At 67.4% G+C, this 54,562-nt stretch carries 56 protein-coding genes (2 of these 56 only partly in view); 21 read left to right on the top strand and 35 right to left on the bottom strand.

Features of this window, described 5'->3' with window-relative positions; genetic code table 11:
* Both hpt and GY40_RS15315 read right to left on the bottom strand, forming a co-directional pair.
* Positions 1 to 63, bottom strand: the 5' end (the start) of a protein-coding gene (gene hpt, locus GY40_RS15320; RefSeq protein WP_038363587.1) for a hypoxanthine phosphoribosyltransferase. It extends 495 nt beyond the left edge of the window; only the first 63 of its 558 coding nucleotides appear in the window; it begins with the start codon at positions 61 to 63; its stop codon lies off the left edge, out of view.
* Positions 64 to 194: 131 nt separating this feature from the next.
* Complete coding sequence (locus tag GY40_RS15315; protein WP_051988087.1) at positions 195 to 995, bottom strand: zinc-ribbon domain-containing protein; 801 nt, start codon at positions 993 to 995, stop codon at positions 195 to 197.
* A 272-nt stretch (positions 996 to 1,267) separates the two neighbouring features.
* Here GY40_RS15315 and ftsE point away from each other — a divergent pair, with 272 nt between their 5' ends.
* From ftsE to GY40_RS15290, 5 genes are all read left to right on the top strand, one after another.
* Positions 1,268 to 1,927, top strand: coding sequence for a cell division ATP-binding protein FtsE (gene ftsE / locus GY40_RS15310; RefSeq protein WP_038363585.1), 660 nt, complete (start codon positions 1,268 to 1,270; stop codon positions 1,925 to 1,927).
* A complete protein-coding gene (locus tag GY40_RS15305; protein ID WP_038363583.1) occupies positions 1,914 to 2,879 on the top strand; it encodes a cell division protein FtsX in 966 nt (321 codons plus the stop codon). The genes ftsE and GY40_RS15305 overlap by 14 nt, the downstream gene beginning before the upstream one ends.
* Before the next feature lie 67 nt (positions 2,880 to 2,946).
* Positions 2,947 to 3,741 carry a YdcF family protein gene (locus GY40_RS15300; RefSeq protein WP_112763624.1) on the top strand — a complete coding sequence of 265 codons (795 nt, stop codon included), beginning with the start codon at positions 2,947 to 2,949 and terminating at the stop codon, positions 3,739 to 3,741.
* Between the two features lie 148 nt (positions 3,742 to 3,889).
* The gene (locus GY40_RS15295) at positions 3,890 to 4,651 is read left to right on the top strand and encodes a lysophospholipid acyltransferase family protein (protein WP_038363582.1); all 762 of its coding nucleotides are present in this window, start codon (positions 3,890 to 3,892) and stop codon (positions 4,649 to 4,651) included.
* A gap of 95 nt (positions 4,652 to 4,746) precedes the next feature.
* The gene (locus GY40_RS15290; RefSeq protein WP_051988086.1) at positions 4,747 to 5,160 is read left to right on the top strand and encodes a hypothetical protein; all 414 of its coding nucleotides are present in this window, start codon (positions 4,747 to 4,749) and stop codon (positions 5,158 to 5,160) included.
* A gap of 15 nt (positions 5,161 to 5,175) precedes the next feature.
* On the opposite strand, the gene GY40_RS15285 is transcribed toward GY40_RS15290, so the two are convergent.
* The 8 genes from GY40_RS15285 to GY40_RS15250 all read right to left on the bottom strand — a co-directional run bounded on the left by GY40_RS15285 (position 5,176) and on the right by GY40_RS15250 (position 13,064).
* A complete protein-coding gene (locus tag GY40_RS15285; protein ID WP_038363580.1) occupies positions 5,176 to 6,462 on the bottom strand; it encodes a TRAP transporter large permease in 1,287 nt (428 codons plus the stop codon).
* Complete coding sequence (locus tag GY40_RS26610; RefSeq protein WP_051988084.1) at positions 6,459 to 6,971, bottom strand: TRAP transporter small permease; 513 nt, start codon at positions 6,969 to 6,971, stop codon at positions 6,459 to 6,461. The genes GY40_RS15285 and GY40_RS26610 overlap by 4 nt, the downstream gene beginning before the upstream one ends.
* 171 nt (positions 6,972 to 7,142) lie before the next feature.
* Positions 7,143 to 8,135 (bottom strand): sialic acid TRAP transporter substrate-binding protein SiaP, encoded by a 993-nt coding sequence (locus GY40_RS15275; protein WP_038363578.1) that lies wholly within the window; start codon positions 8,133 to 8,135, stop codon positions 7,143 to 7,145.
* A 52-nt stretch (positions 8,136 to 8,187) separates the two neighbouring features.
* Positions 8,188 to 8,865, bottom strand: a complete 678-nt coding sequence (locus GY40_RS15270; protein WP_038363576.1) for a GntR family transcriptional regulator — start codon at positions 8,863 to 8,865, stop codon at positions 8,188 to 8,190.
* A 10-nt stretch (positions 8,866 to 8,875) separates the two neighbouring features.
* Positions 8,876 to 9,772, bottom strand: a complete 897-nt coding sequence (locus GY40_RS15265; protein ID WP_038363575.1) for a dihydrodipicolinate synthase family protein — start codon at positions 9,770 to 9,772, stop codon at positions 8,876 to 8,878.
* Between the two features lie 94 nt (positions 9,773 to 9,866).
* Positions 9,867 to 10,685 (bottom strand): carbohydrate ABC transporter permease, encoded by an 819-nt coding sequence (locus GY40_RS15260; RefSeq protein ID WP_038363572.1) that lies wholly within the window; start codon positions 10,683 to 10,685, stop codon positions 9,867 to 9,869.
* Entirely contained in the window at positions 10,685 to 11,611 is a 927-nt protein-coding gene (locus tag GY40_RS15255) for a carbohydrate ABC transporter permease (protein ID WP_038363571.1), read from the bottom strand. The genes GY40_RS15260 and GY40_RS15255 overlap by 1 nt, the downstream gene beginning before the upstream one ends.
* 103 nt (positions 11,612 to 11,714) lie before the next feature.
* Positions 11,715 to 13,064, bottom strand: coding sequence for an ABC transporter substrate-binding protein (locus tag GY40_RS15250; protein ID WP_038363569.1), 1,350 nt, complete (start codon positions 13,062 to 13,064; stop codon positions 11,715 to 11,717).
* Between the two features lie 231 nt (positions 13,065 to 13,295).
* Here GY40_RS15250 and GY40_RS15245 point away from each other — a divergent pair, with 231 nt between their 5' ends.
* Together GY40_RS15245 and GY40_RS15240 are read left to right on the top strand one after the other, a co-directional pair.
* On the top strand, positions 13,296 to 14,225 hold the full coding sequence (locus GY40_RS15245; RefSeq protein ID WP_051988176.1) for an amidohydrolase family protein: 930 nt from the start codon (positions 13,296 to 13,298) through the stop codon (positions 14,223 to 14,225).
* 141 nt (positions 14,226 to 14,366) lie between these two features.
* A complete protein-coding gene (locus GY40_RS15240) occupies positions 14,367 to 14,816 on the top strand; it encodes a hypothetical protein (protein WP_156115978.1) in 450 nt (149 codons plus the stop codon).
* A gap of 140 nt (positions 14,817 to 14,956) precedes the next feature.
* On the opposite strand, the gene GY40_RS15235 is transcribed toward GY40_RS15240, so the two are convergent.
* Positions 14,957 to 15,526 carry a gamma-glutamylcyclotransferase gene (locus tag GY40_RS15235; protein ID WP_038363565.1) on the bottom strand — a complete coding sequence of 190 codons (570 nt, stop codon included), beginning with the start codon at positions 15,524 to 15,526 and terminating at the stop codon, positions 14,957 to 14,959.
* 117 nt (positions 15,527 to 15,643) lie between these two features.
* On the opposite strand from GY40_RS15235, the gene GY40_RS15230 reads away from it, so the two are divergent.
* Positions 15,644 to 16,687, top strand: coding sequence for a DUF2125 domain-containing protein (locus GY40_RS15230; RefSeq protein WP_051988083.1), 1,044 nt, complete (start codon positions 15,644 to 15,646; stop codon positions 16,685 to 16,687).
* A gap of 184 nt (positions 16,688 to 16,871) precedes the next feature.
* Here the strand turns inward: GY40_RS15230 and rpoH are convergent, their stop codons facing one another.
* From rpoH to GY40_RS26605, 4 genes are all read right to left on the bottom strand, one after another.
* Positions 16,872 to 17,768 carry an RNA polymerase sigma factor RpoH gene (rpoH, locus tag GY40_RS15225; RefSeq protein ID WP_038363562.1) on the bottom strand — a complete coding sequence of 299 codons (897 nt, stop codon included), beginning with the start codon at positions 17,766 to 17,768 and terminating at the stop codon, positions 16,872 to 16,874.
* A gap of 218 nt (positions 17,769 to 17,986) precedes the next feature.
* Positions 17,987 to 18,988 (bottom strand): RluA family pseudouridine synthase, encoded by a 1,002-nt coding sequence (locus GY40_RS15220; protein ID WP_248311178.1) that lies wholly within the window; start codon positions 18,986 to 18,988, stop codon positions 17,987 to 17,989.
* Between the two features lie 271 nt (positions 18,989 to 19,259).
* The gene (locus GY40_RS15215) at positions 19,260 to 20,951 is read right to left on the bottom strand and encodes a heme biosynthesis protein HemY (protein WP_081925421.1); all 1,692 of its coding nucleotides are present in this window, start codon (positions 20,949 to 20,951) and stop codon (positions 19,260 to 19,262) included.
* A gap of 18 nt (positions 20,952 to 20,969) precedes the next feature.
* Entirely contained in the window at positions 20,970 to 22,826 is a 1,857-nt protein-coding gene (locus GY40_RS26605; RefSeq protein ID WP_051988082.1) for a uroporphyrinogen-III synthase, read from the bottom strand.
* A gap of 373 nt (positions 22,827 to 23,199) precedes the next feature.
* On the opposite strand from GY40_RS26605, the gene tsaD reads away from it, so the two are divergent.
* From tsaD to acs, 5 genes are all read left to right on the top strand, one after another.
* Complete coding sequence (gene tsaD / locus GY40_RS15205) at positions 23,200 to 24,255, top strand: tRNA (adenosine(37)-N6)-threonylcarbamoyltransferase complex transferase subunit TsaD (RefSeq protein WP_038363559.1); 1,056 nt, start codon at positions 23,200 to 23,202, stop codon at positions 24,253 to 24,255.
* Positions 24,252 to 25,247 carry an NAD(P)H-dependent glycerol-3-phosphate dehydrogenase gene (locus tag GY40_RS15200; protein WP_038363557.1) on the top strand — a complete coding sequence of 332 codons (996 nt, stop codon included), beginning with the start codon at positions 24,252 to 24,254 and terminating at the stop codon, positions 25,245 to 25,247. Before tsaD ends, GY40_RS15200 begins: the two co-directional genes overlap by 4 nt.
* Before the next feature lie 11 nt (positions 25,248 to 25,258).
* Positions 25,259 to 25,585: a hypothetical protein gene (locus GY40_RS15195; protein WP_038363555.1), complete on the top strand. Its 327-nt coding sequence runs from the start codon at positions 25,259 to 25,261 to the stop codon at positions 25,583 to 25,585.
* Complete coding sequence (locus GY40_RS15190; protein ID WP_038363552.1) at positions 25,585 to 25,995, top strand: EVE domain-containing protein; 411 nt, start codon at positions 25,585 to 25,587, stop codon at positions 25,993 to 25,995. The genes GY40_RS15195 and GY40_RS15190 overlap by 1 nt, the downstream gene beginning before the upstream one ends.
* A 182-nt stretch (positions 25,996 to 26,177) precedes the next feature.
* A complete protein-coding gene (acs, locus tag GY40_RS15185; protein WP_038363550.1) occupies positions 26,178 to 28,130 on the top strand; it encodes an acetate--CoA ligase in 1,953 nt (650 codons plus the stop codon).
* A gap of 21 nt (positions 28,131 to 28,151) precedes the next feature.
* Here acs and GY40_RS15180 read toward each other — a convergent pair whose 3' ends face one another.
* Complete coding sequence (locus GY40_RS15180) at positions 28,152 to 28,535, bottom strand: RidA family protein (protein WP_038363548.1); 384 nt, start codon at positions 28,533 to 28,535, stop codon at positions 28,152 to 28,154.
* 173 nt (positions 28,536 to 28,708) lie between these two features.
* On the opposite strand from GY40_RS15180, the gene GY40_RS15175 reads away from it, so the two are divergent.
* Positions 28,709 to 29,395: an AprI/Inh family metalloprotease inhibitor gene (locus GY40_RS15175; protein ID WP_038363545.1), complete on the top strand. Its 687-nt coding sequence runs from the start codon at positions 28,709 to 28,711 to the stop codon at positions 29,393 to 29,395.
* 12 nt (positions 29,396 to 29,407) lie between these two features.
* Here GY40_RS15175 and GY40_RS15170 read toward each other — a convergent pair whose 3' ends face one another.
* On the bottom strand, positions 29,408 to 30,022 hold the full coding sequence (locus GY40_RS15170) for a GNAT family N-acetyltransferase (RefSeq protein WP_051988081.1): 615 nt from the start codon (positions 30,020 to 30,022) through the stop codon (positions 29,408 to 29,410).
* Between the two features lie 378 nt (positions 30,023 to 30,400).
* Here GY40_RS15170 and GY40_RS28490 point away from each other — a divergent pair, with 378 nt between their 5' ends.
* A complete protein-coding gene (locus GY40_RS28490) occupies positions 30,401 to 31,036 on the top strand; it encodes a cold-shock protein (RefSeq protein ID WP_038363542.1) in 636 nt (211 codons plus the stop codon).
* Between the two features lie 198 nt (positions 31,037 to 31,234).
* Here GY40_RS28490 and bfr read toward each other — a convergent pair whose 3' ends face one another.
* The 6 genes from bfr to GY40_RS15135 all read right to left on the bottom strand — a co-directional run bounded on the left by bfr (position 31,235) and on the right by GY40_RS15135 (position 36,254).
* Positions 31,235 to 31,729 (bottom strand): bacterioferritin, encoded by a 495-nt coding sequence (gene bfr, locus GY40_RS15160; RefSeq protein ID WP_038363539.1) that lies wholly within the window; start codon positions 31,727 to 31,729, stop codon positions 31,235 to 31,237.
* Positions 31,730 to 31,853: 124 nt separating this feature from the next.
* The gene (locus tag GY40_RS15155) at positions 31,854 to 32,144 is read right to left on the bottom strand and encodes a (2Fe-2S)-binding protein (protein ID WP_038363536.1); all 291 of its coding nucleotides are present in this window, start codon (positions 32,142 to 32,144) and stop codon (positions 31,854 to 31,856) included.
* Complete coding sequence (gene irrA / locus GY40_RS15150; protein ID WP_051988175.1) at positions 32,141 to 32,674, bottom strand: iron response transcriptional regulator IrrA; 534 nt, start codon at positions 32,672 to 32,674, stop codon at positions 32,141 to 32,143. Before irrA ends, GY40_RS15155 begins: the two co-directional genes overlap by 4 nt.
* Before the next feature lie 168 nt (positions 32,675 to 32,842).
* On the bottom strand, positions 32,843 to 33,418 hold the full coding sequence (locus GY40_RS15145; protein WP_038363534.1) for a YbhB/YbcL family Raf kinase inhibitor-like protein: 576 nt from the start codon (positions 33,416 to 33,418) through the stop codon (positions 32,843 to 32,845).
* A gap of 43 nt (positions 33,419 to 33,461) precedes the next feature.
* Positions 33,462 to 35,048 (bottom strand): DHA2 family efflux MFS transporter permease subunit, encoded by a 1,587-nt coding sequence (locus GY40_RS15140; RefSeq protein ID WP_051988080.1) that lies wholly within the window; start codon positions 35,046 to 35,048, stop codon positions 33,462 to 33,464.
* Positions 35,049 to 35,066: 18 nt separating this feature from the next.
* Entirely contained in the window at positions 35,067 to 36,254 is a 1,188-nt protein-coding gene (locus tag GY40_RS15135) for an HlyD family secretion protein (RefSeq protein ID WP_081925419.1), read from the bottom strand.
* A gap of 150 nt (positions 36,255 to 36,404) precedes the next feature.
* On the opposite strand from GY40_RS15135, the gene GY40_RS15130 reads away from it, so the two are divergent.
* On the top strand, positions 36,405 to 37,106 hold the full coding sequence (locus GY40_RS15130; protein WP_038363532.1) for a TetR/AcrR family transcriptional regulator: 702 nt from the start codon (positions 36,405 to 36,407) through the stop codon (positions 37,104 to 37,106).
* On the opposite strand, the gene GY40_RS15125 is transcribed toward GY40_RS15130, so the two are convergent.
* The 3 genes from GY40_RS15125 to GY40_RS15115 form a co-directional block, all read right to left on the bottom strand.
* Complete coding sequence (locus tag GY40_RS15125; protein ID WP_038363530.1) at positions 37,099 to 37,599, bottom strand: hypothetical protein; 501 nt, start codon at positions 37,597 to 37,599, stop codon at positions 37,099 to 37,101. The genes GY40_RS15130 and GY40_RS15125 overlap by 8 nt on opposite strands.
* A 94-nt stretch (positions 37,600 to 37,693) precedes the next feature.
* Positions 37,694 to 38,650 (bottom strand): DMT family transporter, encoded by a 957-nt coding sequence (locus tag GY40_RS15120; protein ID WP_248311177.1) that lies wholly within the window; start codon positions 38,648 to 38,650, stop codon positions 37,694 to 37,696.
* 295 nt (positions 38,651 to 38,945) lie between these two features.
* Positions 38,946 to 39,980 (bottom strand): aspartate-semialdehyde dehydrogenase, encoded by a 1,035-nt coding sequence (locus GY40_RS15115; protein WP_038363528.1) that lies wholly within the window; start codon positions 39,978 to 39,980, stop codon positions 38,946 to 38,948.
* A gap of 458 nt (positions 39,981 to 40,438) precedes the next feature.
* Here GY40_RS15115 and GY40_RS15110 point away from each other — a divergent pair, with 458 nt between their 5' ends.
* Positions 40,439 to 41,542, top strand: a complete 1,104-nt coding sequence (locus GY40_RS15110; RefSeq protein WP_156115963.1) for a hypothetical protein — start codon at positions 40,439 to 40,441, stop codon at positions 41,540 to 41,542.
* Between the two features lie 115 nt (positions 41,543 to 41,657).
* Positions 41,658 to 41,963, top strand: coding sequence for a hypothetical protein (locus GY40_RS15105; RefSeq protein ID WP_038363524.1), 306 nt, complete (start codon positions 41,658 to 41,660; stop codon positions 41,961 to 41,963).
* Positions 41,964 to 42,067: 104 nt separating this feature from the next.
* Here GY40_RS15105 and GY40_RS15100 read toward each other — a convergent pair whose 3' ends face one another.
* The 3 genes from GY40_RS15100 to GY40_RS15090 all read right to left on the bottom strand — a co-directional run bounded on the left by GY40_RS15100 (position 42,068) and on the right by GY40_RS15090 (position 46,220).
* Positions 42,068 to 44,464 (bottom strand): transketolase-like TK C-terminal-containing protein, encoded by a 2,397-nt coding sequence (locus GY40_RS15100; RefSeq protein WP_038363522.1) that lies wholly within the window; start codon positions 44,462 to 44,464, stop codon positions 42,068 to 42,070.
* Positions 44,465 to 44,622: 158 nt separating this feature from the next.
* Positions 44,623 to 45,315 (bottom strand): invasion associated locus B family protein, encoded by a 693-nt coding sequence (locus tag GY40_RS15095; protein WP_038363519.1) that lies wholly within the window; start codon positions 45,313 to 45,315, stop codon positions 44,623 to 44,625.
* 227 nt (positions 45,316 to 45,542) lie between these two features.
* A complete protein-coding gene (locus tag GY40_RS15090; protein WP_081925417.1) occupies positions 45,543 to 46,220 on the bottom strand; it encodes a GntR family transcriptional regulator in 678 nt (225 codons plus the stop codon).
* Between the two features lie 123 nt (positions 46,221 to 46,343).
* Here GY40_RS15090 and GY40_RS15085 point away from each other — a divergent pair, with 123 nt between their 5' ends.
* The gene (locus GY40_RS15085; protein WP_038363516.1) at positions 46,344 to 47,765 is read left to right on the top strand and encodes an amidohydrolase; all 1,422 of its coding nucleotides are present in this window, start codon (positions 46,344 to 46,346) and stop codon (positions 47,763 to 47,765) included.
* Positions 47,766 to 47,786: 21 nt separating this feature from the next.
* On the opposite strand, the gene GY40_RS15080 is transcribed toward GY40_RS15085, so the two are convergent.
* Together GY40_RS15080 and pcaQ are read right to left on the bottom strand one after the other, a co-directional pair.
* Positions 47,787 to 48,074, bottom strand: coding sequence for a hypothetical protein (locus GY40_RS15080; protein WP_156115962.1), 288 nt, complete (start codon positions 48,072 to 48,074; stop codon positions 47,787 to 47,789).
* A 58-nt stretch (positions 48,075 to 48,132) separates the two neighbouring features.
* Positions 48,133 to 49,086, bottom strand: a complete 954-nt coding sequence (gene pcaQ / locus GY40_RS15075; protein WP_038364326.1) for a pca operon transcription factor PcaQ — start codon at positions 49,084 to 49,086, stop codon at positions 48,133 to 48,135.
* Positions 49,087 to 49,289: 203 nt separating this feature from the next.
* Between pcaQ and GY40_RS15070 the strand changes: the two genes are divergently transcribed.
* Complete coding sequence (locus tag GY40_RS15070; protein WP_349236406.1) at positions 49,290 to 50,012, top strand: Crp/Fnr family transcriptional regulator; 723 nt, start codon at positions 49,290 to 49,292, stop codon at positions 50,010 to 50,012.
* Positions 50,013 to 50,029: 17 nt separating this feature from the next.
* Here GY40_RS15070 and GY40_RS15065 read toward each other — a convergent pair whose 3' ends face one another.
* From GY40_RS15065 to GY40_RS15050, 4 genes are read right to left on the bottom strand one after another with little or no spacing between them, the layout of a single operon-like run.
* Entirely contained in the window at positions 50,030 to 50,500 is a 471-nt protein-coding gene (locus GY40_RS15065; protein WP_248311176.1) for a hemerythrin domain-containing protein, read from the bottom strand.
* A 14-nt stretch (positions 50,501 to 50,514) separates the two neighbouring features.
* Complete coding sequence (cydX, locus tag GY40_RS27115; RefSeq protein WP_038363511.1) at positions 50,515 to 50,646, bottom strand: cytochrome bd-I oxidase subunit CydX; 132 nt, start codon at positions 50,644 to 50,646, stop codon at positions 50,515 to 50,517.
* Between the two features lie 22 nt (positions 50,647 to 50,668).
* Complete coding sequence (gene cydB / locus GY40_RS15055; RefSeq protein ID WP_038363508.1) at positions 50,669 to 51,823, bottom strand: cytochrome d ubiquinol oxidase subunit II; 1,155 nt, start codon at positions 51,821 to 51,823, stop codon at positions 50,669 to 50,671.
* A 27-nt stretch (positions 51,824 to 51,850) separates the two neighbouring features.
* Positions 51,851 to 53,443, bottom strand: coding sequence for a cytochrome ubiquinol oxidase subunit I (locus tag GY40_RS15050; RefSeq protein WP_038364320.1), 1,593 nt, complete (start codon positions 53,441 to 53,443; stop codon positions 51,851 to 51,853).
* 100 nt (positions 53,444 to 53,543) lie between these two features.
* On the opposite strand from GY40_RS15050, the gene GY40_RS15045 reads away from it, so the two are divergent.
* On the top strand, positions 53,544 to 54,562 hold the 5' portion of the coding sequence (locus GY40_RS15045) for an ATP-binding cassette domain-containing protein (RefSeq protein WP_081925416.1). 598 nt of this gene lie beyond the right edge of the window; only the first 1,019 of its 1,617 coding nucleotides appear in the window; it begins with the start codon at positions 53,544 to 53,546; the stop codon falls past the right edge of the window.

Below are 54,562 nucleotides of genomic sequence, written 5' to 3'. Positions count from 1 at the left end.
CTCCGCATTGCGCTGCGCGATCGCAGCCTCGTCATAGAGCACCCTGATCCGCCGTTCCGGCATAATGACTCCTGCTTTCGTGACTTATGGCCGCGAAGGTTCCCGCGCAGGGCTTGCGCCGAGAACGTTCGCGGCGGGTTGATATCGTACGTTCGGGCCGCCGCAAACCGCAGGGCGGGGGCATCGTTGCAAGATTAATGCGCGCTCGCGATATTGGCCGTGCCCGCCGTGGAAGTGAAGCGCACCTGCACCGAGCGCCCCTTTTCCGGCGGGGACGCCAGCCTTGCGCGGAAGCGCATCAGCTCGGCCGGCTCCAGCACGCCGCGCGGCGGCTCCGTGGTCCAGCTATAGAGGGTCTGCCCGGCCTCGTCCTTCACCGAAACCTGGATCGGCGGCACCTTGGTCCTGCCTTTCGCGATATTGGTGACATCGCCCTCGACGACGAGGAAACGGCTTTGCCCATCGTCGATCAAGCCGCTCTCGACGGCCGTCAGGCTCAGGCCCCGGACATTCACCGGCAGGCCGATCCGCTCGAACAGGCCTGCGAGCTGCGGCGCGGCCTGAACCACGAGATTGCGTTGCCAGGCCAGTCCGACCAGGAGCGTGACGCCGGCCAGCGCCGCGACGGCGGGCAGCGCGAGCCCCTTGCGCCCCACGACCGCGGCTTTGCCGAAGCGCGCCCTGTATCCCGCCGAAGGACGGGTTTCCGGCGGCGCGACCGGCGGCGGCTCCTCCTCAAGCACGCCCGCCTCGCCCGCCGTCGCGTCCTCGGCAACGACTGCGGCGATCTCCGCCTCGATCGCGGCCGCGCGCTCCAGCTCCTCGGCCAGCAGGGCCTGCGTCTCCTCGACGCTCGGCGCCGGCGGCATCTCGCTCGCCGCATCGACATGCCACAGCGTCTTGCATTGGGCGCAGCGCACCTTGCGCCCGCCCGGCCCCAGTTTGGCCGCGTCGAGCTCATACTGACTGGCGCAGGAGGGACAGACGATCAGCATGAAGGCAGCGTGGTTTCCTGCGATGAACGGCACCGGCAGTCGGCACCGAGTCTTTCCGGGCCTTTCGCCGGCGGCAAGCCACGGCGAAGCATTGCTTCGGCCAACCGAGGCAACCGGCTTCATTGACGCGATTTATGGTTAACGTCGCGTGAAGAATCTTGGGGGCATGTTGACGCGTGCGCAGCCGCTCGGTGCGCCGCCGCTTACGATATAGCATTGCTGCGCCGGCCGGGATTTCTGCCGGCCGTGCGCTATGGGACGAGGAAGACGGCTTGGTTCGTTTCGAGAATGTCGGCCTGCGTTACGGCATGGGCCCGGAGGTGCTGAAGGACATCAACTTCAGCATTGCGCCGCGCTCGTTCCAGTATCTGACCGGGCCCTCCGGCGCCGGCAAGACGACGCTGATGCGCCTCATCCTGATGGCGCTGAAGCCGACGCGCGGCCTCGTCAACCTTTTCGGGCAGGATGTCTCGCGCCTCGACGGATCGACGCTGACGGCCTTCCGCCGCCGCATGGGCGTGGTCTTCCAGGATTTCCGCCTGCTCGACCATCTCACTGTCTACGAGAATGTCGCGCTGCCGCTGCGCGTGCTCGGCAAGGAAGAGGCGAGCTATCGCGCCGAGGTCGTCGAGCTTCTGCGCTGGGTCGGCCTCGGCGAGCGCATGCATGCCGTGCCGGCGGTTCTCTCCGGCGGCGAGAAGCAGCGCGCGGCCATCGCCCGCGCCCTGATCGCGCGGCCCGAGCTGCTCCTGGCCGACGAGCCGACCGGCAATGTCGATCCCGGCCTCGGCCGCCGCCTGCTGCGCCTGTTCATGGAGTTGCAGCAGCTCGGCACCGCCGTGATCATCGCCACCCACGACCTCAACCTGATGGACATCTACGACGCGCCGCGTCTCGTCCTGGCCGACGGGCATCTGCATGTCGATGCCTGAAGCCATCGAATACGACCACGAGGCACGCGAGGAGAAGGCCCTGCCGACCAATCTCCGGCGCGGCCAGCCGCTCGTGCCGGTCGATACGGTGGCCGGCCGCGCGCTGATGGCCGTGATCGCGATCCTGACCTTTCTCGCCGCGCTGAGCGCCGGGGCAGCCGTGCTCGCCGCGCGCGCCTCCGACCAGTGGCGCGGCGCCGTCTCCGACGAGATGACCATCCAGATCCGCCCGGAGGCGCGCCGCAACATCGAGGAAGACGTCGCCAAGGCCGTGGCGATGGCCCAGGCGCTCGACGGCATCGAGAGCGTGCGTGCCGTGCCCAAGGCGGAATCCGACAAGCTGCTCGAACCCTGGCTCGGCACCGGCCTCGACCTCGTCGAATTGCCGGTGCCCCGGCTCATCGTGCTGAAGCTCAGGCCCGGCGCCTCTCCCGACATCGCCCGCTTCGGCCCGGCCCTGCGCAACGAGGTGTCGACGGCGATCCTCGACGATCACCGGGTCTGGATCAGGCGGCTTTCGGCGATGGCGAGCACGATCATCGTCTCCGGCTTCGTCATCGTGCTGCTCGTGCTGACGGCGGCGGCGCTGGCCGTCGCCTTCGCGACGCGGGGCGCCATGGCGGGCAGCCGCGAAAGCGTCGAGGTGCTGCATTTCGTCGGCGCCGGCGACGATTTTATCGCGCGCGAGTTCCAGAGCCGCTTCATCCGGCTCGGCCTGCGCGGCGGCGCGATGGGCGGCCTCGCCGCCATCGTCGCGATCGCGCTTCTGGGCTTCGTCTCGTCCTTCTGGTCGACGGCGCCGGAGGCGGAGCAGTTGCAGGCCCTGTTCGGCGCCTTCGAGATCGGCTGGGCCGGCTATGCCGCGGTCGTGCTCGTCGCCCTGGTCGTCGCCGCCATCGCCGGGCTCGTCTCGCGCTTCACCGTGCGCCACTACCTGAAGGTGCTGGCATGACGACGCGGCACAACGACAATTTGCCTCGTGCCGCCGTTATGCCCGATTGGCCGGTTAGGTTCGCGCCATGGCCATGATTGGCAGCAGCAACGACCATCTCGCGGTGGGCGCTACGGTGACGTCCGTTTCGCGCGGCGGCCTGTCGCGTCGTCGTATCCTGGCGCTCGCGGCCATCGCGACCACCACCCTCGGTGCGGTCCTTTTCGTCTGCGGCTATGCCCGCTTCGCGGCCGGGATCGAGGCCCGTGAGCCGGTCGCGACGCCGCAGACCGATGCGATCGTCGTCGTCACCGGCGGCTCGCAGCGCATCGGCGACGCCATCGGCCTGCTCGGAGCCGATCGCGGCGCGCGCCTCCTCATCAGCGGGGTCAACGAGAAGACCAGCCGCGAGGAGCTCGCCCGGCTCAACCCGGCATCGCGTGACCTGCTCGCCTGCTGCGTCGATCTCGACTACCGCGCGCGCAATACCATCGGCAACGCGATCGAGACCCGCCGCTGGGTGCGCCGGCACGGCTTCCGCTCGCTGCTGGTGGTGACGTCGAACTATCACATGCCGCGCACCTTGGCCGAGTTTTCCCATGCCATGCCAGGCCTGCGTTTCATCGCCCATCCCGTCGTCACCGATCAGCTCGACACCGCGGGCTGGTGGTACCGCTGGTCGACGATCAGGCTGCTGGCCCCGGAATACGTCAAATATCTCGTGGCGCGGCTGCGCAGCTTCGTCGAGGACGACCCGGAATATTCCCGGCTTTCGGTCATCATCGGCGGCCGCAAACCGGTCTCGCCGAAGCCGGCCGAAGTCCTGGGCCCGGAGGCTGAAAGGCGCTCGCATCTGCGCGGGGCCACCCACCGCGACGGCTGAGTGACTCCTCGAAAGCCTCCTGAGCCCTCATCCTGAGGAGCCATTCCGCGGCTCCTCAGGATGAGGACTGTGTTTCCGACACGGCCCGAGACAATTCCAAGTCCGCAAGCGCTTGACCGGCGCCGCGTCTCGGGCTCATTGCGGGCCCATGCTGATCCTGCGCTCGCTCGCCTTCAACGTCCTGTTCTATGCCAATCTCATCCTCTGGCTGATCTTCGTGGTGTTGCCGGCGCTGCTGCTCCCGCAGGCGGTGCTTCGGAACGTCGCCGCGGCCTGGTCGCACAGCTCGCTCTGGCTGATGCGCGTCGTCGCCGGCACGCGCTACGAGATCATCGGGCGCGAGAACATTCCCGAAGGCGGGTTGATGGTCGCCGCCAAGCACCAGTCCTTCTGGGAGACCTTCACGCTCTTCACCCTCTTTCCGGACCCGGTCTTCATCCTGAAGCGGGAACTGATGCGCATCCCGGTCTTCGGCTGGTGCCTCGCCAAGCTCAGGATGATCCCGGTCGATCGCGGCGCCCGCGCCCGCGCGCTCAAGGACGTCACGCGCCTCGCCAAGATCGAGCTGGGCCAGAAGGGCCGCCAGCTCCTGATCTTCCCGGAGGGGACCCGCCGCCCGCCCGGCGCGCCGCCGGCCTACAAATTCGGCGTCGCCCATCTCTATGCCGAGATGGGCGTGCCCTGCCTGCCCGTCGCGGTGAATTCGGGCCTGTATTGGCCGCGCCGCCAGTTTCTGCGGCGCCCGGGGACGATCCGGCTGGAGATCCTGCCGCCGATCATGCCGGGTCTCGACAAGACGAGCTTCCAGCACGAATTGCAGGAGCGCATCGAGACGGCCAGCGACCGGCTGCTCGCCCAGGGCCGCGCCGAGCTGGCCGCCCGCGGCCTGGATCCGCTCGCGAACTCCTGACATATCCTGACAGCAGCATCGCCTCGCCCGAACCGGGCCCGGTTGACTTATCCCCGAAGCGTTCCCATTTTGTTCCTATTGCAGGAGGAACGAATATGGCTGCCCTCGCCTATCGCTTCACCCCGGACCTGTTCGATGAACCGGCCCCGGCGCCGGAGACAGTGGCCCGCGAGATGCCGTTGCGCAGCACGGCTGCGCTGAGCGAGCGTCGCTTCACCGCCTGGCGCGGCCGTTCGGGCCGGCGCTATGTCGCCTCGGTCTTCGCCGCCGACGACACCCATCCCCTGAGCTTCACCGATGCGGTGCTGCTCGCCGTCTCGGCCGAGCGGCAGATCATCGCGGCCCGCGATTCCGGCCCCTTCGGCGTCGAGGCGGCGCTGGCACGCTGGCAGCGCGCCGTCTCCGAGGGCGGCGCGAAGGAGATCCACGTCCATCTCCTCGCGGAGGACGGCGCCAGCCGCCGCGCGGCCCTGCTCGACCTGATGCCCCAGGCGGAAACGGCGGGCTAGCGCATCGGCCCGACCTCACGGCCCCATGATATGGTTCGGCAGCCAGGTCGTCAGCGGCGGCCAGAGCGTGATCGCGGCCAGCACCACCAGCAGCGGCACGAGCCAGGGCAGGATCGCCTTCGACATCGCCTCGAACGAGACGTTGGCGATGCGCGTCACCACGAAGAGCACGACGCCGATCGGCGGATGGATCGTCCCCAGGATCAGGTTCAGGATCATGATGATGCCGAACTGAACCGGGTCGATGCCGAAACTGTTCGCCGCCGGCACCAGGATCGGGATCAGGATCAGCATCGCCGCCAGCGCCTCCATGAAGCAGCCAACGACGAGCAGGATGAGGTTGCAGACCAGCAGGAAGACGAGCGGATGCGCGATCGTCTCGACGATCAGCGGCGTCAGTGTCTGCGGCACGCGCGAGATCGACATGCACCAGCCGAGCGCGCCAGCGGCCATCACCAGCACGGCGACGAGCCCCATCGTCTCGACCGTGTCGATCAGGATCGGCCAGAGCTGCTTCACCTCCAGCGTGCGATAGACGAAGAAGCCGAGGAAGAGCGCGTAAAGGCAGGCGACGGCCGCCGCTTCCGTCGGCGTGACGAGGCCCGAGAACATGCCGCCCAGGATGATCGGCGGCGTCATCAGCGCGAAGAAGCCGTTCAGGAAGCTGCGGCCGATCTCGCGGAAGCCCTTGAACCCTTCCTTCCGGAAGCCCTGTCGCCTGGCGATGAACATCACCATCACCATCAGCGACAAGCCCATCAGGATGCCGGGGATGACGCCGCCGATGAACAGCCGCCCGATCGAGACATCCGCCGTGACGCCGTAGATCACCATCGGCAGCGAAGGCGGGATGATCGGCCCGATCGTCGCCGCCGCGGCGGTGATCGCCGCCGCCGTCTCCGGCCGGTAGCCGGCTTTCTGCATGGCGCGGATCTCGATGGCGCCCGAACCCGCCGCATCCGCCACCGCCGAGCCGACCATGCCGGCGAAGATCATGCTGGTCAGGATCGAGGCATGGGCATAACCGCCGCGCAGCCAGCCGATCACCGAGGTCGCGAAGGCGACGATGCGGTCGGTGATGCGCGCCGCCGCGAGGATGTTGCCCATCAGGATGAAGAGCGGCGCCGCGACGATCGGGAAGGAGTTCATCGCCTGCGCCATCTTCTGCGGCACGATCGAGGCCGAGAGTTCGCCGATCAGCACGAAGGCGAAGGCCGCGAGCCCCATCGAGGCGAAGAGCGGGAAGCCCGCCAGGATCGAGAGCAGCCAGACGGCCGAGATCTTGAAGATCAGCGCGCTCATTCGGCCGGCTCCTGCAGCGTCGCCGCGACCGGCTCATAGGGAGAGGTCCGCCAGTTCATGAGGTTGCCGACGAATTCGGCGAGGCCCTGCAGCATGGTTACGATCCCAGCCAGCACCATCGGCGCGTAGAGCAGGCCCATAGAGAGCGGCACGGTCGTCGCCTCGAGATCGTAATTGGCCTGCACGAGATGGATGGAATACCAGACGGTCAGGCCGCCGAAGACGACCATGGCGAGCTGCATGAGCGCTTCCGCCGAGCGCCATCCCCGCGCCGGCAGCATGTCGTGGAAGAAGCGGATGCGGATATGGGCGCGCCGCCGGCTGGCAAGGATCCAGCCCACGACAGCGACCCACAGCATCAGGAAGCGCGAGACCTCGTCGGTCCAGATCAGCGGCTCGCCGACGGCGCGGGTGACGATGCCGAGCGACACCGTGACCAAGAGCGCGACGAGGAGAAGCGCGGCGATCACCTCCATCACCCGGTCGAACAGCCTGGGCCAGAACGTCATGCGGATTGCCTTTTCTCGATACCTGGAAGCCCGAGCTCAACGCACATCCTGAGGAGCGCTCCTAAGGAGCGCGTCTCGAAGGATGGTCCAGTTGGTTCCGGAGTCTCCGGGAACATCCTTCGAGACGCCGCTTCGCGGCTCCTCAGGATGAGGGCTGAGCACAGGGAAAGGTCACAGCGCCTGGATGCGGTCCCAGAGGCCCTTGCCCCATTTGCTCTCGAACTTGGCCGGGACCGTTGCCAGCACCGGCTTGCGGAAGGCCTCGTTGTCCGGCGTCGTCACCGTCATGCCCTGCTTGCCGAGGCTCTCAGCCAGGCTCTTCTCCTGCTCCAGGATCTCGTTGTCCTGCCAGGCCGCGGCCTTGTCGACGGCGGCGACGATGACGGCGCGATCGGCCTGCGGGATCTTCTGCCAGGCGGCCTCGTTCACGATCACGAGGCGCGGCGTGATGATGTGCGCCGTCAGCACGAGATATTTCTGCACCTCCGCCAGCTTAGCCGAGGCGATGGTCGGGAGCGGGTTCTCCTGCCCGTCGACCGCGCCCTGCGACAGCGCGAGGTAGAGCTCGGAGAAGTTCAGCGGCGTCGGCCGTGCGCCCCAAGCCTCGGCCATGGCGCGGAAGGTATCGACCTCCGGCACGCGCAGCTTGAAGCCCTTCATGTCCTCGACGGAGTTGATCGGCTTCTTGCCGCTGGTGAGGTGGCGCACGCCATAATAATTGACGCCGATCATGCGCATGCCGCGCTTCTCGACCAGCGCCTTGTTGAGCTCGTCGATCAGCGGGGATTTCAGCGCCCGCGTCATATGCGCCGCGTCCTTCCAGATATAGGGCGCCTCGATGATCGAGAGCTGCGGCACGAACTGGCCGAGCTGCGCCGCGCCTTCCGTCACCATGGTCAGCGCGCCCGATGCGACCGACTCGACCATGTCCCGCGAGGAGCCGAGCTGCCCGTTCGGGAAGGACTGCACATCGATGCGCCCACCAGTCTTCTCCTTGATCTCGGTGCCGGCCTTCACCGCGCTCTGCGGCGAGGGGTGGGTCGCCGGCTGGCCGTCAGCCCAGCGCAGGACGAGGGCCTGCGCCCGCAGGATCGAGGGGGCGGCGATGGCTACCGAGCCCGCGGCAGCGGCGGCCAGGAAATCGCGTCTGCTCTGCTTGATCATCTCTGTTTCCTCCGGAGGCGGCCGGTGTTCCGGCTCGTTATGGTCTTCGCTCTCAGTATTGCATCGCCCGCGTCCGGGCGTTGCCGATATGGGTGGCCATCGCCGCAGCGGCGCGCTCGGGATCGCGCGTCTCGATCGCCGCGATGATGGCGAGATGGTCCTGCATCACCGGGATGATGATGCTGTTGTGGATGCGGGTCTCGTATTGCCGGATCAGCCGGATCTTGAGCCAGGTGACCCGGAAGGCTTGGGCAACGATCTCGTTATCGAGGTGATCGATGATCGCCTCGTGCATCAGCCGGTCGATGTCCTCGGCATCCTCGATCAGCCGCTCGTCGCCGCCGGCCTCGGCTCGGGCGACGATCGCCTCGTGCCGGGCCCGCTGCTCGGCGATCTCGGCGTCGGTCGCGTTCTGCGCATAGAGCGCCGTCGCCTCCTTTTCGAGGAAGAGCCGGAACTGGAAGGCGTTGCGGATCAGGTTGAGGTCGACATGGGCGACCTGCATGCCGCGCTGCGGCACGGTCTTGATCAGCCCCTCGGCTTCGAGACGCGGGATCAGCTCGCGAATGGCGCCGAGCGGAAAGCCGGTCATCGCGACGAGCTCGCGCTGGGTCACGAACTGGCCGGGCTTGATCTCGCGCGCCAGCAGCCGCTCGGTGAAGGAGGCATAGGCGCGCTCCCTCAGCTTCAGCGGCTCGCCTTCGCGCGGTTCCTGCTCCGGCTGGGTCACAATCCCTCCTTCAGGCTGCCTTTGCCTGCGTGATCGAATCGAAGGCTGCAAAGAGCCGCTTGCGGGTGGCCTCGTCCAGTGCTTCCAGCGGCGGGCGCATTGCGCCATAGCCCGGATCGCCATGGACATGGCCCGTCAGCGCCTTCACCGCCGCCAGCACCGGATAGGAGCAGATCTCGTCGACGAGCGCATTCACCACCGGGCTGTCCTTGCCCTCGTAGACCATCGGCCGCAGCAATGCCGGCACCAGATTGGCGACGCCGCAGATCGAGCCCTGCGCACCGTTGCGCACCGCCCTCGCGAGCTGGCGCTCGTCGCCGACGAGAATGGCGAGCTCGCCATGCGCCTTCAGCAGCGCCTCGGTGTTGGCATAGTCGCCGGAGGAATCCTTGACGCCGGCAACGAGCCCGGGGAAGGCCGTCTTCAGCCGCTGCACCAGCCCGACGCTGATCTCGACCGCCGTCACCGACGGGATGTGGTAGAGGATGACATTGCGGGCCGAAGCGCCCAGCTTCTCGAAGAACTGCGAGAACCAGACATAGAGCCCTTCGTCGCTGACGCCCTTGAAGTAGAAGGGTGGCGCGACCAGCAGCCCCTTCGCCCCGGCATCGAGCGCGAGCCTGGACTGCTCGACCGCCTCCTGCATCGAGGCCGCGGCAATGCCGGCATAGATCTGCTTGGCCGGATCGATCCCCGCGCCGATCAGCGCGCCCATCATCGCGGTCCGCGCCGGCAGGCCGAGCGCCGCACCCTCCCCCGTCGTGCCGAACAGCGTGACCGAGTCGCAGCCCTGCGCGAGCACATGCTTGGCATGGCGGACGAGGCGCGGCAGGTCGATGCCGCCGCCCTCCCGCACCGGGGTCGTGATCGCGCAGGAGAGGCCGAAGCGGGTCTTTTCGGAGGCCATGGAGGGAACTTTCAGAGCTGAACAGTGGCTGACATGTTAGTATGAAGACAGATCAACTCGCAAGGGCTCCGCAACGTCCTTGCGATGGTTCCGGCTAGCCGTCCTTAAGGCCTCCGGCCGACAATCCCGCGACGATCTGGCGCTGCGCGATCACGGTCACCAGCAGCACCGGCAGGGTCACCAGCAGCGCCGCCGCTGCCAGCGGCCCCCAGGAGATCTGCTCGAAGGTCAGGGAGTTGTAGACGGCCGAAGGCAGGGTGCGGCTCGCCTTGCCGCCGAGCACCACCGAGAAGATGAAGTTGTTCCAGGAGAAGATGAAGGCGAGGATGCCGCCGACGACGATGCCCGGCTTCGCCAGCGGCAGCGCGACATGACGGAAGGCCTGCCAGCTCGTGGCACCGTCGATGCGCGAGGCGTCCTCCAGCTCCATCGGGATGTTCTCAAAGTAGCCGATCATGATCCAGACGATGATCGGGATGGTGATGACGAGATGCGTGATGACCAGCGCCGTGATCGTGCCCACCAGCCCCGTGATCTGGAAGAGCAGGAAGAGCGGGATGAGATAGGACAAGGCCGGCGTCATCCGCGCGATCAGGATCAGGATCGCGAATTTATGCGCCTTGCCGCGCGCGATGCCGTAGCCGGCGGGAACGCCGACGATCAGCCCGAGCAGCACCGCCCCGCCCGTGACCAGGATCGAGTTCCAGAGATAGAGCCCGAAATTGTTCTGCGCGAAGACGTCGACATAGTTCTTCAGCGTCGGCGGATCCGGGATGAAGACCGGCGGGAAGGCGGTGTTGTCGAGCTCGTTCTTGAGCGACAGCGAGATCATCCAGAGGAAGACCAGCACCGCCGGCGAGACCAGCACGAAGACCGAGGCCCAGAAGCCGAGTTTTTTGGCGAAGCGGCCCATCACGCGTTCCACTTCGACTTCTGCCGCGCATAGAGCAGCAGCAGCGAGAGCATGATGATGATGACGAAGAAGATCACCACGACCGAGGACGCGTAGCCGATCTTGTAGAACTGGAAGGCCTGCAGATAGAGGAAGATGTTCAGCGTCTCCGACGCCGTGCCCGGCCCGCCCTGGGTGATCACGAAGATCGTGTCGAAGGCCTTCAGCGCATCGATGGTGCGGATCACGATCGCCACCATGATGAAGGGCCAGACCAGCGGCAGCGTGATGTGCCGGAACATGTGCCAGTCATTGGCGCCGTCGATCAGCGCAGACTCGTAAGGTTCTCGGGGCAGCCCAGCCAATCCGCCGAGCACGATCAGCATGACCAGCGGCGTCCAGTGCCAGACCTCGACCATCACCAGCGTCGGGATCACCGTCGCGGGATCGTAGACCCAGGCCGAGGGGCCGATGCCGAGGAGCGAGAGCAGGTAATTCAGCACGCCGAGCTGCGGGTGGAACATCATCGTCCAGACCAGCGCGACCGCGACCGGCGTCGCCATCATCGGCATCACGAAGATCGTGCGCAGCAGCCCGCGAAAGGGAAATTCGCGATGGAACACCAGCGCCGCCGCCGTGCCGAACACGATCGGGAGCACCACCGCGAGGATCGTGAAATAGGCCGTGTGCCCCATCGATTCGAGGAAGCGCTGGTCCCTGGCCAGTTCGACAAAGTTGCCGAGGCCGACGAACTCCGCGCCGCCGCCGATCTTCCAGTCCTGCGTGGACATGAACAGCGTGAACAGCCACGGGAACACGATCACCGCCGCGATCACCAGCACCGCCGGCAACGAGAACAGCCAGTAGCGCGGCGTGAAATCCTGCGACGTTGTGGAGGTCGCGGGCGCCGCGCTGGCGAGATTGGCTGGCAGGGATGTGCTGGTCATGTGTCTGGAACCGTCATGCTCGGGCTTGACCCGAGCACCTCTTCGAGAGTGTGCACTGGTGACGAGATGGCCGGGTCAAGCCCGGCCATGACGTCTGTTGCGCTCACCCCTGCTCGCTCTTGGCGAGCACCGGGGCGAAGGTCTCCGTCGCCTTCTTGAGCTCGCTCGCGACATCGGCTCCGCCGATCATGTTGGTCAGCCCCACGCCGAAGACGTCGCGGAACTCGGTCACCGGCACGATCTGCGGCAAGCCCGCCCGGGCGATCTTGGCCGAGCCGAGCAGGCAGTCGAAATACTGCTTGCCGAATTTCGACTGCTGGATCGTCTCGGTGTCGAGATAGGCCGAGGAGCGTCCGGGCGCGCCGGCGCCGGCCTTGAGCATGGCGATCTGGTTCTTCTTGTTGGTCATGAACTGCAGATAGAGCCAGGCCGCCTCCTTCTTCGAGGAGCCGCGCGAGATGCCCATGCCGTCGGCGAACATGCCGGCGTGATGCGCCTTCGGCCCCGGCGGGGTGATGCCGTAGCCGACCTTGCCAACGATGCGCGACTTCGACGGGTCCTCCAGCGGCGTGGCGAAGCCGACGCCGTCGAGCCACATTGCCGCCCGCCCCTGCATGAAGGTGGTCTGGCACTCGTTCCAGTTGAAGCCGACCGAACCCACCGGCCCGGTCTCCTTGTTGAGCTTCTTGTAGAGCTCGCCCGCCCAGATCGCCTCCGGCGTGTCGGTGAGCAGCTTGCCGTCTGGCGAGGTCGTCTCCGAGCCCTGGCCGAGCATCAGCGAGGTCCAGACCGGGACATTGGCGTTCTTCAGCCCGCGCGAGACGAAGCCGGCGATACCCTTGGCGGGATCGTGCAGCTTCTGCGCGACGGTGAACATCTCGTCCATCGACTTCGGATAGGCGACGCCCTTCGCGTCGAAGAGTTCCTTGTTGTAGTAGACGATCCAGTAGTCGACGAAGAACGGCACGGTATCGAGCGAGCCGTCGGCCTGCCGGGCATAGGCGACCGGCCCGGCGCCGAAATCGGCGAAGTCGAAATCCGGCGCCGTCAGCGAGGCGTCCTTGATGTAGGGGTCGAGGTTCTCGAACCATTTGCCCTTCGCCGCCATGCGCTTCTGCACATGCAGCGAGATGCCGCTGACGTCGAAGCTCGGCTTGCCCGATGCGAACTCGATCACCGCCTTCTGGCGCTGCTGCTGCTCCGGCACCTGCTCGGAGGAGACCTTGATGCCGGTCAGCTCGGTGAATTCCTTCTCCGCCGCCTGCATCAGCTCGGAGCGGGGGTTCTTGACCAAGAGCACGTCGATCGACTGGCCGGAGAAGCGCTTCCAGTTGAACGGCGCCTGCGCACGCGCCTCGCGCAGCACCAGCGGCGCGGCGATAATGCCTGCGCCGGTCGCGGCGGCGCCGCGCAACAGCGCACGGCGAGTCGGCTTGAGAATGCTGTCGGTCATCGGCGTCCTCCCCAGGACCTGTGAAACGGTATTTCGCCCACTTGCAGGCGGCCCATTTTCGGGCTTTCGTCTCCGTCGCGGCAAGCTTTTGGGCTCCGCCGCGACAGCGACCCGGGCAGGACGCTAATCTGCTTTCAAGCCGGTTGCAAGCTAACATGTTGGCGTGCACATAGGGGACCGCGCCGGCCGAACGCTGCCGTCGCAGAGCCCAGGATCCGCATGGCGACGCGCATGACGAGCCCCTCTCCCAGCAAGCCGCCTGCCCCGCCGCGCATCGATTCCCACCAGCATCTCTGGCGGCTCGACCGCGGCGACTATGGCTGGCTCACGCCCGCGCTCGAGGCCATCCACCGCGACTTCGCCCCGGCCGATCTCGCGCCGCTTTTGGCCGCCCACGACATCGACGCCACCATCCTCGTCCAGGCCGCGCCGAGCGAGGCCGAAACGCGCTTCCTGCTCGAAACCGCGGCCGCCACGCCCTTCGTCGCCGGCGTCGTCGGCTGGGCCGATTTCGCGGCGCCCGACGCCCCCGCCCGCATCGCCGCGCTGGCCGCAGATCCGCTGCTGGTGGGCCTCAGACCCATGGCGCAGGATATTCCCGATCCGCACTGGCTCGCCCGGCCGGAGCTCGCCCCCGCCTTCGCGGCACTGCGCGAGCACAATCTCGTCTTCGACGCGCTGGTGAAGCTGCCGCAGATCCCGGCACTGCTCACCCTGCTGGAGCGCGAGAAGGAGCTTCCCGTCGTCATCGACCACGGCGCCAAACCTGATCTCACATCAACAGGCGTGGCCGGTGCCGACCTTTCCGCCTGGCGCGACGGCATCGCCAAGCTGGCCGCAAAGCCGAACACGGTCTGCAAGCTCTCCGGCCTCGTCACCGAAGCCGGGCCGGACTGGACGGACGCGACGCTGGCGCCTGCGGTGGCGCATCTCCTCGCCTGTTTCGGGCCGGAACGCCTGCTCTGGGGCAGCGACTGGCCGGTCGCGACGCTGCGTGCGCCCTACGCCGAATGGCTCGCAACCGCCGAACGTCTCACCGCGACGCTCTCGGACGCCGAGCGGGCCGCAATCTTCGGCGGCAATGCGGCGCGGGTTTACCTTACGAAACATGGCCGAAATCCGGCCAAAATCGTCAGCGACAGTTCATCTTCGCGGGGCTAGCCTCATCCTTGCTGCCCGACCGCCCGGAATGATCCGTCCGGCCGCAGCGGCATCGACAAGCACCCCATACGGGGGAGGATCATCATGACACAGACCAGATTCGCGCTTGCTGCCGGCCTTCTCGCGCTCGCCGGCGGGTTCATGATCCAGGCTTCGACGCCGGCGCTCGCGCTGACGATGAAGGAATGCAGCACCAAGTATCAGGCGGCCAAAACGGGCAACGCGCTCAACGGCCAGTCCTGGAACGACTTCCGCAAGACGCAATGCGGCGACAGCGCCACCGCGGCCCCTGCCTCCGCCCCGGCAGCCACGACGGCGCCCGCTCCGGCCGCGCCGAAGCCCGCCGCCACGACCGCCGCCGCACCGGCAGCGCCGAAGCCGATGGCGGCCCCCGCCCCAGCCGGCAACGCCGTGTTCCCGAGCAAGGTCGATCCGAAATATTCGCAGCTCTCGGCCGGCAAGCAGCGCTTCAAGACCTGCGACGACCAGTACAACGCCAACAAGGCCACCAATGGCAATGGCGGCCTGAAATGGATCCAGAAGGGCGGCGGCTATTACAGCCAGTGCAACGCCCACCTGAAGGGCGCCTGAGCCGGTTCCACGCCGCGCCGCGCATCGCACGGAAACGCATCGTCATTCCGGGCTAGCCCCGGAATGACGATGCGCACCCCTAACAAATCGGCGGGGACACCCGTCCAACAGTGCCCGGTTGCGGGCGCATGGCGTGGCGGTCAGCCCTTCACCGGCGGATGCGTCGCGTGGAGGCCCGGCGCCAGCTCCTGCGCCAACGCGGCGAGCACGGGATCATAGACCCCCATCTTGCGCAGATGCTCATGGGTCTGCAGTACATAATCGGGATTCTCGCCCGACTGGCCGCGCCCCTGGCGGACAAGCTTCAGCAAGGCGGCGGGCGGCAGCTTGCCGGCATATTGCAGGTGATGGCGGTCCGCGACATAGACCAGCCCCTCGACTCGCCGACCATCATCCAGCCGCAACGGAACACGGCGCTCGAGATAGACCGCCGTCGCCTGCTCGCGCGCCCTGAGATAGGCGACCGTTTCCTCCGCCCGGCCGGCCTCGACCCGGAAGGCCAGCCCCCTGCACACCCCGCCGCGATCGAGCCCGAGCACGAGGCCCGGCCGGTCCGGCGTGCCGCGATGGACATGCGAGAAGACGCAAAGCGAGCGGTGATAGCCATGGAGCTTCGCCGGAACGCTTTCCGCAAAGGCGAATCCCGGCCGCCAGATCAGCGACCCGTAGCCGAAGACCCAGAGATCCGCCGCATCGCTTTCGCTCGTCATCGCCGTCTCATCATTTGGCCATGCCGGCCTGCTTGGTGGCGGGCATCCGCCACTCTGGCATCCGCCGTTCTGGCGAGCTAACAATCGGCCCGCCTTCGCGCAAGGAACGCCTGCCGCATGACCGACCTCTCCCCGACGCGCCGCCAGAGCCGCTTCTGGCTCTATGCCCCTTTCGGCCTCCTCGTCGTGCTGGCGGCGGCCTGGTCGGGCTTCTGGTTCTACGTCCATGGCCGCACCGTCGCCGAGATCGACAAGGCTCTCGCCAAGGAGGCCGAGCGCGGCCGGAGCTGGACCTGCAACAACCGGACCGTTCGCGGCTTTCCCTTCCGCATCGAGGTCCGCTGCGATTCGCTCGCCCTGACCTCGACGCGCTGGGGCGATGCCGTGCGGGTCGAGACCGGCCCGGTGCTGGCTGTCGGGCAAATCTATTCGCCGGGCCTCGTCATCCTCGAAGCGACCAGCCCCGCCCGCGTCTCCCTGCCGGAAGGCCGCAGCCTCGACATCACCTGGAAGCAGCTCGACGCCAGCCTGGCCTGGCGCGATCCGCAGCGCTTCGCGCTGGTCGCGGCGGAGCCGAACGCCACCCTCACCACGCCGGGGCAGGCCGCGGAGAACTGGCGCGCCGCTTCGCTGGAAACGCATCTGCGCCGCAATCCGGACCGCCCGGCAACCGATCAGGCCGTCGATATCGCGCTCTCCGCCAAGGGGACCGTGCTGCCTGTGATCGACGCCCTGCTCGGTACGACCGATGCCGGCACGATCGACCTGCAGGCGACGCTGACCCAGTCGGAGGCGTTCCGCCAGGGCTTCAATCCCGATGCGCTCGAAACCTGGCGCAACGCCAACGGCGTCCTCGACATCACACGCCTCGCCACGACCAAGGGCGCGGCCCGCATCGACGGCAGCGGGCAATTGCTGCTCGACCCGACCCACCATGTCGGCGGCGATCTGCAACTGGCCGCCGCGGGCATCCAGCAGATCGGCGGCGTCCGCGTCGGCAATCTGCTAGGCGGGCTCGGCGGCCTGCTGGGCGGGCGCGGCGGCAGCGCCGCCGCCACGGCGCCCGGCCTCACGCCGCTGCCGCCGGTCTCCCTGCGGGAGGGCCGCGTCTTCCTCGGCCCGATCCGCCTGCCGCTGAAGCCGCTGCAGCCGCTGTATTGAGGCAGCGCGCCTCCCCTCGTCATGGTCGGGCTTGACCCGACCATCTCGGGACGAGGAAGGCGCCAGCGTCCTTTCCGGCAGAAGCTTGCCGAGCCGCAGCCAGGTGCTCGTTGAAAATGTCGAGCAAATGAAAAGGGGCGCCGAAGCGCCCCTTTTTAAATTCTCTCGACGTCGATGATCGCGGTCACGCCGCCGGCAGCGCCGCGCGCGGCGCCTCGATGCGGGTGATCGCCTTCTTCACCGCGTCCTGCACCTTCTCGAAGGCACGGACCTCGATCTGGCGGACGCGCTCGCGCGACACCCCGAACTCCTCGGAGAGCTCCTCCAGCGTGATCGGATCCTCGGCGAGGCGGCGCGCCTCGAAGATGCGCCGCTCGCGCGGGTTCAGCACCTCCAGCGCCTCGTGCAGCGCCGTATGGCGGTTGCTGGCCTCCTCCGAATCGGCGAGGCGGCGCTCCTGGCTCTCGGAATCGTCGACCAGCCAGTCCTGCCATTCGCCTTCGCCATCCTCGCGCAGCGGGGTGTTGAGCGAAGCGTCGCCGCCGAGGCGGCGGTTCATCTCGACCACGTCCTGCTCGTTGACGCCGAGCTTGGTCGCGATCTGCTTGACCTGGTCGGGGCGCAGATCGCCCTCGCCCAGCGCCGCGATCTTGCTCTTGGCCTTGCGCAGGTTGAAGAACAGCTTCTTCTGATTGGCCGTGGTGCCCATCTTCACCAGCGACCAGGAACGCAGGATGTATTCCTGGATCGAGGCCTTGATCCACCACATCGCATAGGTCGCGAGCCTGAAGCCCTTCTCGGGCTCGAAGCGCTTGACCGCCTGCATCAGGCCGACATTGCCCTCGGACACGACTTCGCCGATCGGCAGGCCGTAGCCGCGATAGCCCATGGCGATCTTGGCGACGAGGCGCAAATGCGAGGTGACGAGCTTGTGCGCCGCGTCGCGGTCGCCATGCTCGCGCCAGCGCTTGGCCAGCATGTATTCCTCGCTCGGTTCCAGCATCGGGAACTTGCGGATTTCATCGAGATAACGTGAGAGTCCACCCTCGGCGGACAGGACAGGCAGCGAAGCACTCGCCATGCGCGTGTCTCCTCGTCGAGGCCCCCGCTGTGCGGCGGGCCCACCGCGCGATCAACCTTCGCGCAGGTTTCGGACAATGCGAATTGATCCAACGCAGAAACCGGTCGGGAGTTCGGCGGGATCGATTGCGTGCGGCGCCCCCTTGGCCATCCGCATCCGACAACCCCAGTATATGCGAACTCACTCTGGCGGAAAGGTGGCAGGAACGCCCGATTGGCTCACAGCCTCGCGAGCGCTGTTTGCAGTTTCGCAAAATCCTCGGGCGGATCGGATTCGAACAGCATCTCCTCGCCCGTCGCCGGATGCGCGAAACCCAGCACCGCCGCATGCAGCGCCTGCCGTCCGAGCGCCGCCAGCGCCTCGCGCGCCTCCTCCGGCAAGCGCACCGCCTTGGTCGCGAACCCGGAGCCGTAGAGCTGATCGCCCAGAAGCGGATGGCCGATATGACTCATATGCACGCGAATCTGATGCGTGCGCCCGGTTTCGAGCCGGCATTCGATCAGGCTCGCCAGCGGCTCGGTCTCGTCGAGCCCCTTCAGAAGCGGCGGATAGCGCTCGATCAGGCGGATATGCGTGATCGCTTCGCGGCCGCGCCCCTCCTTCACCACCGCCATTTTTTCGCGATTGCGGTTGGAGCGCTCGAGCGGCGCGTCGATCGTGCCCTCGCGCAGGCGCGGCGTACCCCAGACCATGGCGAGATAGGCGCGCTGCAGCGGACCGGTGCGGCCATGGTCGGCGAACTGCTTGGCGAGCTTCTGATGCGCGCGGTCGTTCTTGGCGACGACGAGCAGGCCGCTCGTATCCTTGTCGAGCCGGTGGACGATGCCCGGCCGCCTGACCCCGCCGATGCCGGAGAGGCTCTCGCCGCAATGGGCGATCAGCGCGTTGACGAGCGTGCCGTCCTCATGGCCCCCCGCAGGATGCACGACGAGCCCGGCCGGCTTGTCGATCACGATCAGGTGCTCGTCCTCGTAGACGACGTCGAGCGGGATGTCCTGCCCGACCGGATCCGGCGGCTTCGCCTCCGGCATCACGAGCGTGATGGCATCGCCTTCGGCCACCTTGCGGCTGCCGTCGCTGACGGGGGTGCCGTTGAGGCCGACCCCGCCTTCCTTGATGACCTGCTGCAGCCGCGCCCGCGAAATCTCGCCGGCAAGCATGGCGAGCGCCTTGTCGAGCCTGAGGCCCGCCTGCTCCGCCCCGACCTGCAGGGTCACCATGCCGTTGTCCTGGCCGCTCTGGCCGTCCTGATCACAATCCATGCCGTCGCTATAAGGTGCATGACGGCCGGCCGCACGCCTTTTCCGCGAACCCCCATCGTCATGCCAGGGCTTGACCCGGTGTCATCTCGGGAAGGCGAGGCACGAGCGAACCGCAACCTGCCACCTCTCCCCTCGCGGGAGAAGGCTGGAGCAAGGGGTCGCCCGACCCCTCATCCGTCAGCGCTGCGCGCTGCCACCTTCTCCGTAAGGGGAGAAGGGAAGGCCCCGCTCAGCCGAATAGGCGGAAACCGCTCTTCTTCGGCTCGCCCGGCGGCTCCTCATCCGGTCCGGGATCGTCGGGCGCGTGCGGAACAGGGAAGATCACCGGCTTCGGCGCCGCCGCTTCGCGGGCGGAAGCGGCATGGGCCGCGGAGGCCGTGGAGTTGGCCGCCCCGGCAGGCTTCGGCACCGGAGCAGGCTGCGCTTCCGGCTCCGGCTTCGCGGTCGGCTCGCTCTTGATCTCGACCTTGGCCTCGACCGGAGCCGCCGGAGCGGGCTTCGGCTCCTCCTTCGGCGGTGCGGACACCACGACCGCAGCCGGCTCGACGACGGTGACGCTCTCCGGCTTCACCTCGATCAGCTTGGTCGAATCGTCGAGATCCGCGAGCACGTCGTCCAGCGCCTGCGGCGGGCTGCCGAGCGTCGCTGGTGGCACCGTCCAGACGAAGGCGTCGAGCCGCCCGGTGATCGGCGAGACCGGCATCCAGTGATCGGAGACGAGGCCGTCCGCCACCCAGGCCGCGTCGTGCGGCGCGCGCGTTGCCCGCCCCAGCCACTCGCGCACCCTGCCGGCAGCGCCATGTTCGGCCTCCTCCAGCTCCGCCATCAGCAGGCAGGCCCGCACCGAGGCCCCGCCCGCCAGCAAAGGCTTCAGCGTGTCGCGCGCCTTCTGGAACTCGCGCGCCTGAATGGCCGCGCCGGCCAGCACCAGCACGCTTTCCGGGTCGGCCGGGCGAAGCTTCGACAGCGTCATCGCCCGGTTCAGCCGGTCGAGTGCGCTGTCGCCGAGGCGGACATCGAGATAGGCCGCCGCAACATCGGGATGCGGCGCCTCCCGCCAGGCCGCCTCCAGCAGCTTCGACGCCTTGCGCACATCGCCACGCTCGGCCAGCATCCGGCCGGCAAGCGCCGCCGCAGGCGTCAGCGCCGGCGCGAGCTTCACCGCTTCCAGCGCCGCGGCGAGCGCCCGCTCCGGCTCCTTGTCGCGGGCTTCGAGCGCTTCGGCCGCAAGCAGCACGGCGCGCTGCCGGCGCGCCTCCGCCTTGTCCGCGAGGCGCAAGGCCGCACGCCGCTCGACGGCGGTGCGTGCCGCCTGCCAGTCGCCGGCATTGGTGTGGAAATCGAGCAGCGCATCGTTCGCCCAGGCGAGCGAGGGCGAGCGGCGCACGGCATCGTCGGCGAAGGCGCGCGCCGCCGCCATGTCGCCGCGGCGCTTGGCCTCGACGAAGAGCCCGCGCAGGCCGAGCACCCGCGTCTCCGAGCGGTCCAGCATCGCCTTGAAGGCGGCCTCTGCGTGAGCGCGATTGCCGGTGAGCTGCGCCGTCTGCGCCTCCAGCAGCAAGGTCAGCGGCTCGTTCGGCACGAAGCGGCGCGCCTCGCCGGTATAGCGCCCGGCCGCGACGGGGTCGCCCGCGCCGATCGCGACCATGCCGCGCGAAACGGCCTCGAAGCCGCGTGCCCGGCGCCGCGCCCGCGAGGAGAGGCTGAAGGCGGAAGGCAGGCCGAAGACGAAGCGGATGATGGCCCAGGCCAGCAGCACCAGGAAGGCGAGCAGGACGACGCCGATGGCGCCGATCGCGACGCTGGTGTCGATGCGGTAGCCCTGCCAGATCACCGAGATTTCGCCCGGCCGATCGGCGAGCCATACCGCGCCGAAGGCAAGGCAGGCGAAGACGGCGAGGTAGACGAGAACGCGAACCATGGACCTCTCTATCCTCCGTCAGCCGGCGGCGCCAAGCGCTGCGACCGCATCCTGCGCGATTTTGGCGATGGCTGCATCCGCCGCCGCCCGCTTTTGCAGATCGGCGCCGAATTCCGCGCTGGCGCGACGCGCCGGCTCGGGCAACTGGCTCCAGAGCGCCGCCGCCTTCGGCATGTCGCCGGCCGCAACCGCGCTCTCCAGCCGCAGCGGCAGCGTGGCGGGATCATTCGAGCTGTTGTCGCCGACCGGACGGACCGTGACGATGCGGCTCGTCAAGCCGATCAGCTTGTCCGTCCAGCTATCCGATTGCGGCGTGACCTCGCGCTGGAACATCGCGCCATGCGTGCGGAAGCCCGCCAGCAGCGCCTCCCGCGTCGCCGCGCCCGCTGTCGCGACGGCGGAGAGCGCGGCGACATCGGCCTGCGGGACGCCGGCCTTGACGAGCGCGGCGACATCGCTCCCGAAGGGGCGCCCGGCCGCCAGAGCCCGCTGGACCCGCTCGGCCAGCACGATTCGCGCCGCCGCCATCCCCTCCGGATTCGCGGTAGGGGTGGCCTTCGCCTGCGTCTCGATGGCGGAGACCCGCCCGGTGAGCTTGTCGAACCGCTCGCTTGTGGCGGCGAGCGCCGCCTCGGTGCGCTGGAGTTGCTCCGTGAGGGCGCCCGTATCGGCCGCTGGCGCCTTGGCAAGCGAGCCGATCCTGCCCGAAAGCGCTTGCAGTTCCGAGCCTGCCTTCGCCGCGGCATCCCCGGCGGTGCCGGCTTTGCGGTCGGCGGCGGTGACGGAGGCCTGAAGCCCGTCGACCCGCCCGCTCAGATCGGCGAGCTGTTCGGGCGTGACGGCCGGGCTGCTCGCCCGCAGCGCGTAGAGCATCAGCCCCGCGCCGAGAACGCCGCCGAGGACGCCGGCGATCGCCAAAGCCGGCCAGGGCGTCGCCGGCTTTGCGACCGGCGCGGCGGCCGCGGTCCGCGGCGGCTCAGGAGGCGGCGGCGAGAATTCCTGCGGCAAGGCCTCGGTGGGCGCCACCGCTTCCGGCGAGGGCCGCGCGGGTGCGGCCTCAGCCACATCGGCTTCCGGTTGCGGCTGCGGCTTGAGGTCGATCGTCGGCGGCGTGCGCTTCAGGCTGCCGCGCGGCTCCGCCTGCGCCGACCCGTCCGGCTTCTGCCGCCGGGAAACCTCCTCCAGCGCCGCCAGCATCGCGGCCTCCTCGGGGTGCTCGGCGACGAGCACCGTGCTGGCGCCGGCCGAGATCAAGGGCGAGGCGACATCGGCCGAGAGCGCGACATGGGTGAGCTCGAGCGCTTCCGCGCCGACGCCGGCCGCTTGCGCGAGGCTCAGGAAAGTCCGCGCCCCGCGCGCCGAATAATGCAGGGCGGCGTCGGCCCGGCCGTGCCGCAGCGCGGCCTGCGTGTCCTCCGGCAATACCGAGACCGGCTCGGCGGCATAAGCCTCCCAGAGCGTGATGTCGTAGCCTGCGTCCTTCAGCCGCTGTGGCACGTCCTCCTTGCGGTCGCGGCCGAGGATCAGCAGCAGCCGCGCCGGCGCCGGCACCGTCCGCGTGATCAGCTCGATCAGGTCGTTGCGGTCGCCATCGGCGCTGCGGGCGTCATCGAGGCCGGCCTCACGGACCTTCGCCGCCGTGCGGGCGCCGACGGTGAACACCGGCAGGTCGCGCCAGCCCTCGGGTCCCTCAGCGAGCACGGGAACGGCATTGCCGCTGGTCAGGACGATGGCCGCGAAATCACCGGCCGGTGCCTCTCCCGGCAGCCTGACCACCTCGAACAGCGGCGCGACCAGCGGCTCGAAGCCATGGGCGGCGATCGCCTGCGCCGTCCGGTCGGCATCGGGGCGGGGTCGGAAGACGAAGACGCGCATTCGCAGCTCCTATGGCATCGGACCGAAACGCGGAATCCAGCTTCCGGAACAATCCCATGCGATAACAAATACATAGACCACCGTCATCGCGTCCGGCAGGACGCGCGGCGATCTAGCGAGGCAACCACCGGTCACAGGCCGAACCGCAAACGGCATCGGCCAACGCGATCAGGGCGTATTGAGGCGGAACGATGATGCCGGCCATTCCCTCTCCTTTTTCTTTCCGGCGCCACGGACCCGCTGACGGCGCCCGCTGCATTGCCCTTGGCCTTGGGCCATGGCACGCACTATACGAAGGAATTGCCGGCGGGCCACCGCCAGCCGCGAAGCTTCATCACCTGATCCTCCATTCCGCGGGACAAGTCGACCGATCATGCGTGTTCTAGGGATAGAGACGACCTGCGACGAAACGGCAGCGGCGATCGTCTCCATCGAGCGTTCGGGCGAGAGCAGGATCCTGTCCAACGAGGTGCTGAGCCAGATCGCGGCGCATGCCGCCTATGGCGGCGTCGTGCCGGAGATCGCGGCGCGCGCCCATGTCGAGGCGATCGATCGCATCATCGCGCGCGCCTTCGCCCATGCCGACCTCAAGCCCGGCGATATCGACGCCGTCGCCGCCGCCGCCGGTCCCGGCCTCGTCGGCGGCGTCATGGTCGGCCTCACTGCCGGCAAGGCGATCGCGCTGGCGACGGGCAAGCCCTTCATCGCCGTCAACCATCTCGAGGCCCATGCGCTGACGGCACGCCTCACCGACGATCTCGCCTTTCCCTATCTCCTGCTGCTCGTCTCCGGCGGCCATACCCAGCTTCTCGCCGTGCGCGGCGTCGGCGACTATCTCCGGCTCGGCGGCACCATCGACGACGCGGTCGGCGAGGCTTTCGACAAGATCGCCAAGATGCTGGCCCTGCCCTATCCCGGCGGCCCCTCGGTCGAGCGCGAGGCGGCGAAGGGCGATCCCGAGCGCTTCGACTTCCCGCGCCCGCTGCAAGGCCGGCCGACGCCGGATTTCTCGCTCTCCGGCCTCAAGACGGCCGTGCGCCTCGTCGCCGAACGCATCGCGCCGCTCTCCGACAACGACGTCGCCGATCTCTGCGCCTCCTTCCAGGCCGCGATCGTCGACGTCATGGTCGACCGGACCCGCGCCGGCCTGCGCGCCTGCCGCGAGGCCGGCATCACGCCCACGACCCTCGTCGTCGCCGGCGGCGTCGCGGCCAACCAGGCAATCCGCAGCGGGCTGACGCGGCTGGCCACCGAAGCCGGCCTGCCGATGGTCGCCCCGCCGCTGGCGCTGTGCGGCGACAATGGCGCGATGATCGCATGGGCCGGGCTGGAGCGGCTGCGGCTCGGCCTCGTGGACGACATGTCGGCCGTCGCCCGTCCGCGCTGGCCGCTCGACGAACTCGCGGCCAAGCCCGCGACCGCCGCATGAGTCAGAATCCGGGCTTCGCGACGGTCGGCGTCGTCGGCGCCGGCTCCTATGGCGCCGCGCTGGCGCTCGCCGCCCATCGCGCCGGCCGCGAGGTCCTCCTCTGGGCGCGCGACACCGCGACGGTCGAGGCGATTCGCGCGACGCGGCAGGCCCCACGCCTGCCCGGCATCGATCTGCCCGAAGCAATCCGCGCCACTTCGACGCTGGCCGATCTCGCTTCCTGCGACGCGCTGGTCGTCGCCGTGCCGACCCAGAACCTGCGCGCGGCCTGCACCGCGATGGCAACCGCATTGCCCACCGGCGCGCCGGTGATCTCGGCCGCCAAGGGCATCGAGCAGGCGAGCGGGCTGTTCCCGACCGAGATCATCGCCGGAAGCTGGCCGCAAGCCCCGACCGCCATCCTCTCCGGCCCGAGCTTCGCCACCGATATCGGGCACGGCCTGCCGACCGCGGTGACGCTCGCCGCTGCCGATCCCGCGCTGGCGCGCAGCCTCGCCGAGGCGCTGAGCTCGCCCGCTTTCCGCATCTATCATTCGGGCGATCCGCGCGGCGTCGAGATCGGCGGCGCGGCCAAGAACGTGCTCGCCATCGCCGCCGGCATCGCCATCGGGCTCGGCTTCGGCGAGAGCGCCCGCGCCGCGCTGGTGGCGCGCGGTTTCGCCGAACTGCGCCGCTTCGGCGAGGCGCATGGCGCCGATCCCGAGACGCTGATGGGCCTTTCGGGATTGGGCGACGTGGTGCTGAGCTGCGCCTCGCCGCAATCGCGCAATTTCGCCTATGGTCTGGCGCTGGGCCAGGGCAGGAGCCCAGCTGAAGCCGCCGGCGGCAAGCTCGCGGAAGGCGCCTTCACCGCCCCCGTCCTTGCCGAGATGGCGCGGCGGGAGGGCAAGGAGATGCCGATCGCCGAGGCCGTCGCGGCGGTCATCGCGGGCAGGATCGGCGTGCGTGAAGCCGTGGCGGCTCTGCTCGCCCGGCCACTCAGGGCGGAATGACGGAGGAAGCCATGGCGGGAGAGCTCAACGATCTCGGCAAGCGCATCGCGCGCGGCATCGCGGAGGTCAGGAAGACGACCGGCTCCGAGCTCGTCGCCGAAAGCGGCCCGGTGCCGTTGGCCGGCCGCATCGCCACGCCCGTCATCCAGCATCGCCGGCGAAAGGCCGAGGGCACGCATCGCTTCGTGCTGATCCTGCCTTTCGGCGAGGGCGAGGTCCGGGTCGAGCTCGACCCGAAGGATTACGCCGCGCTGACGCGCGAGATGGTGCGGTTCTGGAACGAACAGGGCGAAGCGGCCTCCAAGCCGCCCGTGCCGTTGAAGGAGGACGAGGCCTGATGGCTCACTGGCTGATCAAATCCGAACCCTCGGTCTGGTCCTGGGACGACCAGGTCAACGCCGGTGCCAAGGGCACGCATTGGGACGGGGTGAAGAACCACACCGCCAAGCTCAACCTGATGGCCATGAAGAAGGGCGAGCAGGTCTTCTTCTACCATTCCAACGAAGGCCTCGAGGTCGTCGGCATCGTCGAGGTCATCCGCGAGGCCTACCCCTGGGAAGCCGCCGGCCCGCCCTGGGTACTGGTCGACTTCAAGGCGGTGAAGCCGCTGCCCAGGCCGGTGACGCTCGCCGCCGTCAAGGCCGAGCCGAAGCTCGCCAAGATGTCACTCGTCACCTCTTTCCGCCTCTCGGTCCAGCCGGTGACGGATGAAGAATGGAACCTCGTCTGCAAGATGGGCGGCCTTTGAAACCATCCGGACCGCAGGCGAACATCGCCGAAAGTCTGTGACACGAAAGTGCGAGCGCGAAGCGCTTGCCGCGCCGCACACGCACCCTATGATGCGCCCAATTCAAACGAAGCGGGACCGCGCCCGCCGGCAGGCGGACACGGGAACGCGACAAAGAACCCTGTCCGGGGAGATGCCTGCCAATGACCGAGATCATCTACGACGTGCCCGCCGCCTGGGCGAAGAAGGCCTGGGCCAACGACGCCAAGTACAAGAAAATGTACGCGGCCTCGGTCAAGGATCCCGACAAGTTCTGGGCCGAGCAGGGCAAGCGGATCGACTGGTTCAAGCCGTTCAGCAAGGTCCGCAACGTCAGCTACAAGCCGGGCAAGGTCTCGATCAAATGGTACGAGGACGGCACCACCAACGTCGCCTATAACTGCGTCGATCGGCACCTCGCCACACGCGCCAAGCAGACCGCGATCATCTGGGAAGGCGACGACCCCTCCGAATCGAAGAAGATCAGCTACGGCCAGCTCCACGCCGAAGTCTGCAAATTTGCCAACGTGCTGAAGGCGCACGGCGTCAAAAAGGGCGACCGCGTCACCATCTACCTGCCGATGATCCCGGAGGCGGCCTATGCGATGCTCGCCTGCGCGCGCATCGGCGCCGTCCATTCGGTGGTCTTCGGCGGCTTCTCGCCGGATTCCCTTTCGAACCGCATCGAGGATGCCGATTCCAAGGTCGTCATCACCGCCGACGAAGGCCTGCGCGGCGGCCGCGCCGTGCCGCTCAAGAAGAATGTCGACGCCGCCGACGACAAGGTGAAGGGCGGCATCGGCACCGTCATCGTCGTCAAGCGTACCGGCGGCCATGTCACCATGAAGGAAGGCCGCGACGTCTGGTATCACGAGGAGGCGGAGAAGGTCTCGACCCATTGCCCGCCGGTCGAAATGAAGGCGGAGGACCCGCTCTTCATTCTCTACACCTCGGGCTCGACCGGCAAGCCGAAGGGCGTGCTGCACACCACCGCCGGCTATCTCGTCTACACCTCGATCACCCACCAATACGTCTTCGACTACCATGACGGCGACATTTACTGGTGCACCGCCGATGTCGGCTGGGTGACGGGCCACAGCTACATCCTCTACGGGCCGCTCGCCAACGGCGCGACGACGCTGATGTTCGAGGGCATCCCGACCTATCCGACGATCTCGCGCTTCTGGGAGGTCATCGACAAGCACAAGGTCAACACCTTCTACACCGCCCCGACCGCGATCCGCTCGCTGATGGGCGCCGGCGAGGAGCCGGTGAAGAAGACCAAGCGCAAGTCGCTACGCCTGCTCGGCTCGGTCGGCGAGCCTATCAATCCCGAGGCCTGGGAGTGGTACCATCGCGTCGTCGGCGAGCGCCGCTGCCCGATCGTCGATACCTGGTGGCAGACCGAGACCGGCGGCATCCTGATCACGCCGCTGCCAGGCGCCACCGCCCTCAAGCCGGGCTCGGCGACGCGGCCCTTCTTCGGCGTCGAGCCCCAGATCGTCGACGCCGAGGGCAAGGTGCTGACCGGCGCCTGCGAGGGCAATCTCGTCATCGCCGAAAGCTGGCCCGGCCAGATGCGCACGGTCTATGGCGACCATAAGCGCTTCGAGGAGACCTATTTCGCGACCTATCCGAACAAGTACTTCACCGGCGACGGCTGCCGGCGCGACGCAGACGGCTATTACTGGATCACCGGCCGCGTCGACGACGTCATCAACGTCTCCGGCCACCGCATGGGCACGGCGGAAGTCGAATCGGCGCTGGTCGCGCACCCCGCCGTCTCGGAGGCGGCGGTCGTCGGCTACCCGCACGACATCAAGGGCCAGGGCATCTACGCCTATGTCACGCTGATGGCGGGCGAGAAGCCGTCCGAGGATCTGCGCAAGGACCTCGTCGCCCATGTCCGCAAGGAGATCGGCCCGATCGCCTCGCCGGACCTGATCCAGTTCGCGCCGGGCCTGCCCAAGACCCGCTCCGGCAAGATCATGCGCCGCATCCTGCGCAAGATCGCCGAGGACGAGCATGGCGCGCTCGGCGACACCTCGACGCTGGCCGACCCCGCCGTGGTCGACGACCTGGTCGCCAATCGCCAGAACAAGCGCAAGGCGGGCTGAATCGCAGCGCGCGGTCGCGTCTCAGGGCGCGGCCGCGATCACCTCGATCTCGACCTTGAACTCCGGCCGGGTGAAGCCCGAGACGATCATCAGGGTCGAAGCCGGCGGCGGCGCGCCGACATGGGCGTCGCGCGAATCCATATAGCCCTTCATATGGGCGCGGTCGGTGACATAGGCATTGATCCGCACGATATCGGCGAGCGTCATCCGCGCCTCGGCGAGGATCGCGGCGATGTTGGCGAAGCAGAGATCGGCCTGCGCGCGCGCATCTTCGGGCACGCTCCCATCCGCCGCGATACCGAGTTGCCCCGAGCAGACGACGAGGCGCCAGCCCGCCGGCACTTCCATGCCGTGGCTGTAGCGGGCGAAGGGAGCGGCGATGCTGGCAGGTGTGAGCGGCGTCATGACGGGTCCTTCCGGGAAGGCCGCACTATGCCTTTGGCGTGACAGCGGAACCAGATCGGACTTCGCGGGTTCGCAAGCGGGCCCGGCTGAGCTAAACCATGCTCATGCCGCGTTCATTATGCCTCTATGATATTGACGCCACGTAAGATTGATCGGAATCGGAACCGCGCCGCATGACGACGACGAAAACCGCCATCCCGGCGCTGAAGGCGACCGCACTCCTCCCGCTCCTCGCCCTGACGGCCTGCGCCGGCTCCCAGCGCTTCTCCGGACCGGTGATGAATCCGCCTTCCTACAATCAGCCGGCCCTGCCCTCCGCGCCGCCGGTGACATCGGCCCCCATCACCTCCGAGCCGCTGCCGCCGCCCGGCGGCTATCCGACCGCCGCTGCCCCGCCGCCGGGGACGAGCGCCGGTCTGCCGCCGCCGCAGGATCCGTTCTTCGATCCCAATGCCGGAACGCCACAGGGCCAGGGCCTGCCGCCCACCGGCCAGCCGGCGCCCGCGCCGGTCGCTCCCGGCAACAACCAGGTTGCGGGCCTCGGCCCGGCGCCCTCCGCCCCGGCCCGCCCGGCCGCGACGCGTGACAACGTGATCGGGAGCTGGACCGCGCGCGAGGCCACCGGCGGCACCTGCCGCGTCCAGCTTTCGAGCTCGCCGACCCTCGATCTCTACCGCGCCAGCTCGTCGGGCTGCGCCAATCGCGATCTTCAGAAGATCACCGCCTGGGACTATCGCGACGGCGAGGTCTATCTCTACCAGCAGGGCGGCACGGTCGCGGCGCGGCTGCGCGCCTCGGGCGGCAACGCGCTGGACGGCGCCGTGACGAAATCGGGCGCCGCCCTCTCCCTCAACCGCTGAGGGAAGCGCCCGTCAGGCGCCGAAGGCGCGAGCCAGGATCCGCGTCGGCCAGAAGGTCTTCTGGAGCGACAGGGCAAGCGTCGCGAAGCCCTTCGCATTGTCGAAGGCTTCGTCCAGGATGGTGAAGGGCGTCGGACCGCCGGTCGCGATCACGCCCTCGATATCGGCGTAGCCGCCGGCCAGATCGGCCTCGAACTTCTGCGCGAGCCGCCTCATCGCCGCGTTCTCCGGCAGGCAGGTCATGTAGAGCGTCCTGATCCCGCGGTTACGGGCCGCCGTGATCAGCCGCGAGAACAGCTGGCCGCCGATACCGGCACGACGCCAGCCCGTCTCCACGCTGAAGGCGGCCTCGCCTGTCTGCGCGACGATGTCGTCGAGACCGCGCAACTCGGCCGCGCCGCGGACCACCCCGTCCTCGACATAGGCATAGACCAGCCCGCCGACCCCGAAGGTCGTCGTGGCATAATTCTCGAGGAAGGCATCGTTCACGGCCGTGCCGAAGCGCTGCTGGCGCGTCAGCGGATCGAGCCTGAGCAGATGCTCCCTGAAGAGATCGCGTTCTGCCAGCCAGAGCCGGCGAATTTCCCCGCGGCCGGCCTTGCCGCGAGCTTGTGTTGATCGAGCCATTATCATCTCCCGAACAGCGCCTTGAGGCGCGATCGAACAGGAGGCGTTCTTCCCTGAAGCGTCGCGCATCCGACAGGACGCGGCGACGGTGATCTATCGACTTGTTATTGCATCCGCGGCCTCAGATCGCGTCTGAATGCGGCGATTGCAAGAGGCAGACCTGCGGCATTTTCGCCGTAACCGCCGAAGAAACAGGCGAAAATGCCGAAAACCCATGCTCTTGATGCATAGCAAGCCGCCTCATCAGCTTGGGGATGCCGCGAAAAAAAGCACTATAACCCCCGAAATTGTCGTGCGATAATTTCACTCTGACCCCGATGACGGCGCGCCCGGCATGAGCTAAGTTGTGTGCTCCCGGTCACTCATATCTGAAGCCCCATGTTCGATCGTCGCAAGCCTCCTGCTGCCCAGCCTTTCGTCACGCACGAAAATATCGAAGCCAAAGTCAAATGGTTCGACCCTGAGAAGGGGTTCGGTTTCGCCTCGCCGGCCGATGGTTCTGCCGACGTTTTCCTGCACATCTCGGCGATCGGCCCGCTGGACCAGCAGGATCTGCTCCCCGGCGCAACCATCGTCGCCGACCTCGGTGAAGGCCGCCGGGGGCTGCAGGTGGTCGCAGTCCACGAGATCGACCCGTCGACGGCGACCCAGACGGCGGCGCCCGCGCCGCGCGGCGGTGGCTTCGGCGCGCGTCCGCCGCGCGACGATTTCGGTGGCGGCTACCAGGACCGCGGTCCCCGCGGCGGCGGCTTTCAGGACCGCAATGGCGGTGGCGGTTTCCAGGATCGCGACAGCGGACCGGTCGAAGGCCCCTATGACGGCGCCGTGAAATTCTTCAACTCGGATCGCGGTTTCGGCTTCATCGCTCCCGACAAGGGCGGCCCGGACGTCTTCCTGCATGTCTCCTCGCTGAGCCGCAGCGGCCTGCAGCCGCCGATGGATGGCCAGCGCGTGCGCTTCTCGATCCGTGCCGGCCGGAAGGGGCCGGAAGCGGCGAACATCAGCTTCATCTGAGGCGGCTTCTGCCGCAAAAGACGAAGGCCCGCCAATGGCGGGCCTTTTTTGTTGGATCATGATCAACCGGGCCCGTCATTCTCGGGCGCCGCATGGCGGCGACCCGAGAATCTCGTGCAGGATCGAACGCTTTTCGTTCCTGAGATGCTCGGATCAAGCCCAAGCATGACGGCCCGCCACGCAAGGCAGCGCCGGCGATCAATGCGCGTGATCGTCGCCTTCGAGGCCGCCGATATGCTTCTGGGTGTAGAGTTCCAGGCCGATGCGGCTGATCAGGTCGAGCTGCGTCTCGAGGAAGTCGATATGGCCTTCCTCATCCTTCATCAGGGCCTTGAACAGATCCTCGGACGGGAAATCGCCGACCTCGCGGCAATATTTGGCCGCTTCCTGATAGAGCGTCCGCGCCTCGATCTCGGCCTTGAGGTCGCATTCGATGACCTCGGTGACGGTCTCGCCGATGCGGAGCTGGTCGAGCGTCTGGAGGTTCGGGAAGCCCTCGAGGAAGAGGATGCGGTCGACGAAGCGGTCGGCATGGACCATCTCCTCGATCGACTCCTTCTTCCAGGTCTTGGCCATCTCCTTCAGCCCCCAATTGTCGAGCATCCGGTAATGCAGCCAGTACTGGTTGATCGCGGTGAGCTCCGAGCGCAGCCCCTTGTTGAGATATTCGATGACCTTCTTGTCGCCCTTCATGGCGTCGCTCCTCGCAATCTACATTAGAATGATACTAATGTAGAGAGGTGCATCCGGGAAGGAAAGAGGGAAAACGAAGGCGGCTGCAATCATCCAACGCCGCCCGATCCCGGCAGCGCGTCGCTCAGGCCGCCTGCGAGACATCCTCTGACGGCGCGATGCCGTCCAGCATGCGGCCGACGCTGACATGGACGGCGCATGCGATCTCGCGGCTGGCGCAACTGCCGCACTGCGTCGCGCATGCGGCATGGGCCTCGGCCAGGATCGCACGGACCGCGCGCGCGCAACGCCCGCAATCGGGGCTGCAACCGAGGCAGTCATACGCCTCGCCGGCCGTCCGCGGCCCGCTGCCGTCAGCGCCGACGGTGCCCTTGATCTGCCGGCACGAAATGACGTTGCAGGAACAGACGATCACGCGTGATGGCCCGCCACCCGCTTCGTCGTCGTGACCTCTTCGCCATCGGCGCTGCGCAGCCGGACGATGACCTCGACCGAGGCGATCATCATGCCCTCCGGCGCATCCGGCAGGCCCGAGACATGGATCGTCGAGCCGGGGATGTCGGTGACCGTCTCGTCGTCCTCATTGTAGAAGTGGTGGTGCTCCGAGACATTGGTGTCGAAGAAGGTCTTGGGGCCGGACACCGAAACCTGGCGCAGCAGCCCGGCTTCCGAGAACTGGCGCAGCGTGTTGTAGACCGTGGCGAGGGACAGCGGCTCGCGGGCGCGGATCGCCTCCTCATAGAGCATCTCGGCGCTGACATGGCGGTCGCCCTTGGCGAAGAGCAGCCAGCCCAACGCCATGCGCTGCCGCGTCGGGCGAAGACCCGCCATACGCAGGCGCGCCTTCACCGCGCTGATCGGGCAGGAGGCCGGGCTTTTCTGCGGCCACGGGATATGCTCCGCCGCGACAGCCTGCTCCCGATCCTTGCTCACCAGAACGCTCATCGAAACGCCTTCCACCATGGGGCCTTGCGGCCTCGCAGTTTAGAAAACATCTAAACTACTGATATTACTGCCATATTTGCCTTGCTGGCATCGCAATGTCAATCGCGCGGTTTGCGACATTCCGCTGCAGCACCGCTCCGTCCACCGCCATCCGCGGCTGCAATCCGCCTAGATGAGCTCGAAAATTCCGGTCAGAACCGCGCGCGCCAGCACCCATCCCGCCATCCCCGATGCCAGCTCGGGAAGCATCACGTCATCGAGAGCGGGCAGGACCCGTGCCAGGGCGAAGAGCTGGAAGACATAGCGGTGCGGGCCATGGCCGCGGATCGGCCGCGGCCCCTCATAGCCGATGCGGCCGAGCGAACCCGGCAGGAAGGCGATCTGCGGATTCGTCTCGGGCCGGAGCATGCCCTCCTCCACGCCTTCGCTGTCGACGGCGATGTCCGTCGCGACGAGATGCGTCACCGGCCGCGGCAGCGGTGCGTCCGGATCCTGCATGACGAGGACGAGTTCCACCGTCTCGGCCGGGACGCCGCTCCAGGCCAGCGGCGGCGACACATTCTCGCCGACCCCGCGCCCGGCATATCGGCTCGGGATATCGCCGCCCTCGGCAAAGGCCGGGCTGGTCAGCTTCATCGTCCCGGCCGCGACGGCAAGGCGCGGATCGTTGCAAAGCAGGTCCGCGTCATGGCCCCGGATAGGCCGCAGCAGGCGGCCGAAGACGCGTTCGAAACTGGGGATCATGACGGAAACGATTCCAGGAGGTCCAGCGGGCGGGATCGCAGGCTCAGTGCCCGCCGCCCGCGCCGGTCGGTGCCGGTTTCGGCTTGCTGAGGAACAACGACAACACCACGAGGCAGGCGAAGATCGCCGTCAGCCCGAGGAAGACGTCGCCGAACGCCATGATGAGCGCCTGCTTGTGAGCACGCTGATTGAGCAGAGCCAGAGCCATCGTATTGGCGGCATCGCCGAAGTCGCCGAAGCGCTGCGCCGTGTTCGCCAGTGCCTCTTCGGCGACCTGCCGCCCGGCCGCGACCCATTCGTGCAGCCGGGTGATGTGCACGTCGGTGCGCGTGTTCAGCATGGTGTTGATGACGGCGAGCCCGACCGCGCCGCCGAGATTGCGGGTCAGGTTGTAGAGCCCGGAGGCGTTCTTGAGCTGCTGCGGCGGCAAGGTGCCGAGCGCGACGTTGTTGATCGGCACCATGCACAGCATCAGCCCGCAGCCGCGCAGGATCTGCGGCAGCAGCAGCTCGTAGAAGTCCCAATCCGCGGTGATGTGCGAAACGATCCAGGTTCCGAGGGCGAAGGCGCTGAACCCGATGATCATCATGATGCGCGGATCGAGCTTGGCCGAGAGCCGGCCGGCGATCGGCGCCGTCAGGAACATGGCCAGTCCCGTGACGAACATGGTTTCGCCGATCATCAGCGCGTCATAGCCGCGGATGCGGCCGAGATAGACCGGGTAGAGATAGGTCAGCCCGTAAAGGCCGATGCCCATGCAGAAGGAGAACAGCGAGCCGAAGGCGAAGTTGCGGTTCCGGAAGGCATAGAGATCGACCAGGGGATCCTCGCGCGTCAGCGCACGCCAGAAGAACAGCACCGCGCCGAAGACCATGACCACCGAGAAGAAGACGATCTCGTGGCTCTCGAACCAGTCGAGCCGCGTGCCTTCCTCGAGCACATATTCGAGGCTGCCGAGGAAGGCGGCCATGCCGGCGAGGCCCAGCCAGTCGAAGCGCTTCAGCAGGCCGCGATCCGGCTTGTCGAAATCGATCAGCGTCCAGGCCGCGATGGTGACGGCGATGCCGGGGACGACATTGACGAGGAACAGCCAGTGCCAGGAGAAGGCATGGCTGAGATAGCCGCCGACGGTCGGCCCGATGGTCGGCGCCAGCGTCGCCACGAGGCCGATGATCGGCGAGACGATTGGCCGCTTGGAGGGCGGGAAGATCGTGAAGGCGGCCGCGAAGACGCCGGGGATCATGCCGCCGCCGATGAAGCCCTGCACGGCGCGCCACAGGATCATCTCGTTGATCGAGGAGGCCTGGGCGCAGAGCACGCTGGAGATCGTGAAGCCGGCGGCCGCGATCGAGAAGAACACCCGCGTCGACAGGGCGCGGCTGAGATAGCCCGAGAGCGGGATCATGATCACTTCCGCGATCAGATAGGCCGTCTGCACCCAGGCGATCTCATCCGAGGATGCCGAGAGTCCGGCCTGGATCTCCGCCAGCGAGGCCGAGACGATCTGGATGTCCAGGATCGCCATGAACATGCCGAAGACCATCGCGATGAAGGCGAAGATCCGGCGTAGCGGTATGGCGTCCGAGGCCGGCGGGGCACCCGCCGGCGCGTTCAGGGTCGCGGTGGCCATGACGGCCTCCTTGCAGCGTCAGCGCTGGCCGGCGGGACGCGGATCGATGGACACGATGACCGACATGCCGGGGCGCAGCACATGCTTGCCCGTCGATTCCCGGTCGAGCGCGATGCGCACCGGCACGCGCTGGACGACCTTGGTGAAATTGCCGGTCGCGTTGTCGGGCGGCAGCAGCGTGAAGACCGAGCCCGTGCCACCGGCGATGCCGCTGACCGTGCCGTGGAAGACCTGCCCCGGCAGCGCATCGACCGTGACGCTCGCCTTGTCGCCGATCTTCAGCGGACCGATCTGGGTCTCCTTGAAGTTGGCGTCGACATAGACCTGGTCGAGCGGGACGATCGACATCAGCCGCTTGCCGGCGCCGACGAGGTCGCCGAGCTGGACATTGGTGTTGGCGACGAGGCCGTCGATCGGCGCGTCGATCTTCATGAAGGTCAGGTCGCGGGCGGCCTTATCCTCGGCCACCTTGAGCTCGTCGATCTGCCTTGCGGCCTCGACGCGCTGCGCCTCCAGCACCTTGATGTTCGCTTCCGCGGCGGTGACGCCGGCATTGGCGCTGACCAGTGCTGCCTGGGCCTGGTCGCGCGCCGCCGTCGCGGCATCGAGCGTCGCCTGCGAGCCATAGGACTTGGCCGCGAGGCTCTTGGCGCGATCGAAATCGGCGGCCGTGCGGGTCACGCCGGCCTGCGCCGAGTTCTGCTGCGCCTTGGCCTGCAGCAGGCTGGCGCGGCCGGCCTCGATCTGGCTGTCGATGCGCCCGAGCGTGGCCTGCGCGGTCGCCGTCTTCGCCTGCGCGGCGGCGAGCGCAATGCGCTGATCGCCGTCGTCGAGCGTGACGAGCGACTGCCCGGCCTTCACTTCCTGGTTCTGCAGCACCGAAACCTTGGCCACATTGGCCGAGAGCTTGGCCGACACCGTCGCCATCTCCGCGCCGACATAGGCGTCGTCGGTGGAGACGATGAAGCGGCCGTTGCGCCACCAGTCGATGCCGTACCAGAGGCCGGCACCGAGTGCGACGCCGGCGAGCAGGATCAGCCCGGCACGGCGGACGGTATTGCGCTTCGGGGCAGGCTGCACCGCCTCGACAGGCGCGGCCGGCGCGGTTTCGGCAGGCTGGCGCGCCTCGGCGGGCTGTGCCGTCTCCAGGGCCGGGTCGACCAGCTTGAGGCGGTCCCGGCGCTGTTCTGTGATCTCGGCGGACATGAGCTATCCTGATGAGAACAATTCGAACCGATTGGTTCGATTGCGGTTGAAATAGCGCCAGTGATGATGCATATCAAGTGAAATCGAACTGATTGGTTCGATTATTTTTGCAAAGCAGCATTGCATGGCCGGACCGCCCGGCGGAGAAGCATGGCAGAGAACTCCAAGCCGGAGGTTAAGGTGGACCGGCGCAATCGACGCGTTGCCGGGACCGACCCCGAGAAGCGGCGCCAGATTCTCGACGGCGCCTATCAGGTCTTCACGGCCCGTGGCTTCGACGCCGCCAGCATGAGCGACATCGCCTTCGCCGCCAATGTCTCGAAGGGCACGCTCTATGTCTATTTCGAGGACAAGGAACATCTCTTCGTCGCGCTGATCGAGCGCGAGCGCGAGGCCCAGAAGCGTGGCGCCATCGCGGCCCTGAACGAGGATCCCGAACCGGCGCGCGCACTGCAGAATTTCGGCCAATGCCTCGTGCGCATGATCAACCAGGAATTCGCGGTCAGCGCCCATCGCATCGTTATCGGCGTCGCCGAGCGGATGCCGGATCTCGGTCGGGAATTCTACGAGAACGGTCCCCTGACGGGCGCGAACATGATCGCGCGATATCTCGACCGCATGGTCGGCGAGGGCAAGCTCGACATCGAGGATACCCAGCTTGCCGCGATGCAGTTCCTTGATCTCTGCCAGTCGACCCTGACGCGGCCGCGTCTGTTCAACGCCATCCAGACGCCCCCGAGCGACGAGGAGGTGCACCGCATCGTCAGCGAGGCGGTCACGATGTTCATGGCGCGTTACGCCCGCGCGGCCAACGCACAGCCTGCCGCGCGCCGGCCGTTACGCTCTATTTGAGGCCCTTCAGGCTGTCGATGATCGAGGCGAGCTCCTTGAGGTTCTCCTTCTCGCCTTCGGGAGAGGCCCAGTAGGTCACGACGAGGCCCTTGGTCTCGGTGACCTGCAGCAGGGTCAGGCTGACATGGGTGGGACCGTCTTCGTCCTTGCCGGTCCACTGCACCTGGACGCCTTCCATGCCATTGTTGGAGAACGGCTTCTTCTCTTGCGTCGCGGGATCGACGACGACGCCCTTGCTCTTCAGCCAGGTGACAGCTTCGGCGATGGCCTGTGCGGCGTCCTTCAGCTCCGTCACTTCGACCGAGACGTAGACCGCCTCGTCGTCGGACGTCGATTCGACACCCTTGTCGATCTCTGTGGATTCCCAATCGTCCGGCATCGTGATGACCGCGACGGGATTGGGATCGGGGATCGAATAGGTCTTGGCGCTCGCAAGCCCCGGCAGCAGGAGGAGGCTCGCGGCGAGAACCGCGCGTGCGAGATGCATCGGCATAGGGGGATCCTGGCAAAAAGGGCGCCGGTTGGCGTAACGTCACCCTACAGCAACTCGGCCGCAATGCCATTCCTCCAAAGGCGGAGCGGCCGCCCTATCGCGGGCCTTGGTTACCAGCCGTGACCTGCCGCGCTCGAATCCGCTCGCGATGGGCGGTGTAGAGGCCCGAGCCCGCGATGACAGCAGCCCCAACCCAGGTCCACAGGTCCGGCAACGCCGCAAACAACAGGAAACCGAAGAGCGCGGCCCAGAAGAGCTGAATATAGGAGAAGGGTGCGAGCAGCGAGGCCGCCGCATAGCGGAAGGCGACGATCACCAGCCAGTGCCCCGCCGTCGAGACGGCGCCGATGAAGAGGCCGACCAGCGCGATCGTCCAATTCGGCTCGACCCAGTGCACCGGGAGCAGCAGGCTCGAGACGATCGCACCGAACACGGTCGAATAGGTGATCGTCGCGATCGGATTCTCGGTCCCGCTCATCATCCTCGTCACGATGAGGGCAAAGGCCCAGCTCAGCGACGAGACCACCGGCAGCAGCGAGGCGAGTTGGAAGCCGCTGCCGCCCGGCCTGACCACGATCAGCACGCCGATCAACCCGACGATCGTGGCGAGCCAGCGCCGCCAGCCGACGCTTTCGCCGAGCAGCGGGATCGATAGGGCGGTGACGAAGAGCGGCGCAACGAAGCTGGTTGCCGTCGCATCGGCGATCTTGAGGTATTTCAGCGACGAGACGAAGAAGATCGACGAGCCGATCAGCCCGATTCCACGCAGCAATTGCAGGCCCGGCCGGCGCGTCCGCAACGAGATCTTGCCGCGCTGGAAGCCGATGATCGCGAGCAGGATGAGCGCCGAGGTGGCGTAACGCAGCCAGACGATATGCAGCGCCGGCACGCTCGCCGCGAGATATTTCGAGGCCGCATCGCCGGCCGACAGGAAGACCGTCGCCAGCAGCATGATGCCGATGCCGAGCAGGGCATTGTCGTGCCGCAGCGATCCGGCTGAGGTCGGATGCGCGGTTTCGGAAGCAGGTCCGGGCGGAATGGGGCTGGGCACAGGGCGGAAAATCGCGAGGGGAACCATAGTCTAATCGATTTGAGAGCCGCGTCGCTGCGCAAAGATCACAGGCGCCTTATGCAGTGTCGGTTTCAGACGCCGGTCCTCGATCGGCAGCGACATCACCGTCATTCCGGACAAGCCGCGAAGCGGCACCGATCCGGAATCCATCGTAAAGCTCCGTGCTCTACGATGGATTCCGGGTTTCCCTTCGGTCGCCCGGAATGACGATTGGCAGCAAAAAGGCGGGCCGAAGCCCGCCTTGGAAACCACCCGAAAAACGCGGCCGCCCCGGTCAGGCCGCCTGCTTGCGCGGCTGGATCAGCTTGCGGTTGACCAGCACCTCGGCGATCTGGATCGCGTTCAGCGCCGCGCCCTTGCGCAGATTGTCGGAGACGCACCAGAAGGCGAGGCCGTTCTCGACGGTCGCATCCTCGCGGATGCGCGAGATATAGGTCGCGTCCTCGCCGGCCGCCTCATGCGGGGTGATGTAGCCGCCGGGCTCGTGCTTGTCGATGACGAGGATGCCCGGCGCCGTGCGCAGCACCTCGCGCGCCTCGTCGACGGTGACCGGCTTCTCGCATTCGATGTTGACGCTCTCGGAATGGCCGATGAAGACCGGCACGCGCACGCAGGTCGCGGTCAGCTTGATCTTCGGGTCGAGGATCTTCTTGGTCTCGACCATCATCTTCCACTCTTCCTTGGTGAAGCCGTCCTCCATGAAGACGTCGATCTGCGGGATGAGGTTGAAGGAGATGCGCTTCGGGAACTTCTTGGTGACGACCTCGCCGGCCGAGAACACCGCGCGGGTCTGGTTGAAGAGCTCGTCCATGCCCTCCTTGCCGGCGCCGGAGACCGACTGGTAGGTCGAGACGACCACGCGCTTGACGCCGAACTTGTCATGCAGCGGCTTCAGCGCCACGACGAGCTGCGCGGTCGAGCAGTTCGGGTTCGCGATGATGTTCATCTTGGTGAAGCCGGCCGCGGCGGCGGCGTTCACTTCCGGCACGATCAGCGGCACGTCCGGATGCATGCGCCAGGCGGAGGAGTTGTCGATCACCACCGCGCCCTGCGCACCGATCTTCGGCGACCATTCCTTGGAGACCTCGCCGCCGGCCGACATCAGGCAGATATCCGTGTCGGAGAAGTCGTAATGCTCCAGCGCCCGGCACTTCAGCGTCTTGTCGCCGAAGGAGACCTCGGTGCCGATGGAGCGGGATGAGGCCAGCGCCACCACCTCGCCGACGGGAAAAGCGCGCTCGGCCAGGATGTCCAGCATCTCGCGGCCCACATTGCCGGTAGCCCCGACCACTGCGACCTTGAAGCTCATTGATGTGATCCTTTGCGGATAGATCGGTTCGGATCTCCCTTTGGGAGCCGACCCGCCCGGTCTTCGGGCTGGTTCGGCGATCTGCCCCCGCCGGGGGGAGATGGACCCGGAACCGAGGCGAAGCGTCAGCGCGACGTACCGGCTTTCCCGGTCGTCGTTTTGGTCGTGTGTTTCGTCGTCAGGCCGACAGTCACGGAACCAATCCCAAAGGGCTGCAAACTTCGCAGGCGGCGCGAGGATGCGCCGAGATCCGTGAGAACACCCGTTGCGTCGAAAAGTCAATCTCCCTCCCGCTCCTGCCCGGTTCGGCCGCCCGCCCGTTAACCCTGCTTCTTGACCGCCTGTTCACGCTGCCGGTCGATTCCGCCCGCTCGGTAACCGCCGGGCGACTCCCCACGGGCAAGCTCGGCACGGGCTGGGATGGTGCAGGGGCGGCGATGCCGCGCGGGAGTGACGGGTTGCATCTGGTTTCAAGCATGGCGGAAAAGGCGGTCCGGGAGGGGCTCGCGCGGATGCGGCCCGGTCTCGCGACGGCGCGCGATTGGGCTCACATGCTCGCGGCACGTCTCAAGAGTCTCGATCTCGTTCCCGGGCTGATCAGCGCCGCCGATCACGGCGAGCGCTTCGCTCGTGCCTTCTGGCAAGGCATGCGCCGCCTCGCGCCACGCCGCGGCCTCGGCTTCGCCGGCGCCCTGCTCTGGCGCGGTGCTGCGGCGCTGGCCGGCCTCGGCCTGACGGCCGCGCTCATCACCGGCCTGTCGGCCAAGGATGAGGACCAGCCCCAACTTGCCAGCCTCACGATCGATCGGACGCCTTCTGAGCTGTCGCGCCCGGCCGCGACCCGTTCCGACCGCCCCGGCCCCGCGAACTGGATGGCGATTCCGCGGCCGATCGCGATGTTCCACCTCAGCTCCCCCGAGCTCGGGCGTGCGACGCCGGCCTATGAGGCCCAGCGCACGGAGGATGGGCGCCGCGAGGATGTCATGACCTTCGCCGCCTTCGCGGAAGCCGGGCCGCATCTCGTTCTGCGCCTGCGCACCGGGCCGCTCGACATGGCCAGCACGCGACCCTTCACGATCGATCTCGTCCGCGAGGCCGCGCTGCGTTCCCTCTCGGTCGGGCGCAGCAGCGCGCCGGCTGCGATCCCGACCCGCTTCGGCCCGCTCGAAACGGCCGACGTCCTCCTCGACGACGGCAATACCAGCCGCAATTGCCTCGCCTTCCGCTCCGCCGGCGCCGAGGCAGGCTTCGCGATGAGCGGCTGGTGGTGCGCTGGCGGCAAGCCGGCTGACCGGCGTCAGCTCACCTGCCTGATCGACCGCCTCGACCTCGCCAATGCCGCAGGCAGCGAGGAGCTACGCCAGTCTTTCACGAAAAGCGAGCTCAAGCGCGACGCGGCCTGCGCAACGCCTTTCCTCGCCACGGCGGGCCGCAAGGCGTCCTGGCTCGACACCGACGGCTCCGTGCCGGCCCTGCGCGTGAAGACGGCGACGGCCGAACCGGCGAAAGCCACGCCGCCCGCGCGACCGGTCCGCCCAAAGGCCACGCGCCGGAAGCGCTGAATCCGCGCAGCGGCCCGCCGTGCTAACAATATTGTTAACAGGCAGGCGCTAGGCTTTGCTTCGTGTTCAGCATGCTTACATCGGGTGGGTAGCGCCACTCCCGGAGACCGCCGTCATGATGTCGTTCAAGCGCGTTGCCACTGCCCTCACCATCGCACTGGCGGCGTCGACCGTCATGGCGGGCATCGCCGAGGCCCAGAGCCGCCGCGAGCCGCTGCGCATCATCGTCCAGAAGCGCAGCTATTTCGATGCCGGGAACGTCGTGCCGGTCGGCTCGATGAACAACTATGCCAGCCAGCACTTCGCGGCGGCGCCGGTCTATGTGAACACCGGCTCGCTCTATGGCGAGAGCACCCTGCCCGGCCGTGTCGGCTCCGGCGCAAATCCCTTCGCCAATACGATCGAGACGCCCCGCTTCTGAACGGGCCAGCCGTCGTGATGTTCGGGCTTGAGCCGAACATCACCTGACCAGCGTCTTCTGGTTTCCGAGATGGTCGGGCCAAGCCCGACCATGACGCATTACCGTCAGGGCAGCGCCTTGAGATAGCGCACCGGCCGCCCCGGCGCGGCCGCATTCGCCGCGTGCACGATCGCGTTCGCGTCGATGCCGAAATGCCGGTAGAGATCGGCGACCGTGCCGGTCTGGCCGAAATGCTCAACGCCGAGCGCCTTTTGCCGATGGCCATGGACGCTGCCGAGCCAGGCCAAAGTCGCCGGATGCCCGTCCAGCACCGAGACGATGCCGCAATCCCGCGACAGCTCTCCGAGTAGCCGCTCGATATGGCTCGTCGCAGCATGGTTGCCGCGCTGACGCGCCCGCTCCGCCGCCTGCCAGCCGGCATTGAGCCGATCGGCCGAGGTGATGGCGAGCAGGCCGACATCGCGCCGGTCCTCGTTGAGCAGCCCCACCGCCTCGATCGCCTCGGATGCCACCGCACCGGTATAGGCGATGACGACCGAGGCGTTCGGACCGGGCTTACGCAGCCAGTAGGCGCCGTCGATGATCTCGCGCTCCAGCTCCGGCGTCATCGTCCGGCTCGGCTGCTCGACCTGCCGGGTCGAGAGCCTGAGATAGACAGAGCCGCCGGTCTCGTCGCGCAGCCAGGTGCGCTCGTCCGGATCGCCCTCGCCATCGCGCTGCATGTAGTCGAAGGACCAGCGCATCATCACCGCGAGTTCGTCGACGAAGGCGGGCTCGAAGGCGCAGAGCCCGTCCTGGCTCATGCCGATCAATGGCGTCGCGATCGATTGATGCGCCCCGCCTTCCGGCGCCAGCGTCACGCCCGACGGCGTCGCCACCACCATGAAGCGCGCATCCTGGTAGCAGGCATAATTCAGCGCATCGAGCCCGCGCGAGATGAAGGGATCGTAGAGCGTGCCGATCGGGATCAGTCGCTCGCCGAAGATCGAATGCGACAGGCCGAGCGCCGACAGGTTGATAAACAGGTTCATCTCGGCGATGCCCAGCTCGATATGCTGGCCGTTCTGCGAGAATTCCCATTTCTGCATCGAGGGAATGCGCTCGTCCTTGAAGGTGTCCGCCATCGAGGCCTTGGCGAAGAGCCCGCGCCGGTTCACCCAGGGGCCGAGATTGGTCGAGACGGTGACGTCCGGCGCCGTCGTCACGATGCGGTCAGCCAATGGCCCGCCGGTCTTGGCGAGATCGTCGAGCACCTTGCCGAAGCCCATCTGGGTGGACATCGTGGCCTGGATGCCGGCCTCCAGCTTCTCCGGAACCGGCAGTTTCGCGGCCGAGAAGCGCCGCCGCCCTTCCGAGAAGAACGGCACCTTGTCGAGGAACGCCCGGATCTCACTCTCGGGCAGGTCGAGGCCCTCGAACAAATCCCATTCATGGCCGGGGCGGATGTCGTTCGCCTTGCGGAAGCCGTCGAGCTGCTCCTTGGTCATCAGCCCGGCATGGTTGTCCTTGTGGCCAGCGAGCGGCAGGCCAAAGCCTTTCACCGTATAGGCGAGGAAGCAGACCGGCCTGTCATGGTCGATGCTCTCGAAGGCTTCCAACAGCGACGGCAGATCATGGCCGCCGAGATTGCACATCAGCTTCGAGAGCTCCGCGTCGGAACGCTTCTCGATCAGCTTCGTCACCGGCCCCTGATCGCCGAGATCGTCCATCAGCCGCTTGCGCCAGGCCGCACCGCCCTGGAAGGTCAGCGCCGAATAGAGCTGGTTCGGGCAGGAATCGATCCAGGCCTTCAGCCGCTCGCCGCCCTTTTCCTTGAAGGCGGCCTGCTGCAGCGAGCCGTATTTCAGCGTGACCACGTCCCAGCCGAAATTGCGGAACATCGTCTCGAACCGGTCGTAGAGCCCCTCGCGGATGACGGCATCGAGCGACTGGCGATTATAGTCGATGATCCACCAGGTATTGCGCAGGCCGTGCTTCCAGCCCTCCATCAGGGCTTCGAAGATATTGCCCTCGTCGAGCTCGGCATCGCCGATCAGCGAGACCATGCGGCCTTCGGGCTTGTCCTTGGCCCAGCCATGCGCCTTCACGTAATCCTGCGTCAGCGAGGAGAACAGCGTCTGCGCGACGCCGAGGCCGACCGATCCGGTCGAGAAATCGACGTCGTCGATGTCCTTGGTGCGGGACGGATAGCTCTGCGCGCCCTTGTAGCCGCGGAAATTCTCCAGCTTCTCGCGCGTCTGCAGGCCCATCAGATAGTTGATGGCGTGGAAGATCGGCGAGGCATGCGGCTTCACCGCGACCCGGTCCTGCGGACGCAGCGCCGCCATGTAGAGCGCGGTCATGATCGTGGCGAGCGAAGCCGAGGAGGCCTGATGCCCGCCGACCTTCATGCCGTCGCCGTTGTCGCGCAGATGATTGGCGTTGTGGATCGTCCATGAAGCCAGCCAGAGGATCTTCCTCTCCAGCTCGGCGAGAAACGGCAGGCGCGGATCGGTCGTCATGATTGGCTCGAACTCCCCAGAACTCCGATCATGCATCGAAGCCTCTGGCTAAGCGAACCAATTTTCAGCGATCGGCCCGCCCGACTTGGCGGATTCCGCCAATCGAGGCGGTATGAAAGCCGGAAGCTGCCAATCTGCTCCTGTGAGCCGAATGCCGGCTATCGATCGATCTGGGCGATGCGGTCGAGCGCCGCGGCAAAGCCGTTGAGCGACACATTGAAGGAAGCCGGTTCGCTGGTGGAGAGGTTGAGCGCCGCCACCGTCAGCGTCTTACCCGTCTTCATCGCATCGGTCGCGACCGTCGGGAAGGAGATCGGCAGGAGGCAGCCCTGCGCCAGGCAGGTCGAGAAGCGCAGGCCCTGGCCCAGATTCTTGTCGTCGAGCCGCAGCACCGCGCCATTGTCGAGCTTCATGCCGAACGGCATCAGGATCGTGCCTTCCGCCCTGCCCTCGCGCGGCGTGCGCAATTCGATGGCGAAGACGCGCTGGCCTGTCTGGCTGTTGCCTTGCGACTGGCTGAGCACGCAGAGCCGCTGGCCGTTGAGGATGCGGCAATCGACCGTCCAGTCGCCATAGGTCTCGTTGATGGCGCTGGCGCCGTTGGGCAGCGTCGCGGCCTGCGTCGCGGGCTGCGTGACGGCTGGCGTCCCTTGCGCGGAAGGAGCCGGAGTGGCGGGCTTGGCCACCGGCCGTGCCGGCGCGGCTGGCCTGGGAGCCTGGCGCGGGACCGTAGGCGCCGCAGGCGCGGCAGAGGGCTCTTCCTGCGCTTGCAGCGGCCCGATGCCGAACCAAAGCGCCGAGATCAGAAGCGCTGCGGAGGAAACCAAGGTCAGGCGACAAGAAAGATTCATGACGGCTCAGTTCAGCAAGAGGGCCTGGAACGACAGGTAGCAAGGCACCCGGGCAGCGTCAAAACCCGATGCACCACGCCCCCAACAAGATCTCATCATGTGTCTTTTCAGCAAGGAAACTGAATTCGATCAAATCTAAACTTCAATCTCCAGATGCCAGCGGCGGCCGGAGAGAATGACGCCTGCGTCCAAAATCGGACCGATGAGCCATCGGCGGAATCCCGCGCCTATTCCGCGCTCTGCTGGATATGCTCCCCCACCAGCCGCCGCAGCGCCTCCGTGTCGCGCGCGGCCAGCGCCTCGACCATCGCCAGATGTTCGCGGTTCGACTGCTCGATGCGGCTGCGCTTCTGCCATTGCCCGGCCACGGCCGAGGAGATGCGCCCGCGCAGCTCCTTCACCAGCGCCGCCAATTCGAGATTGCCGCACAGCCCGAGCAGATGCTCGTGGAAGGCGATGTTCGCATCGTGCAGGTCGATGGCCGTGCCGTTCAGCAGCAGCGCCTCGAAGTGCCGCGCCAGCCGCATCGCCTGCGCGATATCCTCTTCCCGCGCCCGCGCCACGATGCCGTCGACCGCGCTGGTTTCCAGGATGACCCGCACGGCCCGGATCTCCTGCGCCAGCCGCCCATCCGGCTTGAAGACGTGGTAGCCGCGATTGGGCAGATGCACGACCAGCCGCTTCTGCACCAGCCGGTCGAGCGCCCGGCGGACATCCATGCGCTTGGCTCCATGGCGTTCCTCGATGTCGATCTGCTTGAGCCATTGGCCGGGGGAAAGCGCACCGGACTGGATCTCCGCCGCGAGGAGATTCGCCAGGGCTTCGTGACGCTCCGCACGCGCCTTTGCGCTCTTGCCGCGATTCTTGCCGCGAACGGCCCCACCGCTCAGCTCGCTCTCAGACATCGTTGCCCCATGCACCGTTCGATCGGCCGCCCCGCATCCGGCTCGGCTTGTCGCGCCATGACCCTTATGCGAGAAATTGGCGCCAATATCAAAGATGACTTACATCCGGGAACAGGAACTCCGATGAGCAACAGCAAGGAAGTCTGGCAGCGCGTGGACGACAAGGCGCCGGGCTATTTCGCGTTGTCCGACCGCATCTGGCACATGCCCGAGCTCAATTATCAGGAGGTCCGTTCCGCCGCCGAGCACCGCGCCATGCTGGAGCGCGAAGGCTTCCGCATCACCGAGAATGTCGCCGGCATCCCGACCGCCCTGATCGGCGAAGCGGGAGAGGACGGCCCGGTCATCGCGATCATGGGCGAGTACGACGCCCTGCCCGGCCTGAGCCAGGAGGCCGGCATCGCGAGCGAGACGCCGGTTCAGAAGGGCGGCAATGGCCATGGCTGCGGCCACAACATGCTGGGTTCCGCCTCGCTGCTCGCGGCCGCCGCGGTCAAGGACTATCTCGCGGCCAACGGGCTCAAGGGCCGGGTGCGCTATTATGGCTGCCCCGCCGAGGAAGGCGGCTCCGCCAAGGGCTTCATGGTCCGCGCCGGCGCCTTCGACGATGTCGACATCGCCCTGTGCTGGCACCCGGCCTCCTTCACCGGGGTCAACCGGCCGTTCTCGCTGGCCTGCGTCGAGGTCGAGTTCACCTTCACCGGGCGCGCCTCGCACGCCGCCGCCGCGCCCCATCTCGGCCGCTCGGCGCTCGATGCGGTCGAATTGATGCATATCGGCGTCAACTACATGCGCGAGCACATGCCATCGACGGCCCGCGTGCACTACGCCATCATCAACGCTGGCGGCATAGCGCCGAACGTGGTGCAGGCGACGGCGACGACACGCCAGCTCATCCGGGCCGCCAACCTGTCGGAGATGTGGAGCCTCGTCGCCCGCGTGAAGAAGATCGCCGAGGGCGCCGCGCTGATGACGGAGACGCAGGTCGCAGCCAAGCAGCTTTCGGGCGACGCCAATCTCGTCGGCAACCGCCCGCTCGAGGAAGCGATGCATGCCAATCTGCAGGCGCTGGGCGGCCCCGGCTTCGACGCGGCCGATCAGGCTTTCGCGGCAAAGTTCCAGAAGACCCTCAATGGCGAGGACATCGCCTCCTCCTATGCCCGCTTCGGCTTGAAGCCGAAGGCGGGCGAATCGCTGAGCGACGAGATCTACCCGCTCGGCTCCGGCAGCGATTCCTTCGTCGGCTCCACCGATGTCGGCACGGTGAGCTGGGTCGTCCCCACCGTCCAGTGCCGCGCCGCCTGCTATGCGGTCGGCACGCCCGGCCATTCCTGGCAGCTTGTCGCGCAAGGCCTGGCGCCGGCGGCGCATAAGGGTCTCGCGCTCGCGGCCAAGGCCATGGCCGGCGTCGCCCAGGATGTGCTGAACGACCCCGCCCTGCTCAAGGCCGCGAAGGATGAGTTCGCCAGCTTCCGCGCGGGCAACCCCTTCGCCAACCCGATCACGGACGATGTCGAGCCGCCGCTCGACATGGCCGCTCACTGAGTCGATTCGGCTCGGCCGGCTCTACGCTTCGGAGCCGGTCGGGCGGGTCGCCTTGAATTCCTCGACGGCCGCGGTGGCGAGGTCCGTGACGGAAGCAGGCGGCGCGCCGATGAGGCGCAGCACGATCCGCCCGAGACGGGCCTTGGCATCGGTTTCCAGCTCCGGATCCAGCCGTCCGTCATGGTCGAGCGACGCCCAGGCGCGGGCATGGACCGCTTCGGCGACGAGCAGTTCGCTGGAGTTCAGCACTCCGGGAAAACGGAAGGAGCGGCTCTGGATCGGCGTATCGGACATGAGGCTATCGGGCATGGTCACCGCGCCGATATAGGGTCCGGGCCGGCGAGGGCAACCCCGCCCGTGGTCGCACTCAACCGTGCGGGGCCGTGTCCATGGCCCGTTGCGCCACGAGCTCCCGCAGCGCCGCGGCCAGAAGCTGCGCCGGCAGCGGCAATGCCGTATCGGTCCGCGTCGTCAGGCCGACCGGGCCGAACGTATCGCCCGTATCGGCCGGCAACACGGACAGCCAGCCCGTCCTGACATCCTCCGCGACGACGCCTTCCGAGATGAACCAGATTCCGTCGGTGAGGCGCAGGTAATTGCGCGCGAAGGCATCCGAGACCGTCTCGATCACTCCGGCGGCCGGCTGCAGCGCATGGGCGACGAGATAGCGCTCCACCGTGGAACTGATCACCGAGCCGGGCGGCGGCAGCAGCCATTGATGGCGGGCGACCCCGGCGATGTCGAAAGGCGAGGATGCCAGCAGCGGATGGTGCGGACCGACCACCAGCGCGATCCGCTCGGAATAGAGATGCTCGAAGGCGAAGCCCCGCATCGTCTCCGGGTCTGCCATGCGGCCGATGACGAGATCGAGATCGCCCAGCCTGAGCTGGGACATCAGCACGTCGTTCGGCCCGGTCACGACACGCGGGCGCATCGCGCCATGGCGCTCCATGACCTGCGCGAGCGCGCGCGGCAGCATATGCGCCGAAACGGTCGGCAGCGCCCCGACGGAGAAGGCGATATCCGTATTGGCGCCGTCGCGCCCGACCATGCTGATGCCTTGCCTGAGCGCCGTCACGCTCGATCCGGCATAGCGCAGGAAGACCTCCCCCGGCCCGGTCAGCATCATCGGCCGGCGGTTCTGCTCGAACAGCGAAACCCCGAGCGCGTCCTCCAGCTCCTGAACCGTCTTGGAGATGGCCGGCTGGCTCAATCCAAGCAGAGCGGCCGCCTTCACCACGCTCTTCAGCCGGGCCACCTCCAGGAAGCACACCAGATGGCGCAGCTTGATTCGTCCGTTCAGCGGGACAGGGCGGGGCATCGTCACGTCCGGGATGATCCTGAAATTGATCCTGAGGCCGATGGTTGAGCATAGCGGCCCGGCCCCGCGCCAGGAAACCCGTGCCGTGCGCGGCGGATCGAGAGAGTTTTCCCCGGTGTCATAACGATGGGTCTCATCCTGCGGCATCGTGGACGGCCTGCCGAGTTGGCCGCGCAGCGCGGATCGGGATAAGGTACTTCACCGTGCGCGAAGACATTCATACAACCGGCTTTCCGGTCCTTTGCGCCTCCTGCGAGGCGCGCCACCGCGGCATCTGCGGCTCGCTGACGGCCGAGCAGCTCACCCAGCTGGCGAAATCCTCCTCGAAGCGAAGAGCCGAGCAGGGCGCCGAGCTGATCGGCGAGGCCGAGAACGTGGAGAGCTATGCGAACGTCCTGTCCGGCGTGGTGAAGCTGACGAAGATGCTCTCCGACGGCCGGCAGCAGATCGTCGGCCTGCAATTCGCGCCGGATTTCGTCGGCAGGCCCTTCCGGACCGAGAGCACGCTCACCGCCGAGGCCGCGACCGATGTCGAGCTCTGCTCCTTCCCTCGTGCGGCCGTCGAGCGGATGATGGTGGCGCAGCCCGATCTGGAGCATCGCCTGCTGCAGCAGACCCTGAAGGAGCTCGATCAGGCGCGGGACTGGATGGTGACGCTCGGCCGCAAGACCGCCGCAGAGAAGGTCGCAAGCTTCCTGCTGATGATCGCGCGCAATATCGACCCGACGATGCAGCCGGGGCAGCGCGCCGTCGCCTTCGACCTGCCGCTCTCGCGGGCCGAGATCGCCGATTTCCTCGGGCTGACCATCGAGACCGTCAGCCGACAATTCACGCGCCTGCGCACCGAGGGCGCGATCAGCATCGAGCACAACCGCCACGTCATCCTCGACGACATCCGCAAGCTCGCCGCCTCTTCGGGGGATTGACCGGACGGTCGCGCGCCTCAGCGCCCATCCGGCCCGGGCAGCGCCGACAGGATGCAGTCCTGCTCGAAGGCGATGTGCCGGCGCATCGAATCGAACAGCGCCCGCAGCATGTAGCCGAAGGCCTCCGGATTCGCGATCGGCCGGCCATTGCCATAGGCCAGCAGCGCTTCGCTGAGATCCTCGGCGGCACAGCGATCCTGCACATGCTCGGCCCTGAGCCGGTTCACGATCCCGGCGTTGCGCCGCGACGTCGCGAAAGCCGGAAAGACCGAGCGCTCCTCGAAGCGGTGGCAGGCGTCGATGAGCGGCACCAGACTGTTCCCCAGCATCAGGCAGCGCAGCCGGTCGACATGGGAGGGCAGGTCGTCGGCGAGCTGCTCCAGCGCATCGCAGATTTCCAGCATCCGCGCATGGCCGCGCGCCATGTCGATATGCGGGACGAAGCCGGCCCCACTCTGTCCGCCGCCGCTGGCTGCATGCCGCGCCATGGCCGGCCTGCCGGTCAGGGCGTCGGCAGCAGCACGGTTGCCTTCGCCGGCTCCTCACGCACGGTGCGCAGCTCGTACCACAGCGCGTTCAGGATGCCGACGGAGGCGGCGAGGCCGAGGCCGAGAATCCAGGCGAAATACCACATGGCGCGTTCACTCCTGTCCGGATCAATAGGCCGAATGGCCGGCGTCCTCGACGCTCTTCTCGGTGACCTTGCCCCACAGCACGCTGTAGACCCAGGCGGTGTAGGCCAGGATCAGCGGCATGAAGATCACCGTCGCCAGTAGCATGTTGCGCAGCGTGGCGCGGCTCGACGAGGCATCGAACACCGCGAGCGAATGGCCGGGATTGCTGCTCGAGGGCAGCAGGATCGGGAACATCGCGACGCCGACCGTCGCCACGATCATGGCGACGCCGAGCTTGGAGGCGAGGAAGGTCAGCCCCTCCCACCGCGCCCGGAAGCCGATCGCCGCCAGCAGCGGCGCCACGACGCCGAGCGCCGGCACCGCCCAGAGCGCGGGATGCGCCCGGAAATTCGCAAGCCAGGCGGCGGGATCGGCGACGACGGTCTTTAGCAGCGGATTCGACGGCCCGTCCCAGACGATCGGCGAGGTCACGCGATAGCCGCCGAGCAGCCCGAGCCAGACCAGCACCCCGCCGCCCGCGAACAGCAGGGCCGTCAGGAACGCCGCCATCGTGCCGAAATCGCGGGCCCGGCCGGCGACGGCCCCGTCGGCCTTGAAGGTCAGCCACGCCGCGCCGTGCATCGTCAGCATCGCCAGCGAAACCAGACCGCAATACAAGGCGAGCGGATTGAGCAGGCCGAAGAGATTGCCCTCGTAGATCGGTCGCAGATCCGGCGTGAAATGGAAGGGCACGCCCTGCAGCGTGTTGCCGACCGCGACGCCGAAGATCAGCGAGGGAACCGCGCCGCCGATGAACAGCGCCCAGTCCCAACGCTCGCGCCAGGCCGGATCGGGCTTCTTGGAGCGGTATTTGAAGCCGACGGGTCTGAGGATAAGCGCGCACAGCACCAGGAACATCGCGAGGTAGAAGCCCGAGAAGCTCATCGCGTAGAGCGCCGGCCAGGCCGCGAAGATCGCGCCGCCGCCCAGGATGAACCAGACCTGGTTGCCCTCCCAGACCGGGCCGATCGTGTTGATCGCTACCCGCCGCTCGATGTCTTCCTTCGCGACGAAGGGCAGGAGCGTGCCTACACCCATGTCGAAGCCGTCCATCACGGCGAACCCGATCAGCAGAACGCCGAGCAGCACCCACCAGACCAGCCGCAGCGTTTCGTAGGAGAAGAGAAAGTCGATCATCGTCGTGATCCTTGGCTTGGCGTCCGGTCACTCGGCGGGATAGGGCGCGACGGCGTGCGGCCCCGGCTGCCCCGGTCGCCTCGGCCGCAGCCCCTCGACCACATCGGCGACATCGGGCCCCTTGCGGATGGCGGCGAGCATCAGCTTGACCTCGATGACGGCGAGCGTGCCGTAGAGCAGGGTAAAGCCGGCGATGGTGAGCAACAGGTTGTAGACGCCGAGCTCGGAGGTCGCGAGGAAGCTCGGCAGCACGCCCTCGATGATCCAGGGTTGGCGACCGAACTCGGCGACGAACCAGCCGACCTCGATCGCGATCCAGGGCAGCGGCATGGCCAGCAGCGCCATGCGGAACAGCCAGCGCGGCGCTTCCGACTCGCGGATAGTGTGCCAGAGCGAGACCGCGAAGACACCGAGCAGGATGAAGGCGCACAGCACCATCAGGCGGAAACCGAAGAACAGCCAGGGCACGCCCGGCACGGTCGACCAGGCGGCGTCCTTGATGTGCTGGTCTGTCGCCTGCCGTGGATCAGCGACGAACTGCTTCAGCAGCAGCGCGTAGCCGAGATCATGCGAGGAGGCCTTGAAGGCCGCGCGGGCGACGCCGTCATTGCGGTCCGCCTTCATCTTCTCCAGCGCGTCATAGGCGACGAGCCCGTCGCGGATGCGCGCCTCGGCCCGCTGCACCAGCTCGTTGATGCCGGGGATCGGCGTGTCGACCGAGCGCGTGCCGATGAGCCCCATCACCCAGGGGATATGGATGGCGAAATGGGTCTTGCGATCGGTAAGGCTGGGGATGCCGATGGCGGTGAAGGAGGCCGGGGCCGGCTCGGTCTCCCACATCGCCTCGATCGCGGCGAGCTTCATCTTCTGGTTGTCGGTAAGCGCATAGCCGCTCTCGTCGCCAAGCACGATGACCGAGAGCGCCGAGGCGAGGCCGAAGGCCGAGGCGATGACGAAGGAGCGCTTGGCGAGCTGCACATGCCGGCCACGCAGCATGTACCAGCCGGAGACGCCGAGCACGAAGGTGGCGGCGCAGACATAGCCGGCCGAGACGGTGTGCACGAACTTCGCCTGCGCGACGGGGTTGAAGATCACCGCCACGAAGTCGGTGACTTCCATGCGCATCGTGTCGGGGTTGAAGGCCGCGCCGACCGGGTTCTGCATCCAGCCATTGGCGATGAGGATCCACAGCGCCGAGAAATTCGTGCCCAGCGCCATCAGCCAGGTCACGATCAGATGGGCGCGCGGCGAGAGCCTGTCCCAGCCGAAGAAGAACAGGCCGACGAAGGTCGCCTCGAGGAAGAAGGCCATCAGGCCCTCGATCGCCAGCGGCGCCCCGAACACGTCGCCGACATAATGCGAGTAATAGGCCCAGTTCATGCCGAACTGGAATTCCATGGTGATGCCGGTCGCGACGCCGAGCGCGAAGTTGATGCCGAACAGCACGCCCCAGAACTTCGTCATGTCGCGCCAGATCGGCCGGCGGGTCATGACATAGACCGTCTCCATCATCGCGATCAGGATGGAGAGGCCGAGCGTCAGCGGCACGAAGAGGAAATGATAGAGGGCCGTCAGCGCGAACTGCAGGCGGGATAAATCGACGAGGAGCGGATCGACCATGGCATCATCCTTTCGGGACGCTCTCTTGTAGCCGCGCTCGCCGTCGAGCCTCTTGATCTGGATCAAGCGAGCATGCGCCGCGTCATGCGAGAGAAGGGACATGGAGCAGCCCGTCACAGCGGAAGACCGGCCTGACCGTCGCGGCGGAAGCCCTGACGCCTTCGCGGTGCTCGCCCGGGCGCGGCGTCTCGGCAGCGCAGGGCTCGGCCGCCTGCTCGGCTGGCAGCTCGTCCGCACCGCGCTGCGCCTCGCCGCCGCGGCGTCGATGGCCGTGCCCTTCGGCAAGCTGATCATGGAGCAGCCATTCGGGGGCTCGCTCCTGACTGCGCTGGCGATCTCCGTGCCGGGCGCCGCCGTCGCCGGGCTGATGGCCGATCGCGCGCAGGCACGGACCGAGACGGAGGTTTCGACGGCACTGCGCAACGACGCCATCGGAAGGCTGCAAGCCATGCCAGCAGGCCGGCTGCGCGCGCTCGCGGCCGGCAGCGTCACGGTCGGCCTCCAGCGCCATCCCGAGGCGGTGGCGGGCCTCGTCATCGGTCACCGCGCCGCCAGCCTGATGATGGCGATCGGTCCGCTCATGGCGGCGGTCGCGCTCGCCGTCGTCTCCTGGCAGGCGGCCTTGCTCGTTCTCGTCCTGACGCCGGTGATGATCCTGTTCTTCGCGCTGGTCGGCGAAACCATCCGCAGCCGCGCCGACGCGCAGGAGAAGGCCTTCAGCCATCTCGCCGGCCAGTTCGCCGACCGCATCCGCACGCTCCCGACCATCCTCGCCAACGACGCGCTGGCGGTGGAAGAGGCCAAGCTCGCCGGCCGGCTCGACGCCTATACGGCCAAGACCATGGGCGTGCTGCGCATCGCCTTCATCAATGCCGGGCTGATCGACTTCTTCGCCTCGCTCTCGATCGCGATGCTCGCCGTCTTCCTCGGCCTCGGCCATCTCGGACTCGCCACGATTCCCGGCTTCTCCGGTCTCGAACTCTGGCAGAGCCTCTTCATCCTGATGATCGCGCCGGACTATTTCGCGCCCTTCCGCCGCTTTTCCGAGCAGTACCACGCCAAGGCCGAGGGGCTCGCCGCCTCGGCCGCACTCGACCACCTGCTCGACGCCGAACCTGC

This window comes from Allobosea sp. UNC402CLCol (assembly GCF_000745475.1).
Lineage (GTDB): Bacteria > Pseudomonadota > Alphaproteobacteria > Rhizobiales > Beijerinckiaceae > Allobosea > Allobosea spartocytisi.
This window is presented reverse-complemented; position numbering and strand designations above follow the sequence as displayed.

What these genes read in the sequence shown, in the direction of transcription:
- GY40_RS15215 (WP_081925421.1), bottom strand. Translation starts at nt 20,951, where the DNA reads ATGGTTCGCGTTCTCGTCTACCTCGCCGTCTTCGCCTGCCTTGCCTTC.
- GY40_RS15145 (WP_038363534.1), bottom strand. Translation starts at nt 33,418, where the DNA reads ATGATCCCCAGTTTCGAACGCGTCTTCGGCCGCCTGCTGCGGCCTATC.
- GY40_RS15295 (WP_038363582.1), top strand. Translation starts at nt 3,890, where the DNA reads ATGCTGATCCTGCGCTCGCTCGCCTTCAACGTCCTGTTCTATGCCAAT.
- GY40_RS15220 (WP_248311178.1), bottom strand. Translation starts at nt 18,988, where the DNA reads ATGGTGACCCTGCAGGTCGGGGCGGAGCAGGCGGGCCTCAGGCTCGAC.
- GY40_RS15285 (WP_038363580.1), bottom strand. Translation starts at nt 6,462, where the DNA reads ATGAGCGCGCTGATCTTCAAGATCTCGGCCGTCTGGCTGCTCTCGATC.
- GY40_RS15180 (WP_038363548.1), bottom strand. Translation starts at nt 28,535, where the DNA reads ATGACGCCGCTCACACCTGCCAGCATCGCCGCTCCCTTCGCCCGCTAC.
- GY40_RS15100 (WP_038363522.1), bottom strand. Translation starts at nt 44,464, where the DNA reads ATGACGACCGATCCGCGCCTGCCGTTTCTCGCCGAGCTGGAGAGGAAG.
- GY40_RS15275 (WP_038363578.1), bottom strand. Translation starts at nt 8,135, where the DNA reads ATGATCAAGCAGAGCAGACGCGATTTCCTGGCCGCCGCTGCCGCGGGC.
- cydX (WP_038363511.1), bottom strand. Translation starts at nt 50,646, where the DNA reads ATGTGGTATTTCGCCTGGATTCTCGGCCTCGGCCTCGCCGCCTCCGTC.
- cydB (WP_038363508.1), bottom strand. Translation starts at nt 51,823, where the DNA reads ATGATCGACTTTCTCTTCTCCTACGAAACGCTGCGGCTGGTCTGGTGG.
- acs (WP_038363550.1), top strand. Translation starts at nt 26,178, where the DNA reads ATGACCGAGATCATCTACGACGTGCCCGCCGCCTGGGCGAAGAAGGCC.
- irrA (WP_051988175.1), bottom strand. Translation starts at nt 32,674, where the DNA reads ATGAGCGTTCTGGTGAGCAAGGATCGGGAGCAGGCTGTCGCGGCGGAG.
- GY40_RS15095 (WP_038363519.1), bottom strand. Translation starts at nt 45,315, where the DNA reads ATGAATCTTTCTTGTCGCCTGACCTTGGTTTCCTCCGCAGCGCTTCTG.
- GY40_RS15105 (WP_038363524.1), top strand. Translation starts at nt 41,658, where the DNA reads ATGATGTCGTTCAAGCGCGTTGCCACTGCCCTCACCATCGCACTGGCG.
- GY40_RS15200 (WP_038363557.1), top strand. Translation starts at nt 24,252, where the DNA reads ATGAGTCAGAATCCGGGCTTCGCGACGGTCGGCGTCGTCGGCGCCGGC.
- GY40_RS15170 (WP_051988081.1), bottom strand. Translation starts at nt 30,022, where the DNA reads ATGGCTCGATCAACACAAGCTCGCGGCAAGGCCGGCCGCGGGGAAATT.
- GY40_RS15265 (WP_038363575.1), bottom strand. Translation starts at nt 9,772, where the DNA reads ATGGCCTCCGAAAAGACCCGCTTCGGCCTCTCCTGCGCGATCACGACC.
- GY40_RS15255 (WP_038363571.1), bottom strand. Translation starts at nt 11,611, where the DNA reads ATGACCAGCACATCCCTGCCAGCCAATCTCGCCAGCGCGGCGCCCGCG.
- rpoH (WP_038363562.1), bottom strand. Translation starts at nt 17,768, where the DNA reads ATGGCGAGTGCTTCGCTGCCTGTCCTGTCCGCCGAGGGTGGACTCTCA.
- GY40_RS15195 (WP_038363555.1), top strand. Translation starts at nt 25,259, where the DNA reads ATGGCGGGAGAGCTCAACGATCTCGGCAAGCGCATCGCGCGCGGCATC.
- tsaD (WP_038363559.1), top strand. Translation starts at nt 23,200, where the DNA reads ATGCGTGTTCTAGGGATAGAGACGACCTGCGACGAAACGGCAGCGGCG.
- GY40_RS15190 (WP_038363552.1), top strand. Translation starts at nt 25,585, where the DNA reads ATGGCTCACTGGCTGATCAAATCCGAACCCTCGGTCTGGTCCTGGGAC.
- GY40_RS15245 (WP_051988176.1), top strand. Translation starts at nt 13,296, where the DNA reads ATGACGAGCCCCTCTCCCAGCAAGCCGCCTGCCCCGCCGCGCATCGAT.
- GY40_RS15065 (WP_248311176.1), bottom strand. Translation starts at nt 50,500, where the DNA reads ATGGCGCGGCATGCAGCCAGCGGCGGCGGACAGAGTGGGGCCGGCTTC.
- bfr (WP_038363539.1), bottom strand. Translation starts at nt 31,729, where the DNA reads ATGAAGGGCGACAAGAAGGTCATCGAATATCTCAACAAGGGGCTGCGC.
- GY40_RS15315 (WP_051988087.1), bottom strand. Translation starts at nt 995, where the DNA reads ATGCTGATCGTCTGTCCCTCCTGCGCCAGTCAGTATGAGCTCGACGCG.
- GY40_RS15240 (WP_156115978.1), top strand. Translation starts at nt 14,367, where the DNA reads ATGATCCAGGCTTCGACGCCGGCGCTCGCGCTGACGATGAAGGAATGC.
- GY40_RS26605 (WP_051988082.1), bottom strand. Translation starts at nt 22,826, where the DNA reads ATGCGCGTCTTCGTCTTCCGACCCCGCCCCGATGCCGACCGGACGGCG.
- GY40_RS15230 (WP_051988083.1), top strand. Translation starts at nt 15,644, where the DNA reads ATGACCGACCTCTCCCCGACGCGCCGCCAGAGCCGCTTCTGGCTCTAT.
- GY40_RS15080 (WP_156115962.1), bottom strand. Translation starts at nt 48,074, where the DNA reads ATGCCCGATAGCCTCATGTCCGATACGCCGATCCAGAGCCGCTCCTTC.
- GY40_RS15125 (WP_038363530.1), bottom strand. Translation starts at nt 37,599, where the DNA reads ATGCCGATGCATCTCGCACGCGCGGTTCTCGCCGCGAGCCTCCTCCTG.
- GY40_RS15260 (WP_038363572.1), bottom strand. Translation starts at nt 10,685, where the DNA reads ATGGGCCGCTTCGCCAAAAAACTCGGCTTCTGGGCCTCGGTCTTCGTG.
- pcaQ (WP_038364326.1), bottom strand. Translation starts at nt 49,086, where the DNA reads ATGCCCCGCCCTGTCCCGCTGAACGGACGAATCAAGCTGCGCCATCTG.
- GY40_RS15130 (WP_038363532.1), top strand. Translation starts at nt 36,405, where the DNA reads ATGGCAGAGAACTCCAAGCCGGAGGTTAAGGTGGACCGGCGCAATCGA.
- GY40_RS15290 (WP_051988086.1), top strand. Translation starts at nt 4,747, where the DNA reads ATGGCTGCCCTCGCCTATCGCTTCACCCCGGACCTGTTCGATGAACCG.
- GY40_RS15050 (WP_038364320.1), bottom strand. Translation starts at nt 53,443, where the DNA reads ATGGTCGATCCGCTCCTCGTCGATTTATCCCGCCTGCAGTTCGCGCTG.
- GY40_RS15235 (WP_038363565.1), bottom strand. Translation starts at nt 15,526, where the DNA reads ATGACGAGCGAAAGCGATGCGGCGGATCTCTGGGTCTTCGGCTACGGG.
- GY40_RS26610 (WP_051988084.1), bottom strand. Translation starts at nt 6,971, where the DNA reads ATGACGTTCTGGCCCAGGCTGTTCGACCGGGTGATGGAGGTGATCGCC.
- GY40_RS15305 (WP_038363583.1), top strand. Translation starts at nt 1,914, where the DNA reads ATGTCGATGCCTGAAGCCATCGAATACGACCACGAGGCACGCGAGGAG.
- GY40_RS15175 (WP_038363545.1), top strand. Translation starts at nt 28,709, where the DNA reads ATGACGACGACGAAAACCGCCATCCCGGCGCTGAAGGCGACCGCACTC.
- GY40_RS15140 (WP_051988080.1), bottom strand. Translation starts at nt 35,048, where the DNA reads ATGGCCACCGCGACCCTGAACGCGCCGGCGGGTGCCCCGCCGGCCTCG.
- GY40_RS15085 (WP_038363516.1), top strand. Translation starts at nt 46,344, where the DNA reads ATGAGCAACAGCAAGGAAGTCTGGCAGCGCGTGGACGACAAGGCGCCG.
- GY40_RS15250 (WP_038363569.1), bottom strand. Translation starts at nt 13,064, where the DNA reads ATGACCGACAGCATTCTCAAGCCGACTCGCCGTGCGCTGTTGCGCGGC.
- GY40_RS15300 (WP_112763624.1), top strand. Translation starts at nt 2,947, where the DNA reads ATGGCCATGATTGGCAGCAGCAACGACCATCTCGCGGTGGGCGCTACG.
- GY40_RS15090 (WP_081925417.1), bottom strand. Translation starts at nt 46,220, where the DNA reads ATGTCTGAGAGCGAGCTGAGCGGTGGGGCCGTTCGCGGCAAGAATCGC.
- GY40_RS15135 (WP_081925419.1), bottom strand. Translation starts at nt 36,254, where the DNA reads ATGTCCGCCGAGATCACAGAACAGCGCCGGGACCGCCTCAAGCTGGTC.
- GY40_RS28490 (WP_038363542.1), top strand. Translation starts at nt 30,401, where the DNA reads ATGTTCGATCGTCGCAAGCCTCCTGCTGCCCAGCCTTTCGTCACGCAC.
- GY40_RS15115 (WP_038363528.1), bottom strand. Translation starts at nt 39,980, where the DNA reads ATGAGCTTCAAGGTCGCAGTGGTCGGGGCTACCGGCAATGTGGGCCGC.